General features: G+C 66.6%; 54 protein-coding genes and 1 tRNA gene. 26 read left to right on the top strand and 29 right to left on the bottom strand.

Annotated features, from left to right (window positions below; all coding sequences use genetic code 11):
* The 10 genes from C5F46_RS05325 to pdxH form a co-directional block, all read right to left on the bottom strand.
* Positions 1–263 (bottom strand): NAD(P)-binding domain-containing protein (locus C5F46_RS05325; RefSeq protein WP_181317731.1); only part of this gene is annotated, 263 nt, incomplete at its 3' end.
* 28 nt (positions 264–291) lie between these two features.
* The gene (locus C5F46_RS05320; RefSeq protein ID WP_107324318.1) at positions 292–795 is read right to left on the bottom strand and encodes a type III secretion system chaperone family protein; all 504 of its coding nucleotides are present in this window, start codon (positions 793–795) and stop codon (positions 292–294) included.
* A 193-nt stretch (positions 796–988) separates the two neighbouring features.
* Positions 989–1,162 (bottom strand): DNA gyrase inhibitor YacG, encoded by a 174-nt coding sequence (gene yacG, locus C5F46_RS05315; protein ID WP_107324317.1) that lies wholly within the window; start codon positions 1,160–1,162, stop codon positions 989–991.
* On the bottom strand, positions 1,159–2,202 hold the full coding sequence (locus C5F46_RS05310) for a ribonuclease E/G (protein ID WP_107324316.1): 1,044 nt from the start codon (positions 2,200–2,202) through the stop codon (positions 1,159–1,161). The genes yacG and C5F46_RS05310 overlap by 4 nt, the downstream gene beginning before the upstream one ends.
* Positions 2,199–2,771 carry a Maf family protein gene (locus C5F46_RS05305; protein ID WP_107324315.1) on the bottom strand — a complete coding sequence of 191 codons (573 nt, stop codon included), beginning with the start codon at positions 2,769–2,771 and terminating at the stop codon, positions 2,199–2,201. Before C5F46_RS05305 ends, C5F46_RS05310 begins: the two co-directional genes overlap by 4 nt.
* Positions 2,768–2,986 (bottom strand): translation initiation factor IF-1, encoded by a 219-nt coding sequence (gene infA, locus C5F46_RS05300; RefSeq protein ID WP_036636451.1) that lies wholly within the window; start codon positions 2,984–2,986, stop codon positions 2,768–2,770. The genes C5F46_RS05305 and infA overlap by 4 nt, the downstream gene beginning before the upstream one ends.
* 149 nt (positions 2,987–3,135) lie before the next feature.
* Positions 3,136–3,212 (bottom strand) — tRNA-Pro (locus C5F46_RS05295).
* 40 nt (positions 3,213–3,252) lie between these two features.
* Positions 3,253–3,714 carry a DUF192 domain-containing protein gene (locus tag C5F46_RS05290; protein ID WP_107324314.1) on the bottom strand — a complete coding sequence of 154 codons (462 nt, stop codon included), beginning with the start codon at positions 3,712–3,714 and terminating at the stop codon, positions 3,253–3,255.
* Positions 3,714–4,247 carry a cold-shock protein gene (locus C5F46_RS05285; RefSeq protein WP_107324313.1) on the bottom strand — a complete coding sequence of 178 codons (534 nt, stop codon included), beginning with the start codon at positions 4,245–4,247 and terminating at the stop codon, positions 3,714–3,716. The genes C5F46_RS05290 and C5F46_RS05285 overlap by 1 nt, the downstream gene beginning before the upstream one ends.
* 116 nt (positions 4,248–4,363) lie before the next feature.
* Positions 4,364–4,987 carry a pyridoxamine 5'-phosphate oxidase gene (gene pdxH, locus C5F46_RS05280; protein WP_107324312.1) on the bottom strand — a complete coding sequence of 208 codons (624 nt, stop codon included), beginning with the start codon at positions 4,985–4,987 and terminating at the stop codon, positions 4,364–4,366.
* 106 nt (positions 4,988–5,093) lie between these two features.
* Between pdxH and fabI the strand changes: the two genes are divergently transcribed.
* From fabI to trpE, 6 genes are all read left to right on the top strand, one after another.
* Positions 5,094–5,918 (top strand): enoyl-ACP reductase FabI, encoded by an 825-nt coding sequence (gene fabI / locus C5F46_RS05275; protein ID WP_107324311.1) that lies wholly within the window; start codon positions 5,094–5,096, stop codon positions 5,916–5,918.
* Between the two features lie 7 nt (positions 5,919–5,925).
* Entirely contained in the window at positions 5,926–6,531 is a 606-nt protein-coding gene (locus tag C5F46_RS05270; RefSeq protein ID WP_235820089.1) for a LysE family translocator, read from the top strand.
* A gap of 13 nt (positions 6,532–6,544) precedes the next feature.
* Complete coding sequence (gpt, locus tag C5F46_RS05265) at positions 6,545–7,048, top strand: xanthine phosphoribosyltransferase (RefSeq protein ID WP_107324309.1); 504 nt, start codon at positions 6,545–6,547, stop codon at positions 7,046–7,048.
* Between the two features lie 355 nt (positions 7,049–7,403).
* Positions 7,404–8,582, top strand: a complete 1,179-nt coding sequence (locus C5F46_RS05260) for an aminotransferase (protein WP_107324308.1) — start codon at positions 7,404–7,406, stop codon at positions 8,580–8,582.
* Between the two features lie 76 nt (positions 8,583–8,658).
* Positions 8,659–10,509: a peptidylprolyl isomerase gene (locus C5F46_RS05255; protein ID WP_168796837.1), complete on the top strand. Its 1,851-nt coding sequence runs from the start codon at positions 8,659–8,661 to the stop codon at positions 10,507–10,509.
* A gap of 13 nt (positions 10,510–10,522) precedes the next feature.
* The gene (gene trpE, locus C5F46_RS05250) at positions 10,523–12,034 is read left to right on the top strand and encodes an anthranilate synthase component I (RefSeq protein ID WP_107324307.1); all 1,512 of its coding nucleotides are present in this window, start codon (positions 10,523–10,525) and stop codon (positions 12,032–12,034) included.
* A 24-nt stretch (positions 12,035–12,058) separates the two neighbouring features.
* Here the strand turns inward: trpE and C5F46_RS05245 are convergent, their stop codons facing one another.
* A complete protein-coding gene (locus C5F46_RS05245) occupies positions 12,059–13,324 on the bottom strand; it encodes a divergent polysaccharide deacetylase family protein (RefSeq protein ID WP_107324306.1) in 1,266 nt (421 codons plus the stop codon).
* 158 nt (positions 13,325–13,482) lie between these two features.
* Here C5F46_RS05245 and C5F46_RS05240 point away from each other — a divergent pair, with 158 nt between their 5' ends.
* The 6 genes from C5F46_RS05240 (at position 13,483) to lexA (ending at position 18,289) form a co-directional block, all read left to right on the top strand.
* A complete protein-coding gene (locus tag C5F46_RS05240; protein ID WP_107324305.1) occupies positions 13,483–14,079 on the top strand; it encodes an anthranilate synthase component II in 597 nt (198 codons plus the stop codon).
* Positions 14,076–15,083: an anthranilate phosphoribosyltransferase gene (gene trpD / locus C5F46_RS05235; RefSeq protein ID WP_107324304.1), complete on the top strand. Its 1,008-nt coding sequence runs from the start codon at positions 14,076–14,078 to the stop codon at positions 15,081–15,083. Before C5F46_RS05240 ends, trpD begins: the two co-directional genes overlap by 4 nt.
* A complete protein-coding gene (gene trpC / locus C5F46_RS05230) occupies positions 15,083–15,874 on the top strand; it encodes an indole-3-glycerol phosphate synthase TrpC (protein ID WP_107324303.1) in 792 nt (263 codons plus the stop codon). The genes trpD and trpC overlap by 1 nt, the downstream gene beginning before the upstream one ends.
* Positions 15,871–16,347, top strand: coding sequence for a cyclic pyranopterin monophosphate synthase MoaC (moaC, locus tag C5F46_RS05225; protein WP_107324302.1), 477 nt, complete (start codon positions 15,871–15,873; stop codon positions 16,345–16,347). Before trpC ends, moaC begins: the two co-directional genes overlap by 4 nt.
* A complete protein-coding gene (locus C5F46_RS05220; protein ID WP_107324301.1) occupies positions 16,344–17,525 on the top strand; it encodes a molybdopterin molybdotransferase MoeA in 1,182 nt (393 codons plus the stop codon). Before moaC ends, C5F46_RS05220 begins: the two co-directional genes overlap by 4 nt.
* Positions 17,526–17,605: 80 nt before the next feature.
* The gene (gene lexA / locus C5F46_RS05215) at positions 17,606–18,289 is read left to right on the top strand and encodes a transcriptional repressor LexA (protein ID WP_107324300.1); all 684 of its coding nucleotides are present in this window, start codon (positions 17,606–17,608) and stop codon (positions 18,287–18,289) included.
* Here lexA and C5F46_RS05210 read toward each other — a convergent pair.
* Positions 18,283–20,427 (bottom strand): ComEC/Rec2 family competence protein, encoded by a 2,145-nt coding sequence (locus C5F46_RS05210; protein ID WP_235820088.1) that lies wholly within the window; start codon positions 20,425–20,427, stop codon positions 18,283–18,285. The two genes, lexA and C5F46_RS05210, sit on opposite strands and share 7 nt — an antisense overlap.
* Positions 20,428–20,507: 80 nt before the next feature.
* Here C5F46_RS05210 and gltX point away from each other — a divergent pair, with 80 nt between their 5' ends.
* Together gltX and C5F46_RS05200 are read left to right on the top strand one after the other, a co-directional pair.
* Positions 20,508–21,911, top strand: a complete 1,404-nt coding sequence (gltX, locus tag C5F46_RS05205) for a glutamate--tRNA ligase (RefSeq protein WP_107324299.1) — start codon at positions 20,508–20,510, stop codon at positions 21,909–21,911.
* Between the two features lie 76 nt (positions 21,912–21,987).
* Positions 21,988–23,283: a citrate synthase gene (locus tag C5F46_RS05200; protein ID WP_107324298.1), complete on the top strand. Its 1,296-nt coding sequence runs from the start codon at positions 21,988–21,990 to the stop codon at positions 23,281–23,283.
* A gap of 137 nt (positions 23,284–23,420) precedes the next feature.
* Here the strand turns inward: C5F46_RS05200 and C5F46_RS05195 are convergent, their stop codons facing one another.
* Positions 23,421–23,963 (bottom strand): biotin transporter BioY, encoded by a 543-nt coding sequence (locus C5F46_RS05195; protein ID WP_107324297.1) that lies wholly within the window; start codon positions 23,961–23,963, stop codon positions 23,421–23,423.
* Positions 23,964–24,072: 109 nt separating this feature from the next.
* On the opposite strand from C5F46_RS05195, the gene C5F46_RS05190 reads away from it, so the two are divergent.
* Both C5F46_RS05190 and C5F46_RS05185 read left to right on the top strand, forming a co-directional pair.
* Complete coding sequence (locus tag C5F46_RS05190; RefSeq protein WP_107324296.1) at positions 24,073–24,741, top strand: SDR family NAD(P)-dependent oxidoreductase; 669 nt, start codon at positions 24,073–24,075, stop codon at positions 24,739–24,741.
* Between the two features lie 68 nt (positions 24,742–24,809).
* Positions 24,810–25,979, top strand: a complete 1,170-nt coding sequence (locus tag C5F46_RS05185) for a hypothetical protein (RefSeq protein ID WP_107324295.1) — start codon at positions 24,810–24,812, stop codon at positions 25,977–25,979.
* 2 nt (positions 25,980–25,981) lie between these two features.
* On the opposite strand, the gene C5F46_RS05180 is transcribed toward C5F46_RS05185, so the two are convergent.
* From C5F46_RS05180 to surE, 3 genes are read right to left on the bottom strand one after another with little or no spacing between them, the layout of a single operon-like run.
* Positions 25,982–27,178, bottom strand: coding sequence for a M23 family metallopeptidase (locus C5F46_RS05180; RefSeq protein WP_235820087.1), 1,197 nt, complete (start codon positions 27,176–27,178; stop codon positions 25,982–25,984).
* A 56-nt stretch (positions 27,179–27,234) separates the two neighbouring features.
* Positions 27,235–27,894 (bottom strand): protein-L-isoaspartate(D-aspartate) O-methyltransferase, encoded by a 660-nt coding sequence (locus C5F46_RS05175; RefSeq protein ID WP_107324294.1) that lies wholly within the window; start codon positions 27,892–27,894, stop codon positions 27,235–27,237.
* The gene (surE, locus tag C5F46_RS05170; RefSeq protein WP_107324293.1) at positions 27,891–28,676 is read right to left on the bottom strand and encodes a 5'/3'-nucleotidase SurE; all 786 of its coding nucleotides are present in this window, start codon (positions 28,674–28,676) and stop codon (positions 27,891–27,893) included. The genes C5F46_RS05175 and surE overlap by 4 nt, the downstream gene beginning before the upstream one ends.
* 152 nt (positions 28,677–28,828) lie before the next feature.
* Between surE and alr the strand changes: the two genes are divergently transcribed.
* Genes alr through C5F46_RS05150 form a run of 4 tightly spaced genes read left to right on the top strand, consistent with a single transcriptional unit; the run spans position 28,829 to position 31,873 of the window.
* Positions 28,829–29,878 (top strand): alanine racemase, encoded by a 1,050-nt coding sequence (alr, locus tag C5F46_RS05165; protein WP_107324292.1) that lies wholly within the window; start codon positions 28,829–28,831, stop codon positions 29,876–29,878.
* Entirely contained in the window at positions 29,875–30,657 is a 783-nt protein-coding gene (locus tag C5F46_RS05160) for an MlaE family ABC transporter permease (protein WP_107324291.1), read from the top strand. Before alr ends, C5F46_RS05160 begins: the two co-directional genes overlap by 4 nt.
* A complete protein-coding gene (locus tag C5F46_RS05155; RefSeq protein WP_107324290.1) occupies positions 30,654–31,400 on the top strand; it encodes an ABC transporter ATP-binding protein in 747 nt (248 codons plus the stop codon). Before C5F46_RS05160 ends, C5F46_RS05155 begins: the two co-directional genes overlap by 4 nt.
* A gap of 20 nt (positions 31,401–31,420) precedes the next feature.
* Entirely contained in the window at positions 31,421–31,873 is a 453-nt protein-coding gene (locus C5F46_RS05150) for a paraquat-inducible protein A (RefSeq protein ID WP_107324326.1), read from the top strand.
* Here the strand turns inward: C5F46_RS05150 and C5F46_RS05145 are convergent, their stop codons facing one another.
* On the bottom strand, positions 31,874–33,397 hold the full coding sequence (locus C5F46_RS05145; protein ID WP_407947338.1) for an OpgD/OpgG family glucan biosynthesis protein: 1,524 nt from the start codon (positions 33,395–33,397) through the stop codon (positions 31,874–31,876).
* Positions 33,398–33,666: 269 nt separating this feature from the next.
* Between C5F46_RS05145 and radA the strand changes: the two genes are divergently transcribed.
* From radA to purF, 3 genes are all read left to right on the top strand, one after another.
* Positions 33,667–35,034: a DNA repair protein RadA gene (radA, locus tag C5F46_RS05140; RefSeq protein WP_107324289.1), complete on the top strand. Its 1,368-nt coding sequence runs from the start codon at positions 33,667–33,669 to the stop codon at positions 35,032–35,034.
* An 18-nt stretch (positions 35,035–35,052) separates the two neighbouring features.
* Entirely contained in the window at positions 35,053–35,640 is a 588-nt protein-coding gene (locus tag C5F46_RS05135; protein ID WP_107324288.1) for a CvpA family protein, read from the top strand.
* A gap of 107 nt (positions 35,641–35,747) precedes the next feature.
* Complete coding sequence (gene purF, locus C5F46_RS05130; protein ID WP_107324287.1) at positions 35,748–37,208, top strand: amidophosphoribosyltransferase; 1,461 nt, start codon at positions 35,748–35,750, stop codon at positions 37,206–37,208.
* Positions 37,209–37,236: 28 nt separating this feature from the next.
* Here the strand turns inward: purF and C5F46_RS05125 are convergent, their stop codons facing one another.
* Positions 37,237–37,632, bottom strand: coding sequence for a cell division protein ZapA (locus tag C5F46_RS05125; RefSeq protein WP_107324286.1), 396 nt, complete (start codon positions 37,630–37,632; stop codon positions 37,237–37,239).
* Positions 37,625–38,131 carry a hypothetical protein gene (locus C5F46_RS05120; protein WP_107324285.1) on the bottom strand — a complete coding sequence of 169 codons (507 nt, stop codon included), beginning with the start codon at positions 38,129–38,131 and terminating at the stop codon, positions 37,625–37,627. The genes C5F46_RS05125 and C5F46_RS05120 overlap by 8 nt, the downstream gene beginning before the upstream one ends.
* A gap of 185 nt (positions 38,132–38,316) precedes the next feature.
* On the opposite strand from C5F46_RS05120, the gene C5F46_RS05115 reads away from it, so the two are divergent.
* Both C5F46_RS05115 and C5F46_RS05110 read left to right on the top strand, forming a co-directional pair.
* Positions 38,317–39,198, top strand: coding sequence for a DMT family transporter (locus C5F46_RS05115; protein WP_107324284.1), 882 nt, complete (start codon positions 38,317–38,319; stop codon positions 39,196–39,198).
* 11 nt (positions 39,199–39,209) lie between these two features.
* Entirely contained in the window at positions 39,210–40,100 is an 891-nt protein-coding gene (locus C5F46_RS05110) for a lysophospholipid acyltransferase family protein (RefSeq protein ID WP_107324283.1), read from the top strand.
* A 21-nt stretch (positions 40,101–40,121) separates the two neighbouring features.
* Here C5F46_RS05110 and C5F46_RS05105 read toward each other — a convergent pair whose 3' ends face one another.
* On the bottom strand, positions 40,122–40,883 hold the full coding sequence (locus C5F46_RS05105; RefSeq protein ID WP_107324282.1) for a DUF1223 domain-containing protein: 762 nt from the start codon (positions 40,881–40,883) through the stop codon (positions 40,122–40,124).
* Positions 40,884–41,093: 210 nt separating this feature from the next.
* Here C5F46_RS05105 and acnA point away from each other — a divergent pair, with 210 nt between their 5' ends.
* Entirely contained in the window at positions 41,094–43,844 is a 2,751-nt protein-coding gene (acnA, locus tag C5F46_RS05100) for an aconitate hydratase AcnA (RefSeq protein WP_107324281.1), read from the top strand.
* Positions 43,845–43,922: 78 nt separating this feature from the next.
* On the opposite strand, the gene C5F46_RS05095 is transcribed toward acnA, so the two are convergent.
* The 9 genes from C5F46_RS05095 to yajC are packed head-to-tail and all read right to left on the bottom strand — an operon-like array spanning position 43,923 to position 50,044.
* Positions 43,923–44,459: a DsbE family thiol:disulfide interchange protein gene (locus C5F46_RS05095; RefSeq protein ID WP_107324280.1), complete on the bottom strand. Its 537-nt coding sequence runs from the start codon at positions 44,457–44,459 to the stop codon at positions 43,923–43,925.
* Positions 44,452–44,613 (bottom strand): heme exporter protein CcmD, encoded by a 162-nt coding sequence (ccmD, locus tag C5F46_RS05090; protein ID WP_107324279.1) that lies wholly within the window; start codon positions 44,611–44,613, stop codon positions 44,452–44,454. Before ccmD ends, C5F46_RS05095 begins: the two co-directional genes overlap by 8 nt.
* Positions 44,613–45,341 (bottom strand): heme ABC transporter permease, encoded by a 729-nt coding sequence (locus C5F46_RS05085; protein WP_107324278.1) that lies wholly within the window; start codon positions 45,339–45,341, stop codon positions 44,613–44,615. Before C5F46_RS05085 ends, ccmD begins: the two co-directional genes overlap by 1 nt.
* Before the next feature lie 54 nt (positions 45,342–45,395).
* Complete coding sequence (gene ccmB / locus C5F46_RS05080; protein ID WP_107324277.1) at positions 45,396–46,052, bottom strand: heme exporter protein CcmB; 657 nt, start codon at positions 46,050–46,052, stop codon at positions 45,396–45,398.
* The gene (ccmA, locus tag C5F46_RS05075) at positions 46,049–46,690 is read right to left on the bottom strand and encodes a heme ABC exporter ATP-binding protein CcmA (RefSeq protein WP_107324276.1); all 642 of its coding nucleotides are present in this window, start codon (positions 46,688–46,690) and stop codon (positions 46,049–46,051) included. Before ccmA ends, ccmB begins: the two co-directional genes overlap by 4 nt.
* The gene (locus tag C5F46_RS05070; RefSeq protein ID WP_107324275.1) at positions 46,683–47,054 is read right to left on the bottom strand and encodes an Mth938-like domain-containing protein; all 372 of its coding nucleotides are present in this window, start codon (positions 47,052–47,054) and stop codon (positions 46,683–46,685) included. The genes ccmA and C5F46_RS05070 overlap by 8 nt, the downstream gene beginning before the upstream one ends.
* Complete coding sequence (gene secF, locus C5F46_RS05065; protein ID WP_107324274.1) at positions 47,054–48,022, bottom strand: protein translocase subunit SecF; 969 nt, start codon at positions 48,020–48,022, stop codon at positions 47,054–47,056. Before secF ends, C5F46_RS05070 begins: the two co-directional genes overlap by 1 nt.
* A 9-nt stretch (positions 48,023–48,031) precedes the next feature.
* Entirely contained in the window at positions 48,032–49,696 is a 1,665-nt protein-coding gene (gene secD / locus C5F46_RS05060) for a protein translocase subunit SecD (protein WP_107324273.1), read from the bottom strand.
* Between the two features lie 9 nt (positions 49,697–49,705).
* The gene (gene yajC, locus C5F46_RS05055; RefSeq protein ID WP_107324272.1) at positions 49,706–50,044 is read right to left on the bottom strand and encodes a preprotein translocase subunit YajC; all 339 of its coding nucleotides are present in this window, start codon (positions 50,042–50,044) and stop codon (positions 49,706–49,708) included.
* Positions 50,045–50,084 lie beyond the last annotated feature (40 nt).

Below are 50,084 nucleotides of genomic sequence, written 5' to 3'. Positions count from 1 at the left end.
CCCCCGCCCATCGCCGCCAGCGTGGGCAGCGCCGCGCCCATCATCTGCGGCTTGACCGCGATCAGCACCACCGCCGGGCGCGCGGGCAGGTCGGCGTTCAGATGCACGCCCTGCGCAACCAGCCAGTCGCTTGGATGCGGGTCAAGCACCCAGACCGCGCCGGGTGCAAGCCCCTGCCGCAGCCAGCCACCCAGCATCGCAGAACCCATCTTGCCGCACCCCAGAAGCACCAGCCCCCGCGCGGCGATCATGTTGAAATCCATTGCCTTCCCCCATTCTGTCGGGGAAAGATTAGGCCCGCCCGTAGGCCTCGGCAATGGCCACCTGCATTGCGGCCTCGGGGTCTTCGTCCCCCCATGCGGTCAGTTGGAAGGCCGGGTAGAACCGTTCGGCAGCACTCACCGCCGCGCCGATCAGACGGTCGATCTGCTCGGGCGCAGCGATCTGCCCGCCCGCCAGCACCAGCCCGTGGCGCCAGACCATCAGCCGCTGTTCAACCCAATAGGTAAAGGCGCCGGTCCAGACCTGATCGTTGACGCGGTTCAGCAGGTCGTAAAGCGCGCCCAGCCGGTGCGAGGGCGGGTCCATCTCGAAGGTCGAGATCAGCCGCAGCGTCTCATCCCCTGCCGACCATGCCAGCGTGATCGAATAGGTCCGCCACTGCCCCTCGACCACCATGGCGATCTGGTCATCGGTGACGCGGTCAAATTCCCAGTCGCGGGTTTCGGCCAGGGTTTCGACCAAGTCGATCGGATGCAGATCGTCCGAGGTCAGGAAGTCCTCGCTCAGCGCCATGTCCGCCTCCTGCCTGTTGCCGCCATCGGGTCGCACCCAACAGCTTGGCGTGCTTACAACGAGCGGCGGTTACCTCGCCTGCCCATACGAAATATGGTGCGGGCAAAGCGGCGGCCTGTAAAGCGATTCCCCAAAGCAAGATGGGGATAAGGTTCACAAAGCTGGGGAGAACCCGCGCAGCACACGGCAGGCGTCAGTTCGGGCGCGGGTCTTCGGGCGGGCGCGGGCTGTCATCCTCCTCCGACACGTCGCCGGGGATGACGTAAGAGCCTTTCAGCCAGCGCCCAAGGTCGATGTCGGCACAGCGGCGCGAACAGAAGGGGCGATAGTTCGGATCGGCGGGCTTGCCGCAGATGGGGCAGCTCATGGCGCGCGCTCCAGCAGATGCGCCAGCGGCAGCCGGTCGCGCTTGCGGCTCAGTTCGTAATTGCCCAGCGGCGTCCAGCCGGCAAGGCTGGTTTCGGCGGCCTCACCCTTGAAGGCCGCGCGCAATTGCTGTTCCAGCGCGGCACGGTCCTTTTTCGCCATCGGCGCGAAATCGACAATGATCTGGCCCCCCAGACCCCGCAGCCGCAACTGCCGCGGCAGGTCGCGGGCGGCCGCGATATTGGCCTTGAGCCCCGCCGCAGGCGAGGTGTCGGGGCCGGTGTTCACATCGACCGCCACCAGCGCCCGGGTGGGTTCGATCATCATGTGCCCACCGCCGGGCAGCGCCACGCGCGGGCCCAGCAAGGTCGCCAGCGCCTCCTCGACCCCATGCGCCAGCATCGCCTCGGGGCCATCCTCGACCGCGTCGGGCGCGGGTTCGGCCCAATCGCGCCAGGCCTCCTCATGCGGGGTCGGCGCATCGACCAGCAGTTCCGGCCCGCCCGCCGCATCAGCCAGCACCGCGGCGGCCAGATCGCGCATCGCGGTGATGTCTTCGGCGATCTCGTCATCCTCGGCCAGAACGCAGGCCGACCGCAGGATCAGCCCCATCCCGGCCCCCGCCATCACGCGTTCGGCCAGCGTTTCCAGCGCGGTGCGGGTCTCGGCGTCGCGGATGCGGCGCGAGACGTTCAGCCCCGGCGCGCCGGGGGTGACGATCGCATAGCGGCTTTTGAACAGCAGCCGGGTTGTGACCGGCAGCGCCTTGCCGGGTTCGGCCCCGGCGGCGACCTGCACCAGCACCGACTGGCCGGGTGCCAACCCGCCGGTATCGCGCAGAAACCCGTTGCCTTCGGGCAGCCGGACAAAGACCCCGCCCTGCCCCTTCACCGGTCGGTCCACCACCGCGCGGCAGATCGCGCCGGGGGCAAGCGTGTCTTCGGGCGCGGCAAGGATCAGATCCTCCAGTCGGCCATCGACCATCAGCGCCGCCGCCTCGCGGCCGCGCAACTGGCCCAGCACAACGACCCGCCCCTTCATTCCGCCTCCACCGGGTAGCCCGCGGCGCGCAAGAGCGTGGCGGTTTCGGCCAAGGGCAGGCCCACGACCCCGGTGAACGAGCCTTGAAGCCACGGAATGAAGGCCCCGGCGCGGCCCTGGATGGCATAGCCGCCCGCCTTGCCCTGCCACTCGCCCGAGGCAAGATAGCCGTTCACCTCGGGGTTGGAGAGCGGCCTGAATTTCACGATCGTATCGACCAGCCGTTCGCGCAGATGCGCGCCGCGCTTGACCGCGACGGCGGTCAGCACATGATGCCGCCGCCCCGACAGTGCCCACAGGAATTCGGCCGCCTCGCCCGCATCGCGCGGCTTGCCCAGAATCCGGCGGCCCACGGTCACCGTGGTATCGGCGCAGATCACGATCTCATCCTCGGCGCAGCGCACGGCCGCGGCCTTTTCGCGCGCGATCCGGGTGACATAGTCACGCGGCGATTCGCCCTTTTTCGGATCTTCGTCGATTTCAGGCGCGCGCACACAATCGGGCACGATACCCAGTTGCCCCAGCAACTCCAGCCGTCGCGGGCTGGCCGATCCCAGGATCAGCTTCACTTGAAGCGGTAGTTGATGCGGCCCTTGCTCAGGTCGTAGGTGTTCATTTCCACCTGAACCTTGTCGCCCGCCAGAACCCGGATACGGTTCTTGCGCATCTTTCCTGCCATATGCGCGATGATTTCATGGCCGTTTTCCAGCTCGACCCGAAACGTCGCATTCGGCAGGAGTTCCTTCACGACGCCGGGGAATTCGAGCATTTCTTCCTTGGCCATGGTCACTCCGTCTTGATGCCGCCCGCCTGAGTCCGCGAGCGCGGCTTAAATGCGCCCATCGGCGGCGATTTTCAAGGACAATGTCGCTTTTCCGACCGGAGGGTCAGAATGAACACGCAACCCGGCGGGCCGGGGCCTGCCGGAGGAAGTGGTCGGGGCGATAGGATTCGAACCTACGACATCCTGCTCCCAAAGCAGGCGCGCTACCAGACTGCGCTACGCCCCGACACCGCCTACCTAGCCCGGCGCGGGCCGAAGGAAAAGGGTCAGTTGCAGGGAAAAGCGGCGCCATCTTGCGACAGTTGCGGATGGGCCAGTTCGGCGCCGGGGCCAATGCCCAGCCGGCGCGCCATACCGCCGTTGATTTCCAGCACCATCAGCACCGCATCGCCGCCAAGGATCGGGGTTTCATCAAAGGGGCGGGCGTTCTCATGCACCCGCACCACCCGGCCCGCGGCGTCGAAAAAAATCATGTCGAGCGGCAGCGGCGTGTTCTTCATCCAGAAAGCCACAGGCTGCGCGCGATCATAGATGAACAGCATCCCGGCGCCCTTGGGCAGGCTTTCGCGCCCCATCAGACCCTGCGCGCGTTCGGCCGGGTCGTCGGCGACCTCAACCGCAAGGCGCACCTGCCGTTCACCGGCCCGGATCAATGCCAGATCGTCCTGGCACTCGCCCGCCCCGGCGCCCGTTGCCGCAACCAGCAGCGCGAAAACCGCCGCCCGCATCAGCGCAGTTCGCGCAGCGCGACTTCCCACGACAGAACCTGCGCCGCCATCCGGCCACGCTTGCCGTCGATCACCCGCAGGCAAACCGCCTCGCCGGGGGCCAAATCGGCAAAGCCCGACCGGCGCAGCACCTCGATATGCACGAACACATCCTCGGACTGGCCAAAAACATTGGCAAAGCCAAATCCCTTGATCTTGTCGAACCACTTGACCCGCGCGGGTTCCAGCGGCAGCGCCGCGATTTCCTCGGGGTCGCTGTCGCCCAGATCTTCCATCTGGCCGAACCGCTCGATTTCCGGGGGCGAGATTTCCAGCACCTCGACCGCCTGCGCGCCGCGCGCCGTCAATTGAACTGAAACCACGATCCCGGCGCCATCGGCCACAGAGCCTTGCCCGAAATTGCGCAGAACATTGGCGTGCAGCAAAATGTCGGGGCCATTTTCGGCGTCAAGAATAAAGCCGAAGCCCTTCGCAGGATCGAACCACTTCACCCGCCCCGAAACGCGGCGGAGTTCCGTCTGGAGGTCGTTCATATGGCTCAGTTCCCGTGACAATCCTTATCCAAACCGCGCATTGTCACAGACAAAGGGGGCAAGCAACCCCAAAAGTATGGTATTCCTTACCTGCCGCATTTCACGAAGCGTGAGTTTCAAGGGTTCAGGCGGGTAATCGCCCAATTCGTCCCTGGGTTGTCGCGGACCCAGCGAAAGCGGTCATGCAGACGGAACGGGCCATCCGCCCAGAATTCAATCTCCAGTGGAACCAATCTGATACCGCCCCAGAACGGGGGGCGCTTGGGGTTGGGGCCATGACTTGCCGTCACCCGCGCCACCTCGCCCACCAGTGCCATGCGCGAGGACAGCGGCTCACTTTGCCGCGAGGCCCAGGCTCCAAGCCGGCTTTTCAGGCTGCGCGAGGCAAAATAGGCATCGGCCTGCGGCCCCTCTTCGCGTTCGGTCAGGCCGCGCACACGAATCTGCCGACGCAGCGATTTCCAGTGCATCACGAAGGCCGCCTTGCCATTGGCCTCGATCTCGCGCGCCTTGGCCGACCCGTAATTGGTGTAGAACACAAAGGCGCCGTCGCCTGCAGCCTGGCTGCCCTCGATCTCTTTCAGCAGCACCATACGCACATTGGGCAAACCCGCCGCATCCACCGTGGCCAGCGCGATGGCGTTGGGATCGTTGACCTCGGTCCCCTCGGCCTCGGTGAGCCAGTCGCGCGCGAGTTGAAACGGGTCGTCGCCCGCAAAAATGCCGCCCCTGTCGATCATGCCGCGCCTCCTCGTGACAACCGCAGTTCCCCCGCAGCCGTGCCTTGATGCCCCTACCGCTTTGGCCTAAAGCGGTGCAATTACCTTGGAAGCGTGGGGAGTGCGGATGTCAAGCAATCTGATGACGGGCAAGCGCGGGCTGATCATGGGGCTCGCCAATGACAAGTCGATCGCCTGGGGCATCGCCAAGGCCTGCGCCGATGCGGGCGCGGAACTGGCGTTTTCCTATCAGGGCGACGCGCTGAAAAAGCGGGTCGAACCGCTGGCCGCCTCGATCGGCACACCGCGCCTGTTCGAATGCGACGTGGCCAGCGAAGAAAGCCTCGATGCGCTGTTTTCCTGGCTGGAATCGGAATGGGGCACGGTGGATTTCGTCGTCCATGCCATCGGCTTTTCCGACAAGAACGAACTGCGCGGGCGCTATGTCGAAACCTCGCGCGCCAACTTCCTGATGTCGATGGACATCTCGGTCTATTCCTTTACCGCAGTTTGCCAGCGCGCGGCCCGGCTGATGCCCAAGGGCGGCAGCCTGCTGACGCTGACCTATTACGGTGCCGAAAAGGTGATGCCGCATTACAACGTGATGGGCCTGTGCAAGGCCGCGCTAGAGGCTTCGGTCAAATACATCGCCGAAGACCTGGGCAAGGATGGCATCCGCGTGAACGCCATCAGCGCGGGCCCGATCAAGACGCTGGCGGCCAGCGGCATCGGCGATTTCCGCTATATCATGAAGTGGAACGAACTGAACTCACCCCTGCGCCGCAACGTGACGCAGGAAGAGGTCGGCAAGGCTGCGCTGTATCTGCTCTCCGATCTCGGCTCCGGCACCACCGGCGAAAACCTGCATGTCGATGCGGGCTATCATGTCGTCGGCATGAAGGCGGTTGATGCCCCCGATATCGACGTGGTGACGGGCCGCAACGGCGGATAAGCCGATCTTGGACCTCGCACCCTATCTGGTGATGATCTCGACGCTGTCCCTGGCGATTCTCTCGCCGGGGCCGGCGATCATCGCAGCCACGCAAACCGCCTTTGCCCATGGCCGTGACCGCGCCCTGCCCTATGGGCTTGGGCTGGCCGTGGGCGCATCGTTGTGGTGCCTGTTCGCGCTGATGGGGCTGGCGGTGCTGTTCCGGCTGCACCCGGCGCTGTTCACCGGCATGAAGGTTCTGGGCGGGGTGTATCTGCTCTGGATGTCCTGGGGGCTGTGGCGCGCGGCAACGATGCCCTTGCCGGACGCCGCCGACGGCCGCTTCGGGCGCAGCTTCTGGGGGGGGATCGTGCTGAACCTGTCGAACCCCAAGCCCGCGCTATTCTATTCGGCGCTGATCCTGTCGGTCTTTCCAGAGCCGCTGGGCCTGCTGCGGCAGATCGGGGTCTATGCCGCCTGCCTTGCGACCGAACTGTTCTGGTATGCCGTCGTCGTTCTCGCCATGTCCACGGCGCTGATGCGCACGCGCTACTTTTCTGCCAAATCCTGGATCGACCGGGGCGCCGCAATCGCCCTGTTTGCGCTCGGCCTCGTGCTGATCCTCAAGCCCTGAAAGGACATTTCCCATGGTTGACCGGTTACCTCATGAAAAGGGCTTTCACGTCCACTGGGACCAGTTGCACCGCGACGCGCGCGCGCTGGCCTGGCGGCTGGATGGCAAAGGCCCCGACAATGGCGCATGGCGCGCGGTGGTGGGCATCACCCGCGGCGGCCTGGTGCCCGCGATGATCGTCAGCCGCGAACTGGATATCCGCGTGGTCGATACGATCAGCGTCAAAAGCTACAGCCATCAGGATCAGCGCGAAGCATTGGTCACCAAATCACCCCAGGCCGAGTTGATGGGCGATGGCACCGGCATCCTGATCGTCGATGATCTGGTCGATACCGGCAAGACGCTGGAACTGGTGCGAAAGCTTTACCCCAAGGCGCATTTCGCCACGGTTTACGCCAAACCCAAGGGCAAACCGCTGGTGGACACCTATATCACCGAGGTCAGCCAGGACACCTGGATCTTCTTCCCCTGGGACATGGCGCTGCAATACGTGCAACCCTTCCGCGGCGCGGACTAAAATCAAAAAAGGGGGGCTGTCTGCCCCCTCTTGGCCTGCGGCCAATTCACCCCCGAGGATATTTCGGCAACGGGAAAGCCCGCAAGCAAGAGGGTCCGGCCCCGGCGGGAGACCAGGTCAAGCCGCCGGGCGCCTTCCCGTTGACGGTCATCGGCGTCCCCGCCTGTCCCGCAAACCAAGCCTGCCTCGACCTCGTAAAAATCCGGTTAACCGCTTCCCGTTGCCGAAATATCCTCGGGGGGTGAGGCCCCGCAGGGGACGAGGGGGGCAGACAGCCCCCCTTCTGCCGCGCCGGGGCTTGCATCCCGGCGGCGGGAATGGTCCCCTAGCGCGTCGATCTGCCGGAGCCGTGCCGATGCCCCACCCGCTTAACCCAGCCCTTGGTCAGACCTTCGTCCCTCCGGTGATGGAGGCGCGGCGCTGGCTGGAAGGGGTGGCGTTCCCGCCCGAGCGGCCGCTGATCAACGTCAGCCAGGCGGCCCCCGTCGATCCGCCGCCCGAGGCGCTGCGCCGGGCGATTGCCGAGGCCGCGCTAAACGACCCCGCGGCACATCTTTACGGCCCGGTTCTGGGCCTGCCCGAACTGCGCGCCGAGGTCGCTGTGCAGTGGCGGGCGGCCTATGGCGGGCAGATCGCGGCAGCCCAGGTCGCAATTACCCAAGGTTGCAATCAGGCTTTCTGCGCCGTGATGGCAACACTGGCCGGTGCGGGGGACGAGGTGATCCTGCCCGCGCCGTGGTATTTCAATCACAAGATGTGGCTCGACATGTCGGGGGTGAAGGCCGTGCCGCTGGCCACCGGCCCCGGCCTGATCCCCGAGGCCGCCGCGGCGGCGCGGCTGATCGGTCCGCGCACCCGGGCCATCGTGCTGGTCAGCCCGAACAACCCCGGCGGTGCCGAATACCCCGCCGAGACGCTGGCGGCCTTTCGCGATCTGGCCCGCGCGCAGGGGCTTGCGCTGATCGTCGATGAAACCTATCGCGATTTCGACAGCCGCAGCGGCGCGCCGCATGATCTGTTCGTCGATCCCGACTGGGACGAGGTTCTGATCCAGCTTTACTCGTTCTCGAAAGCCTATCGGCTGACCGGGCACCGCGTCGGCGCGATCGTGGCCAGCCCCGCGCGTCTGGCCGAGGTCGAGAAATTTCTAGACACCGTGGCGATCTGCCCCAACCAGTTGGGCCAGATCGCGGCGCTGTGGGGGATGCGCAACCTGCGTGACTGGGTGGCGGCGGAACGAGCCGAAATTCTGGCACGCCGGACCGCGATGCAGGCGGGGCTGGCCGCCCTGCCGGGCTGGAACATGCTCGGCTGCGGCGCCTATTTCGCCTATGTCACCCACCCCTCGCCGCTGCCCGCGCCCGAGTTTGCCCGCGCGCTGGTTCGCACGGCAGGTGTGCTGGCGCTGCCCGGCACCATGTTCATGCCAACGGGCGACCAGGCCGGCGCGCGCCAGATGCGCATCGCCTTTGCCAATATCGACGCGGCTGGCATCGGCGCGCTGATGGAGCGTCTGCGCACACTGCCGATCTGAGCCTTGCCGCCGCAGGGCGAACCGCCTAAACACGCCAGGAAGGCCAATTTCCGGGCCATTTCGAGGAGGGTCAGCCATGTCGAACGCGCTGCGCACCAAGGGCAAGAACACCGTGGTCTGGGTGCTGATGATCCTGTTGATCTTTGGTCTGGGCGGCTTTGGCGTGACCAGTTTTTCGGGCGGGCAGCGCAGCATCGGCAGGGTGGGCGGCAGCGAGATCGGCCTGAACGACTATGCCCGCGCCCTGCGTCAGGAAATGTCGGCGCTGTCGGCGCAGACCGGCAAGCCGGTCAGCATGACGGACGCGGTTGCGATGGGGCTGGATCGCGCGGTGCAGGCGCGGCTGTTTTCCGATGCTGCGCTGGATGAACAGGCCCGCCGCATCGGCATTTCGGTGGGCGACGGGGCGGTGCGCGATCAGATCCTGTCGGCGCGCGGATTTCAGGGGATGACCGGCGGCTTTGACCGGGAAGTCTACAAGATGGTGCTGCGCGACCAAGGGCTGACCGAGGCCGAATTCGAGGCCAAACTGCGCGCCGAAAGCGCACGGCTGATCCTGCAAGGTGCGGTGGTGGGCGGCGTCACGACGCCCAAGGCGCTGTCTGACAGCTTTACCGCCTTCATCACCGAAACCCGGTCGATCGCCTATGCCGAACTGACCGAGGCCGATGTGACCGGCCCGCTGGCCGAACCGACCGAGGCCGATCTGCGCACCCATCACACCGCACATGGCGCCGATTTCACCCGCCCCGAAACGCGCCAGATCAGCTATGTCTGGCTTTCGCCCGAGGCGCTGCTGCCCGAAGTCAAGCTGGATGAGACCGCCCTGCGCGCAGCCTATGAGGCCCGGATCGACGAATTCGTAACGCCCGAACGGCGGCTGGTCGAACGGCTGGTCTACCCGTCCGAGGCCGACGCCACCGAAGCCAAGGCCCGGCTGGATGCGGGCAAGGCCAGTTTTGCCGATCTGGCCGCCGAACGCGGGCTTTCGCTGGCCGATATCGACATGGGTGAGGTCAGCCGCGATGCGCTGGGTGCCGCCGCAGAGGCTGTCTTTGCGCTGGAGGAACCGGGCGTCGTTGGCCCCCTGCCCTCGGACCTTGGGCCTGCGCTTTATGCGATGAACGGCATTCTGGATGCGCAAGAGATCAGCTTTGAGGCCGCGCGTGAGGAACTGTCATCCGAGGCGGGGCTGGATCAGGCGCGGCGGATGATCCTTGACCGGTCTGCGGGACTGGAAGACCTGCTGGCAGGCGGCGCGACGCTGGAACAGGTGGCGGCCGAAACCGAAATGGAGGCGGGCAGCATCGCCTTTACGGCCCAAAGCCGTGACGGCATCGCCGCCTATCCGGCCTTCCGCGCGGCTGCGGCGGCGGCCACGCCCGAAGATTTCCCCGAACTGATCGAACTGGATGATGGCGGGGTTTTTGCGCTGCGTCTGGATGCGGTCGAAGCACCCCAACTGATCCCGTTCGAAGATGTGGCCGATCAGGTCGAGGCGTCGTGGAAGCAGGCGCAGTTGCGCGACTGGTTGCAGGACCGGGCCGAAGAAATTGCGGCTTCGGTGGACAATGGTGCGATGCTGTCGGCGCAGGGGCTGGTGACCACGGTCGTCGGCCGTCTGCCGCGCGGCGGCTATATGGAGGGGGTGCCGCCACTGGTGGGCGACACCGCCTTGCGCACCGCGCCCGGCAAGGCCGCTGCGGTCGAGGCCGATGGCCGCGTCTTTGTTGTCGTGGTCGATGAAATCCACGCCTCCGACCCGAACGACACGGATGTGGCGGCGGTGCGCGCCTCGGTCGAGGACCAACTGGCGCAATCGCTGGCGCAGGATCTGTTCGACCTCTACGCCCGCGCCGTGCAGAGCGAGGCGGGGATCACGCTTGACACCCAGGCCATTGCCGCTGTTCAGGCCCAATTGCAGTAATCAGGAGGGCCCCGTGGCCGCGCTGTCGCCATCGTTCGAGGATTTCGAGGCCGGCTGGAATGCCGGGAAAAACCAGCTTGTCTATGCCCGGCTGGCGGCCGATCTGGATACGCCGGTGTCGCTGATGCTCAAGCTGGCCGATGCCGCACCCAATTCGTTCATGCTGGAAAGCGTGACCGGGGGCGAGGTGCGGGGCCGCTATTCGGTGGTGGGGATGAAGCCCGACCTGATCTGGGACTGCCGGGGGCAGGCCGCGCGGATCAACCGAAACGCCCGGTTCGAAGACGCGTTCGAGGCCTGCGCCGGTCATCCGCTGGACAGTCTGCGCGCGCTGATCGCCGAAAGCCGGATCGACCTGCCCGAGGGCCTGCCCGCGATTTCGGCGGGCCTGTTCGGCTATCTGGGATATGACATGATCCGGCTGGTGGAACACCTGCCCAACGTCAACCCCGACCCGCTGGGCGTGCCCGATGCGGTGCTGATGCGGCCCTCGGTCGTGGCGGTGCTGGATGGGGTCAAGGGCGAGGTCACGCTCTGCGCCCCGGCATGGTCCGCCTCGGGGCTGAGCGCGCGCGCGGCCTATGCGCAGGCCGCCGAACGGGTGATGGACGCGCTGCGCGATCTGGACCGCGCGCCCTCGGTCGCCGCGCGCGATCTGGGCGAGGCGGCGCCGGTCGGCGCGGCGGTGTCGAACTTCACCAAGGACGGCTACAAGGCTGCGGTGGAAAAGGCCAAGGATTACATCCGCGCGGGCGACATCTTTCAGGTCGTGCCCAGTCAGCGCTGGGTGCAGGAATTTCGCCTGCCGCCGTTTGCGCTGTATCGCAGCCTGCGCCGCACCAACCCGTCGCCGTTTCTGTTCTTTCTGAACTTCGGGGGGTTTCAGATCGTCGGGGCCAGCCCCGAAATCCTGGTGCGGCTGCGCGGCGGCGAGGTGACGATCCGCCCGATCGCGGGCACCCGCGTCCGTGGCGCCACCCCCGAGGAGGACCGCGCACTGGAGGCCGACCTGCTGGCCGACCAGAAGGAACGCGCCGAGCATCTGATGCTGCTGGATCTTGGCCGCAACGATGTGGGGCGGGTGTCAAAGATCGGCACCGTGCGCCCGACCGAACAATTCATCATCGAACGCTACAGCCATGTGATGCATATCGTGTCGAACGTGGTGGGCGAGATTGCGCCGGGCGAAGATGCGCTGTCGGCGCTGCTGGCGGGGCTGCCTGCGGGCACCGTATCGGGCGCGCCCAAGGTGCGCGCGATGGAGATCATCGACGAGCTGGAACCCGAAAAGCGCGGTATTTATGGCGGCGGCGTGGGCTATTTCGCCGCCAATGGCGAGATGGACATGTGCATCGCCCTGCGCACCGCGGTGGTGAAGGATGGCAAGCTCTACATTCAGGCGGGCGGCGGCGTGGTCTATGACAGCGACCCCGAAGCCGAATGGCAGGAAACGGTGAACAAGTCGCGCGCGCTGCGCAAGGCGGCCGAGGATGCGGGCCTGTTCGCCCGCCGCAGCAACAGCTAAGGCGGGGCGGGTCAGGCGTCTGCCTCAGCCGCCGTCAGGCCGCATCAGCGCGGAAACCGGCGCGGGCTGTGCCCCCGCGCCCGAGGTGTCGGCCCAATCGGCCAGCGCGGCAACCGAACCGGGCCGCGTGTACAGCATCACCGCAACCTGCCGGTCGCGCCCCGCCTCAAAGGCCGCCCGATCCAGCGCACGCGCAATATCGGCCGGGCTTTCGCTGCCAGCGTCCAGCACCCGCCAGACCCGAGCCTGCGGCAGCCCCGCGCTCTCGGCCAGTTGCGCGGCCGGGTTCAGGCCGCGGTCCTGGGTGACAAGGGCCAGCCCCTCGCGCGCAAGAATCGCCGTCAGTTGCTGCGACAGGGGGCGGTTCGCCTGAATCACAGGCTCGGGCGGTTCGACCACCGCCACCGCCTCGGGAACCGCGGCGCGCCAGGCCTGAAGCGCCACCTCAAGATCAGAGGGCGTGGCGCGCGGCGGCAAGGCAGCGGCCAGAATCGCCACCTCGAAGCCCGCCGCCCGATAGGCCGCGGCGGCACGGCTGGCATCGGCGCGCAGCGGGTCGATGGCGATGGTCATCGGCAGATCCGAGGCCGTCAGCCCGCCCTGATCCAGCGCCTCGGGCAACTGCCCGTCATAAATCATCACCACCGAAACCAGCGCCTTGCCAGGGATCGGCAGGAAATCCTGTGCGTGGCGTTGCAGCGCCCCGCGGGGGGCGATCAGGCCCGTCATATCCGGGCTGGCGGCGGGGGTATCGGCGGGGGTGTCGGCCGTGGCGGGGGCGGCCCCGATCACCGGCAGCCGGTTGACCCGCACCCCCGGCACATTGCCAAAGCCGGGTGAGGGCGGGGTGCTGCGGGGAGCAGGTTCGGGGAGGTCTGTCGGCAGATCAGCGACCGGGGCCACAGGCTGCGGTTCAGAAACAGCCTCGGGTGCGACCGTTTCGGACGGCAGGCTGGCCCCCGGCCCGGTGATAACCGGCGGCAGAATGGTCAGCGGCGGCAGCGCCGAGGCGGGCGGCGCCGTCACAAGCGGCGGCAGCGGCGCCAGCGGCGGCAATGGCGCGGGCGCGGAAGGCACGGCCAGGGCTGCGGGCGCCGGGGCTGCGCCCTCCACAGGTGCGGCGGCGACCGGGACGGATGCAGCGGAGGCTGGAGCCTCCGGCTGCGCCGCAGGCAGCGACACCTCTGTCAGGCGATCGCCGGGCGGGGGCGCCATCAGCGACACCGCCGCCAATGCCAGAACCGACACCATTACCCCTGCCACAACGCCAGACCCGATGCCCTGTGCCATGTTCCCCCCAAACGTCCGTCTTCACCTGCACCCAAGCGCCGCAAACGAGGCACGACCATTGCCCTTGACCCCGGCGCCCTGCTCTGGGCATCTATACCCCGACATCAAGCCAGGTTCACCCCCCCAAAAGCCCGGCCCCTTGCAGGAATTGCAAACCCATGCTGCTTCTGATCGATAACTACGACAGCTTTACCTACAATCTCGTGCATTATTTCGGCGAATTGGGTGCCGATGTGGTGGTGCGCCGCAATGACGCGCTGAACGTGCAAGACGCCATGGGCATGGGCGCGCAGGCCATCGTGCTGTCGCCCGGCCCCTGCGACCCGGAACAGGCGGGCATCTGCCTGCCGCTGACGCTCGCCGCCGCCGAGGCGGGGCTGCCGCTGTTCGGCGTCTGCCTTGGGCACCAGACCATCGGTCAGGCCTTTGGCGGCGATGTGGTGCGCGCGGGCCAGATCGTGCATGGCAAGATGGGCCAGATCCACCACTCGGGCCAGGGCGTGTTCGCGGGCCTGCCGTCGCCGTTTCTGGCCACGCGGTATCACAGCCTGATCGTGGACCGTGCCACCCTGCCCGCCTGCCTTGAGGTCACGGCATGGCTGGAGGATGGCACGATCATGGGCCTGCGCCACCGTGACAAGCCGATTGAGGGGGTGCAGTTCCACCCGGAATCGATTGCATCGGAACATGGCCACCAGATCATCCGCAATTTCCTGACCCATGCCGGGATCGCACCGAAAGGGGCCGCCGCATGACCGATATCCGCCCGCTGATCGGCATCGCCGCCGAACGCCCGCTGACCCGCGCCGAGGCCGAGGCGGCCTTTTCGGCGCTGTTCGAGGGGGCGGCCACCCCCAGCCAGATGGGCGGCCTGCTGATGGCGCTGCGTGTGCGCGGCGAAACGGTGGAGGAAATCGCCGCTGCCGCCCGCGTGATGCGCGCCAATTGCAACCCCGTCGTGGCGCCCGAGGGCGCGATGGATATCGTCGGCACAGGCGGAGACGGCAAGGGCACGCTGAACATCTCGACCGCGGCGGCCTTTGTGGTGGCGGGCGCGGGCGTGGTGGTGGCCAAGCACGGCAACCGCAACCTGTCGTCGAAATCCGGCGCGGCGGATGCGCTGACGGCGCTGGGGCTGAATGTGATGCAGCCGCCCGAGGTGGCCGAACGCGCGTTGCGCGAGGCCGGGATCGGCTTCATGATGGCGCCGATGCACCACCCCGCGATCCGGCATGTGATGCCCACGCGGATGGAACTGGGCACCCGCACCATCTTCAACCTGCTGGGGCCTCTGACCAACCCCGCCGGGGTCAAGCGGCAGTTGAGCGGGGCGTTTTCCCGGCACTGGCTGCGCCCGATGGCCGAGGTGCTGGGCGCGCTCGGGTCAGATCGGGCGTGGCTGGTGCATGGCTCGGACGGCACGGATGAGCTGTCGATCGCGGGCCTGTCGTGGGTGGCCGCGTTGGAGGGAGGCGCGGTGCGCGAATTCGAGCTTCACCCCGAGGATGCGGGCCTGCCCGTGCATCCGTTCGAGGCGATCGTGGGCGGCGAGCCGGCAGAGAATGCGGCAGCCTTCCGCGCGCTGCTGGAGGGGGCGCAGGGCGCCTACCGCGATGCGGTGCTGCTGAACGCCGCCGCAGCGCTGGTGGTGGCCGAGGCGGCGGGCGATCTGAAGGCGGGCGTCGCGCTGGCGCGCGAGAGCATCGACAGCGGCGCCGCCAAGGCCAAGCTGGCGGCACTGGCGCAGGTGACCGGCTGATGAACATTCTCGACCGCATCAAGGCCTACAAGCTGGACGAAATCGCCGCCGCCAAGGCCGCACGCCCGCTGTCTGCGCTGGAGTCCGAGGCCCGCGCCGCCGCCCCGGTGCGCGGCTTTGCCGCCGCGCTGGCACACAAGGTCGCCGACACCGGCTATGGTCTGATCGCCGAGATCAAGAAGGCCAGCCCCTCGAAAGGCTTGATCCGCCCCGATTTCGACCCGCCCACCCTGGCCCGTGCCTATCAGGCCGGCGGCGCGGCCTGCCTGTCGGTGCTGACCGACGGCCCCAGCTTTCAGGGCGCGCCCGACTACCTGACCGCCGCGCGCGCCGCCTGCACCCTGCCCGCGCTGCGCAAGGATTTCCTCTATGATACATATCAGGTCGCCGAGGCCCGCGCATGGGGCGCCGACTGCATCCTGATCATCATGGCCTCGGTCGAGGACGGCCTTGCCGCCGAACTGGAAGACGCCGCGACGGGCTGGGGCATGGATGTGCTGATCGAGGTGCACGACCGCGCGGAACTGGAGCGCGCGCTTCGGCTGCGGTCTCCGTTGATCGGGGTGAACAATCGCAATCTCAAGACCTTCGATGTCACACTTGATGTGACGCGCGAACTTGCGCCGCACCTGCCCGCAGGCCGCGATCTGGTCTGCGAAAGCGGTCTTTTCACCCCCGCCGATCTGGCTGCCATGGCCGAGGTCGGCGCCCGCCGCTTCCTGATCGGCGAGGCCCTGATGCGGCAGGCCGATGTGACCGCCGCCACAGCCGCGATCCTGGCCCGGCCATGACCCTGACGCATTTCGACGAGGCGGGCCGCGCGCAGATGGTCGATGTTTCGGCCAAGGCCGCCACGACCCGCATCGCCGTGGCCGAAGGCTGTGTGGTGATGGCGCCCGAAACGCTGGCGCTGGTAACGGCCGGCACGGCGCAAAAGGGCGATGTGATGGGGGTTGCGCGGCTGGCGGGCATCATGGGGGCCAAGCGCACCGCCGATCTGATCCCGCTGTGTCACCCGCTGGCGCTGTCGAAGGTCGCGCTGGACCTGACGCCCGACCCCGCCCTGCCCGGCCTGCGCATCACCGCCACCGTCGCCACCACCGGCCCCACCGGCGTCGAGATGGAGGCACTGACCGCTGTCAGCCTGGCCGCGCTGACGGTGTATGACATGCTGAAAGCCGCGGAAAAATCCATGCGGATCGAGGGGATACGCCTTTTGCGCAAAGAGGGCGGCAAATCGGGCACCTATGAGGCGGCGCCGTGATTTCCGTCGATCAGGCGCTGGCGCAGGTGCTGGCCCTCGCCCGCCCCACGGGGCCGGAAACGGTTGATCTGCGCGCCGCCCTTGGCCGGGTTCTGGCTGCGCCCGCGGTGGCCGCGCTGACCCAGCCGCCGTTCGACGCCGCCGCGATGGATGGCTATGCGATCTGCGCCGATGACAACCGCCCCGGCGCGATGCTGACCGTGGTGGGCGAGGCCGCCGCCGGGCGCGGCCACGCGGGCGCGCTGACCCCAGGACAGGCGCTGCGCATCTTTACCGGCGCCCCGGTGCCTGCGGGCGCGGGCGTGGTGGTGCTGCAAGAACATGTCACGCGCACCGGCGCCACCATCACCCTGCCGCCCATACCCGAGGCGCACAGCAACATCCGCCCCGCCGGGCAGGATTTTCGGCTGGGCGAGACGCTTGCCCCGCCTTTGCGTCTGACCGCCCGGCACTTGGGCCTGCTGGCCGCGATGAACGTGCCGCAGGTGACCGTGGCGCGTCGCCCGGTGGTGGCGCTTCTGGCCACCGGGGATGAGTTGGTGATGCCCGGTGAGGTGCCGGGGCCGGGGCAGATTGTCAGCTCCAACAGCTTTCTGCTGGCCGCCATGGCCGAGGAGGCGGGCGCCGATGTGCGGATGCTGCCCATCGCACGCGACACTGACGCCAGCCTGCGCTTTGCGCTGGGGTTGGCCGAAGGCGCCGATCTGATCGTGACATCGGGCGGGGCGTCTGTGGGCGAGCATGATCTGGTGGCCAGGATCGCGGCGCAGATGGGGCTTGATCTGGCCTTCCATCGCATCGCCATGCGCCCCGGCAAGCCACTGATGGCCGGGCGCATGGGGTCTGCGGCATTTCTGGGTCTGCCGGGCAACCCGGTTTCGGCCTTTGCCTGCGCGCATCTGTTTCTGCGCCCGATGCTGGCGGCAATGCAGGGCCTGCCGGACGCCAGCCCGACCCTTCGTGCCGAACTGGCTGAGGCGGTCGGGCCCACCGGGCCGCGGCGCAGCTTTCTGCGCGCGCAACTGGCCCCCGGCGCCGCGCTGCCGCGCATCACGCCTTGCCGCAATCAGGATTCGGCGCTGGTTTCCGTGCTGGCCACGGCTGACGCCCTGCTGATCCGCCCCGAGGGCGACGGGCCGCGCGCGGCGGGCGAGATCGTGGATTATCTGTTGATCTGAGCCGAATCCGTTGACACGAAACGGGAACGCTGGCAGAACTTAAGGCGAACACGCACCTGATCCGGGCCGGAGATTGCCACATGCTGACGCGCAAACAGTTGGAGTTGCTGGATTTCATCCAGAAACGGGTGGCACGGGATGGGGTTCCTCCGTCTTTTGACGAAATGAAGGATGCGCTGGACCTGCGGTCGAAATCTGGCATCCACCGGCTGATCACGGCGCTGGAAGAACGCGGTTTCATCCGGCGTCTGGCGCACCGCGCCCGCGCCATCGAGATTGTGAAACTGCCCGAGGCGATGGACCGCGCCGGGTTTTCACCCAAGGTAATTGCGGGCGACCGCAAAGATCCGCCGCACAGCGCCCGCCCGGTCGAGGTGGCGGCAATGGAACTGCCGGTGATGGGGCGTATTGCCGCGGGTGTGCCGATCGAGGCGATTTCCGAAATTTCGCACCATGTCGCGGTGCCGGGCAGCATGCTGTCGGGGCGCGGTCAGCATTACGCGCTGGAGGTGCGGGGCGATTCGATGATCGAGGCGGGGATCAACGATGGCGATATCGTGGTGATCCGCGAACAGGACAGCGCCGACAATGGCGACATCGTCGTGGCCCTTGTCGAGGGGCAGGAGGCGACGCTGAAACGCTTTCGTCGCAAGGGCGGCATGATCGCGCTGGAGGCCGCCAACCCGGCCTATGAAACCCGCCTGCTGCGCGAAGATCAGGTGAAGGTGCAGGGCCGTCTGGTGGGGCTGATCCGCAGCTATTGACCGGCAGGCACTGCCCGGCGCCCCTTTGGCCCCGCGCCAGACCAAAGCCTGGTGCCGGCCACCTCTGCCGCGCGGGTGATCACAAGCGCCCCTGTCGCATCGGCATCGATGGCCAGCGCCCCGGTCTGACGCAATATGGTCTGGTCAACCCAAAGGCAATCCTCCGGCGGCTTTGGCGCGGCGGCAGCCAGCACCACCACCGCACCCTCCCGGCAGGCGTCAGGCGCTTTTTCTGCGGCGGCCTTGCCCGTCAGATGCAGCAGCCTGCGGCCCGCCAACTCTGCCTCCCGCCCCCCCCGTTGGCCGGAAAACCCGGCCCGCGCCGCAGCCGTTTCGGGGCGGGCGGTGTCGCCGTCCGCCTCCAGCCAGCTTTCGGCGACAAAGCCCGCCCCGGTCTTTGACAGGGCGCGGCCCGCGGGCGTCATCAGCCCGACCAATTCGCCCTCGGGCGCGATCAGCAGCGCGGGCCGCGCGGCACCGACCCAAAGCGCCGCCGCCAGTGCCAGCATCAGCCCGCCCGCGCTGCGCGCAACCCCGCGCCCAAGCGTCGCCACCGACGCCCCCCCGGCCAACAGTGGCAGCACGGCAGCGGGCGGGGCGGGCACGGCCAGAACCGCCCCCTCCAGCGCCGCGACCTGCTCGGCCACAAGGATCATCCAGGCAGTGCCTTGCTGCATCACCCACAGCGCAGGCGCCGCCAGCCCGAAGGGCGACAGCAGCGCCGCGATCACCCCGGCGGGCATCACCAGCATGCCCATCACCGGCACCGCCAGCAGATTGGCCAGCAAGCCATATTCCGGCATCCGGTTGAAATGCGCGGCGGCAATCGGCGCCGTCACCAACCCCGCCGCCAGCGAGGTGACCAACAGCATCGCCACCGGCTTCAACAGCACTGGCAGGCGGTGTTCGACGGCACTCCAGGGTCCATAGATCAGGATCAGCGCGACGGTCGCGCCGAACGACATCTGAAACCCCGGCTCGGTCAGGCTTTCGGGTTCTGCGACCAGCAGGATCAGCGCGGCCAGCGCCACCGTGCGCAAGCTGATCGCGCGGCGGTCCACCAGCACCGCCAACAGCATCACCGCGGCCATCACATAGGCGCGTTCGGTCGCCACATTTGGCCCGGCCAGCCAGAGATAGACAGTGGCCGCGACCAGAGCGGCAGCGGCGGCGATCTTTTTCACGGGCCAGCGCAGCGCCAGATTGCCCGTCGCCGCCAGCCCATAACGCAGCGCGGCAAAGACAAACCCCGCCAGCATCCCCATATGCAGCCCCGAAATCGAGATGATGTGATAGAGATTTGAGGCCCGCATCGCCTCATTGGTGGCCTCGGCAATGCCCGATCGGTCCCCCGTCATCAGCGCCGCGGCGACTGCGCCGGGCTGGCCGGGGATGCGCGTCTGAATCGCCGCCGAGAGCCGCATCCGCGCCCGATGCCCCGCCAGCGCCCAGTCGTCGGGGTCGGGCGGGGCCAGCACCATCACCGGCGCGCGGGCATAGCCCACCGCCCCCAACCCGGAAAACCACGCCTGGCGGCGAAAATCATAGGCCCCCGGCGCGGCTGGCCCGGCGGGCGGCGCCAGATGCCCGGTCAGCATCACCCGCAGCCCCGGTTCGGGCAAGAGGTGGCTTTGGTCGCCATGCAGCGCCACGCGCACCGTCTTGGGGGTGCGCGCGGGTACCATCCGTTCCAGCACGACCTGATCGAGCGTCAGGCGAATCCGGTCGGTGCCGGATCGATCGATCGAGATGATGCGCCCCTCCACCGGGCCGTAATAGCGAAAGCCGAGCACCGGGGCCGCCACCTGATGCGCCCGCGCCCCCGCCAGCAACAGCCCCGCCGCCACCACCGCCACCGCGGCGGCAGGCAGTTGCACCACCTCGGGGCCGCGCGACCACAGCACCGCCCCGATCAGCACCAGCGCCGCAGCCCCGGCATAGACCGCCGGCCCCGGTTCGGTGAGCCGCGCGAAATAACCGCCGATCCCCAGCGCCAGCAGCACCGGTAGCCACAGAAACAGATCACCCCGCGCCCGCGCCAGCGCGCCCAACGGGTCGGCCAGCCCGTCAAACGGCGCCCGCAGCCAACCGGGCCACCGGGATTGTGCGAGCGTCGGGGGCTGCGCGGCGCCTGCCACTTCTTGTTTCTCCGCCCGTTCCTGCCTATGGATCGCGCCAAAGCCTATGCGGCTGATGGTTTCCAAAAGGTTAACATGCCATGACCCAAGCCCCCGTCGTCACCCGTTTCGCGCCCTCGCCCACCGGCTATCTGCACATCGGCGGCGCGCGCACGGCGCTGTTCAACTGGCTTTATGCCCGCGGCCGGGGTGGCAAGTTCCTGCTGCGGATCGAGGATACAGACCGCGAACGTTCCACCCCGGAGGCGACGGCGGCGATCCTGAAGGGACTGACCTGGCTGGGGCTGGACTGGGACGGCGAGGCGGTGAGCCAGTTTGCCGGACGCGCCCGCCATGCCGAGGTGGCGCATCAGATGCTGGCCCGCGGCAACGCCTACAAATGCTTTGCCACCCAAGAGGAGATCGCGGCGTTCCGGGCCACAGCCGAGGCCGCAAAGCGCTCGACCCTCTATCAAAGCCCGTGGCGCGAGGCCGACCCGGCCAGCCAGCCCGATGCGCCCTTTGTGATCCGCCTGAAGGCGCCGCGCACCGGCGCCACGGTGATCGCGGATGAGGTGCAAGGCGAGGTGCGCTTTGGCAACGACCAACTGGATGACATGGTGCTGCTGCGGTCGGACGGCACCCCCACATACATGCTGGCGGTTGTGGTCGATGACCATGACATGGGGGTGACCCATGTGATCCGCGGCGACGACCATCTGACCAATGCCGCGCGGCAGGTGCAGATCTATCACGCGATGGGTTGGGATGTGCCGGTGTTCGCGCATATCCCGCTGATCCACGGCCCTGACGGCAAGAAGCTGTCCAAGCGCCACGGCGCGGTCGGGCTGGAGGAATATCAGGCGATGGGCTATCCCGCTGCCGGGATGCGCAACTATCTGGCGCGTCTGGGCTGGAGCCATGGCGACGACGAGTTCTTTACCGATGCGCAGGCGCGCGAGTGGTTCGACCTGTCGGGAATCGGGCGGGCGCCTGCGCGGCTGGATTTCAAGAAGCTGGAAAACCTCTGCGGCCAGCATATCGCAGTGTCCGAGGACGCCGCGCTTTTGCCTGAAATTGAGGCATATCTTGAGGCCGCCCAGAAGCCCGCACTGACCGATGCACAACGCGCGGGCCTTGCGCGCGGGCTTTATTGCCTGAAAGAACGCGCCAAGACATTCCCGGAGCTTATTGAAAAGGCGCACTTTATTCTGACCGATCGACCGCTTGCGCTGGAGCCGAAGGCCGAGGCCGTGCTGGATACTGTATCCCGTGGTATACTGCGTGAATTGACGCCGCATCTGCAAAATGTTAGCTGGACGCGTGAGGACCTTGAGGCAACGGTCGCCACCACCGCCGAGGCGCATGGCATCGGGCTTGGCAAGATCGCCGGGCCGTTGCGCGCGGCTCTGGCGGGGCGAACGGTCACCCCCAGCGTCTTCGACATGATGCTGACGCTTGGGCGCGAGGAAACGCTGGCCCGGCTTGCCGATCAGGCGGGCTGACCTGCGGGCCATCGCCCGCCCCCGCCGTCACAACCCCGGTGCGGCCCCGCATCGGGTTCAGGGAAAGGGACATCGAATGGCCACAAAACACACCACCGCCACGCTGACGATTGACGGCAAAAGCCTTGATCTGCCGGTTCTGCACCCGACGATCGGGCCGGATGTCGTTGACATCCGCAAGCTTTATGCCGAAGGCGACGTGTTCACCTTCGACCCCGGCTTTACCTCGACGGCGGCCTGTGAATCGGCCATCACCTATATCGACGGCGACAAGGGCGACCTGCTCTATCGTGGCTATCCGATCGAACAACTGGCCGAGAAATCACACTACCTTGAGGTCTGCTATCTGCTGATGAACGGCGAACTGCCGAGCCGCCTGCAGATGGAGGATTTCGAGCGCCGCATCACCCGCCACACGATGCTGCACGAACAGATCCACTACTTCTTCCGCGGGTTCCGCCGTGACAGCCACCCGATGGCCACGATGGTGGGCGTGGTGGGCGCGATGTCTGCATTCTACCACGACAGCCTTGACATCAACGACCCGAGCCAGCGTGAAATCGCCGCGATGCGGATGATCGCCAAACTGCCGACGATTGCGGCGATGGCCTATAAATATTCGCTGGGCCAGCCCTTCGTCTATCCGCGCAATGATCTGGATTACGCCGCAAACTTCCTGCACATGTGCTTTTCGGTTCCGGCAGAGCCGTATCATGTCGATCCGATCCTGGCGCGGGCGATGGATCTGATCTTTACCCTGCATGCCGACCACGAACAGAACGCCTCCACTTCGACGGTGCGTCTGGCGGGATCTTCGGGCGCGAACCCGTTTGCCTGTATCGCGGCCGGGATCGCCTGCCTCTGGGGGCCGGCGCATGGCGGCGCCAACCAGGCCTGTCTGGAAATGCTGCGCGAAATCGGCACCGTGGACCGAATCCCCGAATATATCGCCCGCGCCAAGGACAAGACCGACCCATTCCGCCTGATGGGCTTTGGCCATCGCGTCTACAAAAACTTCGACCCGCGCGCCAAAGTGCTGAAAAAGGCCGCGGACGACGTTCTGGGGCTGTTGGGGATCGGCGACAACGAAACGCTGAAAGTCGCGAAGGAGCTGGAGCGGATCGCGCTGGAAGACCCGTATTTCGTGGACAAGAAACTGTACCCGAACGTCGATTTCTACTCGGGCATCATTCTTGAGGCGATGGGCTTCCCGACCGCGATGTTCACGCCGATCTTTGCTCTGTCGCGTACCGTGGGCTGGATTTCGCAGTGGCGAGAGATGCTGAACGACAAGAACCAGAAGATCGGTCGCCCGCGGCAATTGTATATCGGCGCGCCGATGCGCGACTATGTCCCGGTCGAGGCGCGCTGAGGCCTGACCAGACCGCAAAAGGGCCGGAGGGAAACCCCCGGCCCTTTTGCGTGCCCGGTTTGCATGTCGGCGGGCGAGCATGGAAAAACCGGGGCCAAGACCCCGGTTTTTGCTAGATCAGACGTGAACGGTCGTGATCAGCGACGCGCCAGCGTCGCCCAGGCACCCGACACCACCATCGCCGCGATCACCGATTTCACCATGTCGCCCGCGAGGAAGGGCAGCATCCCCTTTTCGATCGCGCCGGTCATGCTCAGGCCCGTCACCGCATCCAGCCACAGAACGCCGGGCACATACAACACCAGCGACGCGACCACAGCACCCGCCAGCGCGGGCACAAAGCGGCGCGCGCCGAAATCGGCGGCCAGCCCGACCAGCGCCACCATCGGCAGGAAGCCCAGCACAAAGCCCATGGTCGGCCCGCCGAACACCGAACCCGGCGCCAGCACCGGCAGACCCGCCGCCGCCTGCGCAATATAAAGCGCAACCGCCGCCATCCCCGCGCGCGCGCCCATCGTCAGCCCCACCATCAGAACAGCGAGCGTCGTCAGCGTCATCGGAACCGGGAACATCGGCACCGAAACCTTGGCGGCGATGGCGATAACGGCACTTGCGCCCAGAACCAGCGCCGCGCGGGCAGCCAGCGAACGGGTCGGCATCAGAGCCTTGGAAAGCGTCATGTCAGGGCCTTTCGAGAGGGGGTCACATTGCTGTGCAATTTCGCCGCGCAGGGGGCAGATGTCAACGCTTCCCCTTGCAGCACGGCTGCCAGAGTGCAAAACGACGCGCATGAGCGATGAACAGACCCCCCCGAAGAAGATTGCCCTTGTCACCGGCGCCTCGCGCGGGCTGGGCACCGCCATGGCCGAGGCGCTGGCCGAAGCCGGATGGCATGTGATGGCCGTCGCCCGGACCACGGGCGGGCTGGAAGACCTTGACGACCGCATTCAGGCCAAGGGTGGCAGCGCCTCGCTGGCGCCGATGGATATCACCGACAAGGGCGCGATGCAGCATCTGGCGGCCTCGGTCGGCGCGCGCTGGGGCGGTGTGCAGCTTTGGGTGCATACCGCGATCTTTGCCTGTCAGTTGACCCCCGCGGGCCATATCGACGACGAAGACATGGAGAAATCCATCACCACCAACATCACCGCCACCGCGCATCTGATCGGGCTGATCGAACCCTTGCTGAAGGCCGGCAACGGCACCGCCATGTTCTTTGACGACGACCGCGCCGGGCAGAAATTCTTTGGCGCCTATGGCGCGACCAAGGCTGCGCAGATAGCGCTCGCGCGCAGCTGGCAGGCCGAAAACGTCAAGATCGGCCCGCGCGTCATCATCGAGCGCCCGGCCCCGATGCCCACCGCCACCCGCGCCCGGTTTTTCCCCGGCGAAGATCGCAAGGTCTTGGTCAGCCCGCATGACGAGGCGGCGCGGATCATCGCGGGGCTTGCCCTCTGACGCCAGCCGGGGCTTGCCTCTGGCGCAGGTTTGACTTTTAAAGGCCCGGTTCAGACTGGGCCTTTCTCATGACCATAGCCGACGCCCTGCCCCGCCGCCCGACTCGCATCGACCTTGTGGCACTGTGCCTTGCTGCGTTGTCGGCGCTGATCCTCGGGCGGCAGCTCGGGCTTGACTATCTGGTCGGGGGCGATGCCTTCCGTCAGGGTGACTGGCTGATCCACGCCGATGCAGGCCCGGTGCGGCGGGGGCTGTTCGGCTCGGCGCTGCTGCGGGTCGCCGATGCGCTGGGGCTGGACCCGCTGGCTGCGGTGGTGGCGTTGCAGGGGCTGCTGCTGGGTGTAATCGCACTGGCGCTGGCGCCCGTGGTCTGGCGGCTGACGCGGGCGCCAGAGTGGTGGCTGCTGTTTCTCTCGCCCGCTTTCATCCCGCTGTTCTGGGGCGCCGACCCGATCGGAAGCCTGCGCAAAGAGGTTATCGCCTTTGCCGCTTTTGCGCTGTTGCTGCCCGGATTTCTGGCCTCGGTGGGCGCGCGCGGCCTGATTGCGCTTTCGGTGCTGCTGTTCGCGCTTGCGCTGACCGGGCATGAGGCGCTGATCCTGCTGAGCCCGGCCTATGCGGGGCTGTTGTGGCTGGCATCAGGCCACGCCGGGCTGTCGCGCGGCCTGCGGCTGGGGCTGATCGCTACCCTTGCGCTCGCCGGGATGGCAGCCGCCGGCTACACCGTCGCCTTTGCTCAGGCCGAGCCGGGGGCGATCTGTGCGGCGCTTCTTGAGCGGGGACTGGGCGCGCAGTTCTGCGGGGGCGCGATCGGGTATCTGGAACATACCGGCGCCGAGGCCGCCCCAGAGATGTCGGCGCAGCTTGCGGGCAGCGGCGCCCTGATGAGCCTTGTTGCCTGGGCGTTGGCCGCAGCGCCGGTGCTGTATCTGGTCTCGCGCCATAGCGGCGCGGGGTGGGTGGTGGCGCTGTTTGCGCTGACGGTCCTGTCGGTCGCGCCGCTGTTCGCCGTCGCGGCAGACTGGGGGCGCTGGGTCCAGTTGCAGATGGTCAGCTTTGGCTGCCTGCTTGCCGGGCTTGCACTGTCGGGCCGGATCGTGCCGGTGCGGCAGGCCAGCCCGCGGCTGATCCTGATCGTTCTTGTGCTTGGCGCACTCTGGTCGCCGCGGCATCATTCGGGCATCGAGGAAGGCGGGCTTGCCAAGCAGCTTGTCTATGCGGCGACTGAGGCGCGCTGAGCCTATTGCAGGAACGGCATCGGATCGACGCTTTCAAAGCCCTCGCGAACCTCGAAATGCAGGAAACCCGGATCACCCGCGCGCACCTTGGCAATGGCATCGCCGCGGCCGACGCGGGCGCCCTTGGCCACAGTGATCGCGTCGATGTTGGCGTAAACCGTCAGCAAGTTGTTGTCGTGCCGGATCACGAGGATCGGCACCTGTTCGGTATCCTTGGTAATCGCTGCAACAGTGCCCGCGGCGGCGGCCTTGACCACGGTTCCGGGCTTGGCGGAGATGTCGATCCCGTCGTTTTTCTTTTTCACATAGGGCCGGATGATCGGCCCCGAAACCGGCATCTGCATCCGCGCGGTGTTGGTGGCCGCGGTGCGGTTGGCGCCCATGTCCGCGGCAGGCGGCGTCTTGACGGCGGCGGCCGCGGGGGGCGGGGTTTCGGCGGGCAGCGGCTTGGCGGCCGAGGGCGGCGTCGGCGTGGGCGAGCCCTGCCCCGGCGCGGTGGTGACGGGGGCGGTGCTGCCGGGGGCCGCGGCGGTCCGGGTCGTCTCGGCCACCGGGATCATCAGGAACTGACCTTCGCGCACGCTCAGATCGGCGGGCAGGCCGTTCCAGTCGGCCAGGGCGCGCGGGCTGACGTTGTAATAGCGCGCGATGGAATAGGCGGTTTCGCCGCGGGCGACCTTGTGGCGGATCGGCTCGGCGGCCTTGGGCGCCACGGGCGCGGCGGCAGCAGTGGCCGCGGGCTTGGCACCGGCCTGCGCCCGGTCGATCGCGCCTGATGCCAACGTGGTCACGTCGATCCGCTCGCCGCCCACGGCGGCACTGGGCGGGGCCACCGGTTCAGACACGCGGCGCGGCAGCGCGAGGATTTCGCCCTTGCCCAGCCGGGTGTCGGGCGACAGCGCGTTATAGCGCGCCACCTCGCCGGGATTGGCGCCGACCCGCGTTGCCACGGTTGCGACCGTATCGCCCGCCTGCGCCACCGCGACCTGATAATTGGGGTATGAAATCACACCCCGCGCATCGGGCGCGGGCCGGGCCGCCGTGGCCTGACGTGCCGCAGCGGCAGTATCAAAGCCGATGCCCGAATAGCCGCGCAGATCGGCATCGAAATTTCCATTGCCGATGCAGCCAGACAAAGCCAGCGCCGAAGCCCCCAAGAGCAGCACCGGACGCAGGGAAGACATGGAAAAAGACATCATCAGCTCGAATCCTCATCTGTGGCAGGCCCTGTTGACCGGACCCTTGGGGGGCGGGGCTAGTCGTCGCTCAACCCCTCGACCAGCGGCACAAAGCGCACCGGCCGCAATTCGTCATAGTCATAGCCGCCCTCGTGGCGGGTCACGCGGATCAGGCTTTGCACCGTGTCGGACTGGCCGACCGGAAGAACCATGATACCGCCGATCTTCAACTGCGCCAATAGGGGGCCGGGCGGGTCTTCGGCGGCGGCTGTCACGACGATCCGGTCAAAGGGCGCGTGATCGGGCAGGCCAAAGCTGCCATCGGCGGCAAAGGCAGTGATGTTTGACAAACCCAGTGCAGAAAACACCGCCTCCGCCTCGCGCACCAGCCGCCGGTGCCGGTCTACCGAATAAACGCGCCGCGCAAGACAGGCCAGAACCGCCGCCTGATAACCCGAGCCGGTGCCCACCTCGAGCACCTTGTCGCGCGGCCCGACCTGGGCGGCCTGCGTCATCAGCCCCACCACCGAGGGCTGCGAAATGGTCTGGCCGCAGGCGATGGGCAAAGGCATGTCCTCATAGGCGCGTTCGGCAAACAGGCCGCGCACGAACAGGCCGCGGTCGATCCGCTCCATTACCGACAGCACGCGCGCATCGGTCACGCCTTTGGACCGCAGGGCAAAGAGAAACCGCATCTTGCGTTCGGCAATACCGCCCTCGCCCGGCCCGTCGGTCATGCCAGACGCGCCTCCAGATCGGCCAGAACATCATGCGCGGTCAGATCGGCGCGCATCGGCGTGATCGAGATATAACCCTCAAGGTTTGCGGCCGCATCGGTGCCCGGCGCCGTGGGCGCATGCTGCGGCCCGCCAGTGATCCACAAAAACTTGCGCCCCGAGGGCGAGATATGGGGTTCCACGCCAAAGAAGGTGTCGGTGCGATAGCCCTGCGCCACCGCCTTCATGCCCTTGACATTGGCCGCGGCCACGGGCGGAAAATTGACGTTGTAAAACAGTCGGTAATCGCCCCCGTCCCAGCGCCCGCGGTCCAGCAGCGCGCGCACCACCGCCACCCCGTGATGGCGCGCGGCCTCGAACGGGTCGGCCAGATCGTCGGTTTCGGGGCCAAGGAACTGGCTCAGCGCAATCGCCGGCACGCCCTGAAGGGCGGCCTCCATCGCGCCGCCCACGGTGCCGGAATACAGCGCATTCTCGGCCGAGTTGTTGCCCCGGTTCACCCCCGACAGCACCAGATCCGGCCGCGCGCCCTGCAACACGTCATAAATGCCCGCCAGCACGCAATCGGCCGGGCTGCCCTCGGCGGCATAGCGGCGCGGTTCCAGCCGCGCAATCATCATCGGGTGAGTGTAGCTGATGCAATGGCCCACACCCGATTGTTCAAAGGCGGGCGCCACCGTCCAGACCTCGCCGCTTTCGCCCGCGATGGCGTGGGCGATGGCGGTCAGCACCTCCAGCCCCGGCGCGTTGATCCCATCGTCGTTCGTTATCAGAATGCGCACGTCACGTCCCTTTCCCGCTTCTTCCCTGCTTAGCCCGCTGCCCCCAAACCGTAAAGCGATTGCGCGCCCGCAAACAAAGATCAAAGCTCCGCAGTGCAAGGCTGCGCCGGTTTCCCCTTGACCTTGCCCCCGCGCCTGTCAAAACCAGTGCCATGGCTACTGCATCGCTTCGTATCGACCTTGACGCTATCGCCGCCAACTGGCGCGATCTTGACGCCCTCAGCGCACCGGGCTGTGAAACCGGCGCGGTCGTGAAGGCTGATTCCTACGGCCTGGGGGCCGCGCGTGTGGCGCGCAGGCTGGCGCAGGCCGGCGCGCGCAAATTCTTTGTCGCCGCCGCCGAAGAGGGCGCCGCCGTCCGGCAGGCGCTGGGCGAAGGGCCTGAAATATTTGTGTTTTCTGGCCATATGGCGGGCGATACAGACATGATTGCCGATCTGGCCCTGATCCCGATGCTGAATTCGCTGGATCAGGTCACGCGGCATTTCGAAACCCTGCCCGGCGCGCCCTTTGGCGTGCAACTGGATACCGGCATGAACCGGCTCGGCATGGAGGCGGGCGAGTGGGAGGCGGCGGCGCCGATCATGCTGGGCGCAGGGCCGCGCGTGCTGATGAGCCATCTGGCCTGCGCCGACGCGCCCGATGACCCGATGAACGCCGCCCAACTGGCCGAATTCCGGCGGATGACCGACGGGCTGGGGGTGGCGCGCTCGCTCTCGGCGACGGGGGGCATACTGCTGGGGCGCGACTATCACTTTGACATCACCCGCCCCGGAATCGGCCTGTATGGCGGCGCGCCCCATGCGGCGGCGCGGCCCGTGGTGCGGCTGTCGCTGCCGGTGGTGCAGTGCCGCGAGGTGGCGGCGGGCGAAACCGTGGGCTATTCCTGCGGCTTCACCGCCCGGCGCGACAGCCTGATTGCCACCGTGGCCGCGGGCTATGCCGACGGGTTGTCGCGCGCGCTGTCGGGCAAGGCCACGCTGTATGCGGGCGCCACGCCCTGCCCGCTGGTCGGGCGGGTGTCGATGGACCTGATCACTGTCGATGTCACCGATCTGGGCGAGGCGCCGCAGGATCTGGATATTCTGTGCCCCGAACAGGGCGTGGATGCGCTGGCCGCCGTGGCGGGCACCATCGGCTATGAAATTCTCACCGCGCTGGGCGCGCGCTATCAGCGCCACTATGTCGGGGGCGGCGCGTGAGCCTGACCGCCCCGCTGGCGCATCTGGGCGCCATGGTGCTGGCGGCACTGGCCGCTACCGGGCGGCTGGCGCTGTTTGCCGGGCGCACGCTGGGCCATCTGCTGACCCCGCCGTTCTATCTGCGCGAGTTTCTGCACGCCTGCCTGCAAATCGGCTGGCTGTCGCTGCCGGTGGTGGGCCTGACGGCGATCTTCACCGGCGCCGCGCTGGCCTTGCAGATCTATGCCGGCGGCGCGCGTTTCTCGGCCGAGGCGGTGGTGCCCCAGATCGTCGCCATCGGCATGACGCGCGAGTTGGGGCCGGTGCTGGGCGGACTGATGGTGGCCGCACGGGTGGCCAGTTCGATCGCCGCCGAAATCGGCACGATGAAAGTGACCGAACAGATCGACGCGCTGGTCACGCTGTCAACCAACCCGATGAAATACCTGACCGTTCCGCGGGTGCTGGCGGCGACGCTGACGGTGCCGCTGCTGGTGGCGGTGGGCGATGCGATCGGGGTCATGGGCGGCTGGCTGGTGGGCACCGAGCGGCTGGGCTTCAACTCGGCCACCTATATGAAGAACACGATCGAGTTTCTGGAATTCTGGGATATCGGCTCGGGTCTGGTGAAGGGGGCGGTGTTCGGCTTTATCGTCGCGCTGATGGGCTGCTATTATGGCATGAACTCGGGCCGTGGCGCGCAGGGTGTAGGGCGGGCCACGAAATCGGCGGTGGTTGCCGCATCGGTCGCCATTCTGGCCTCGAACTATGTGCTGACGGAGGTGTTCTTCTCAGCATGATCCAGATTGAGGGCGTGCACAAGGCGTTCGGCGCCAATCAGGTTTTGCGCGGGGTCAATCTGACGGTTGGCCGGGGCGAAAGCATGGTGATCATCGGCGGTTCGGGCACGGGCAAGTCGGTGCTGCTGAAATGCATCCTCGGGCTGGTGCGGCCTGATGCGGGCATGATCCGGGTGGCGGGCGAAGATGTGACCCGCGTCAGCCGCGACGCTTTTCTGGCGCGCTTCGGGATGCTGTTTCAGGGCGGCGCGCTGTTCGATTCGATGACCGTCTGGCAGAACGTGGCATTCCGCCTGATGCGCGGCAAGGGTCGCCTGCCCAAAGATCAGGCGCGCGAGGTGGCGATTGAAAAACTCCGCCGCGTCGGGCTGAAGCCCGAGGTGGCCGACCTGTTCCCCGCCGAGTTGTCCGGCGGCATGCAAAAGCGCGTGGGCCTTGCCCGCGCCATTGCCGCCCAGCCCGAAATCATCTTTTTCGACGAGCCGACGACCGGCCTCGACCCGATCATGGCGGGCGTCATCAACGAGCTGATCCGCGAAATCGTGGTGGAAATGGGCGCAACCGCCGTGACCATCACGCATGACATGACCAGTGTGCGCGCCATCGCCGACCATGTCGCAATGATCCATCGCGGCAAGGTGCGCTGGACCGGGCCTGTCGCGGAAATGGACGCAACACCGGACCCTTATGTACAACAATTCATCCATGGCCGGGCCGAAGGGCCGATTGAATCGGTGCGCTGAACCGGGACCGGGGGGCGATGATGCTGAAATGGGCCAATCTGGCGCTGCTGATCCTGTTCCCCGTCGCATGGTTCGCGCCGCTGCTGCGCGCGGGGCTGCTGCCTTTTTTCGATCTTGACGAAATCAGCGTCGTTACCGGGCTTCAGGCCCTTTGGGAAAAAGACATTCCGCTGGCGCTGCTGGTCAGCTTTCTGGCGCTGTTTGCGCCCTATCTGAAGGTTCTGGGGCTGGCACTGGTGCAGTTCAACCTCGCCTCGGTGCGGCTGGTGCCGGTGCTGCACGCGCTGGGGCGACTGGCGATGGCCGACATCTTTCTGATCGCGCTTTATATCGTGCTGGCCAAGGGGGTGGGTGTCGGGCGGGTTGAAACCGGCTGGGGGCTATACCTGTTCACCGGCTGCGTTCTGGCCAGCCTTGCAGTCTCGATCACAGCCGAGCGGCGGGCGGGGCCGCAACCGCGGCCCCGGCCCTGATCAGCGCAGCGCGCGGATCTGTTCGGAGTGGATCTGCCCCAGCCAGGTTTCGGTCAACGGCGCGCCATCCTTGGCCAGATAGGCGCGCAGGTCCACAGTCTGGGTGGCCTCGGGCGCCTTCAGGTCAAAGAACATCCGCCAGCGATCAGACCCCACCACCGGCACGACGAAGGGATTGATGACCTCGACCCCCTCGGGGGCCGACACCTCGGCGGTCACACCCTCGCGCGTCTCCAGCCCGTCCAGCGAGGGGCCGGCAAAGTCGATCACCACCTTCACCTGATCCAGCGGACGGACCTGACCGGGATAGCCGCCCTCGCCCACGCGAGTGGCCACGGTGCGCGCCAGCGGCATATCAACCGGCGCATCGACGCCCCAGTGCAGACGATAGTCAAAGCGCATCTGCTCGCCCGCCTGCGGCTTGTGCTCGGGGTTCCAGAACGCCACGATATTGTCGAACACTTCATCCGTCGTCGGGATCTCGACCAGTTGCACAGCGCCCGCTCCCCAGGGGGTGGTGGGTTCAACCCAGACAGCGGGGCGTTTTTCATAGAACACGCCGTCATCTTGATAACTGTTGAAATCGCGGTCGCGCTGGATCAGGCCAAAGCCCTTGATGTCACGGTCGAAATAGCTCGATGTCACGACCCGGTCGGGGTTGTTCAGCGGGCGCCAGATATGTTCGCCCGTGCCCGAATGGATCATCAGCCCGTCGGTGTCATGCACCTCGGGGCGCCAGTCGAACGACTGAAAGCGGTTGCTTTCGGAAAACCAGAACATCGAGGTCAGCGGCGCGATGCCCAGCCGTTCCACCGGCGCGCGGAAGAACAGACGGGTCTGCACATCCATCACCTGCCCCTGCCCGTCGGTGTTTTTCAGCGCAATGCGGTAGGCGCCGGTCACGCTTGGCCCGTCCATCAGCGCGTTCACGATCACATCGGAAGACCCATCCACCGATGGCTCGATGTAGAATTCGGTGAACCGCGGGAATTCTTCGGGTATCGCCATGCCGGTATTCAGCGCGATACCGCGCGCCGACAGGCCATACTGGCGCAGCGCACCATCCGAGCGGAAATAGGCCCCGCCCAGGAAGGATATCCAGTCCGATTTCATGTCAGGCCGCATGATGCGCAGGCCGGCAAAGCCCGCATCGGCGGGCATCGCACGGGCGGGGCTGTCTTCGGGCATCTCGAACCAGTCGGGCGCATAGACCGCCTCGCGGGCCTGCCCGCCATCCACCACAAACATTTTCACGGGCTGGCGGAAATAGGTGCCAAGGTGAAAGAACTGCACCGGCATCTGGCCGACCGTGACCGAGGCCTCGGGGCGAAAGCGGATCTTCCAGTGTTCGGAATAGTCGATCTGTTCCAGCACATCATCGCCGCGCACCGGCGTGGGCACATAGGGCGCTTCGGCCAGAGCCGCGGCGCGGGCGGCGAGGATGTCAAAGCTGAACGGCGCAGGTTGACCGAAGGCCGGGGTAAAGGTCGCCACGGTGGCAGCGGGCGTATCGGCCGACGCCACCACGGGGGCCTGCACACAGGCCAGCGCAAGGGCGCAGACGGTCAGGGCCTTGCCGGGGTGCAGGGCAAGATTGCAAAACGGCGTCAGGAACAAGATGATCTCTCCGGTTGTCGTGCCCGAGGGGGGACGGTATGGCGCAGCGATTGCGACCGGAACCGGCCAAAATCAAGAGGATTCGGCAGATTTGCGCCGACCATGGCTTTGTCGCCGCATCTGCGCAAAACCCGGCAAAGGCTTGATGCCGCCCCCGCCTTGAGGCAGGAAGGGGCATGGCCAAAGCACCCGCCTCTTTCACCTGCACCGCCTGCGGCGCCGTCCACCGCAAATGGTCGGGCAAATGCGACGCCTGCGGGGCGTGGAACACGATCATCGAAGAGGCGCCGCTGTCGTCGGGGCCTGTCGGGCGCAGCCTTGGCGCGGCCAAGGGGCGCGTGATCGCGCTGACGACGCTGGCCACCGAAGAAACCCCGCCGCCGCGCACCCTCTCGGGCATGGACGAGATGGACCGGGTTCTGGGCGGCGGGCTGGTGCCCGCCTCGGCGATCCTTGTGGGCGGCGATCCGGGGATCGGCAAATCGACGCTGCTGTTGCAGGCGGCCGCCAGTTTTGCGCGCAAGGGGCTGAAATGCCTTTATATCTCGGGCGAGGAAGCCTCGGCCCAGGTGCGGATGCGGGCACAGCGGCTGGGGCTGGCCGACGCGCCGGTGCACTTGGGCGCCGAAACCAACCTGCGCGATATTCTGACCACGCTTGACGCCGAACGCCCCGATCTGGCGATCATTGATTCGATTCAGACGATGTGGACCGACACGGTCGAAAGCGCGCCCGGCTCGGTCGCGCAGGTGCGCGCGGCCAGCCACGAGCTGGTGACCTTTGCCAAGCGGCGCGGCACCTCGGTCATTCTGGTGGGCCATGTCACCAAGGAAGGCCAGATCGCGGGACCGCGCGTGGTCGAACACATGGTCGATACGGTGCTGTATTTCGAGGGCGAGCGGGGCCATCAGTTCCGCATTCTGCGCGCGGTGAAAAACCGCTTTGGCCCGGCCGATGAAATCGGCGTGTTCGAGATGACGGGCGGCGGCCTTTCCGAGGTCGCCAACCCCTCGGCGCTGTTTTTATCCGAACGCGGACAGGCAGCGCCCGGATCTGCGGTTTTTGCGGGCATCGAGGGCACGCGTCCGGTGCTGACCGAAATTCAGGCGCTGGTCGCGCCCTCGTCGCTTGCCAGCCCGCGGCGCACGGTTGTGGGGCTGGATGCGGGGCGCGTGTCTACCATCCTTGCGGTGCTGGAAAGCCGCTGCGGCATCCCCTTTGCGGGGCTGGATGTGTTCCTGAACGTGGCGGGCGGGCTGAAGGTGACCGAGCCCGCCGCCGATCTGGCGCTGGCGGCGGCGCTGTTGTCGGCGCGCGAAGATGTGGCTTTGCCGCCCGATCTGGTGATTTTTGGCGAAATCAGCCTGTCGGGGGCGCTGCGGCCCGTGGGGCAGGCTGAAAACAGGTTGAAAGAGGCCCGGAAACTTGGTTTCACACAGGCCGTTGCGCCCGAGCGAACAAAGGCAGAGGGCGGCGAGGGCATGGCGTTGCGCAAGCTGCCGGACCTTGTGACATTCACGGGCGAGATGTTTGGCGCCGGTTAGGGCAAAGGAAAGCGGTTCATGGACGGGTTCACCATCATTGATGCGATCGTGGCGGGGGTCATCATCCTGTCGGCGATCCTGGCCTACAGCCGCGGTTTCGTGCGCGAGGGGTTGTCGATTGCGGGCTGGATCGCGGCGGCGGTGCTGGCCTATATGTTCGCCGATGCGGCGCGCCCGCTGATCGCGCAGATCCCGGTGCTGAACGAGTTTCTGGCCGACAGTTGCGAATTGTCGATGATCGCAGGCTTTGCCGCGATCTTTGCGCTGGCGCTGGTGGTGTTCTCGATCATCACGCCGCTGTTTTCCTCGGTGGTGCAGGGCTCGGCGCTGGGCGGGGTCGATCAGGCGCTGGGCTTTCTGTTCGGGGTCGCGCGCGGCGTCGTTCTGGTCGCGGTGGCTTTTGTCGTGTTCGACCGCGTGGCGGTGGACGGCAGCTTTCCGATTGTGGATGCGTCGCGCTCGGCCAAGGTGTTTTCCAGCGTTCAGGGCAACATGAACGCGCAGATCCCCGAAGATGCGCCGGGCTGGATCGTCAGCCGCTATGAGAATCTGGTCAGCAAATGCGCCACCCCCGCGGCGGCTCCGCTGGCGGCCCCCGCGAACTGACACGCGCAATCGTGACGCATGGATGACGGTTTGGCCGCGCGGGGGCGTGACAGCCCCCGCGTTTGGCGTTAAACGGGCGCCAACCCCCCGAACCCGGAGCCTCGCCCATGCGCCCCTTTCTCAGCCATCCTTTCGACGACGACAAGCTGAAGGAAGAATGCGGGGTCTTTGGCGTGATCGGCGTGGCCGATGCGGCCAATTTCGTGGCGCTGGGAATGCACGCGCTGCAACACCGCGGGCAAGAGGCGGGCGGCATCGTCAGCTATGACGCCAGGGAGGGTTTCAACTCGGCCCGCCGCTTTGGCTATGTGCGCGACAACTTCACCAAGGCAAGCCTGATGGAAACCCTGCCCGGCGATCTGGCGATCGGGCATGTGCGCTATTCCACCGCAGGGGCCAAGGGGGCGGTGATCCGCGATGTTCAGCCCTTTTTCGGCGAGTTTTCTATGGGCGGCTGCGCGATTGCCCACAACGGCAACCTGACCAATGCCGCCAGCCTGCGGCGCGAACTGATCGAGCGCGGCTCGATCTTTCAGTCGGGATCGGACTCGGAATGCATCATCCATCTGATGGCGCGGTCGATCCAGAAGAACCTGTCCGAACGGATCAAGGACGCGCTGCGCCGGGTGGAGGGCGCCTTTTCCATCGTGGCCATGACCCGCACCAAGCTGATCGGCGTGCGCGACGCGCTGGGGGTGCGGCCGCTGGTGTTGGGCCGGATCGGGGAAAAGGGCTATGCCCTGTCATCGGAAACCTGCGGGCTTGACATCATCGGCGCCGAATTCGTGCGCGAGATCGAGCCGGGCGAGATGGTGGTGATTTCCGACGGGGTGATCGAAAGCACCCGCCCCTTCGGCGCGCCGCAAAGCCGGTTCTGCATCTTTGAGCATGTCTATTTCTCGCGCCCTGACAGCATCATCAACGGCCGCTCGGTCTATCAGACGCGGCATCAGATCGGGGTGGAACTGGCACGCGAGGCGCCGGTGGAGGCCGATCTGGTCTGCCCGGTGCCCGACAGCGGCACCCCCGCGGCCATTGGCTTTTCCGAACAATCGGGTATCCCCTTTGCCTTCGGCATCGTGCGCAATCAATATGTCGGCCGCACCTTCATCGAGCCGACCGAACAGATCCGCAACATGGGCGTGCGGCTGAAACTGAACGTCAACCGCGCCCTGATCAAGGGCAAGCGGGTGGTTCTGGTCGACGACTCGGTGGTGCGTGGCACCACCAGCCGCAAGATCAAGGACATGATCCTGGATGCCGGAGCCGCCGAGGTGCATTTCCGCATCGCCTCGCCCCCCACCGCCTGGCCCTGTTTTTACGGCGTCGATACGCCCGAGCGCAGCAAGCTGCTGGCTGCCAACATGACGGTCGAGGAAATGCGCGACTGGATCGGTGTGGACAGCCTCAACTTCGTCTCGCTCGACGGGCTGTATCGCGCCGCGGGCGAGGCGACGGGACGCAACGCCGCCTGCCCGCAGTTCTGCGACGCCTGCTTTTCGGGCAGCTACCCGGTGGCCCCCTCTGACCAGATCGAAAACGGCTTTCAGATGAAGGCGGCGGAATAGGCAAACCGCCGGGCCGGTCGCGGGGCTGTCAGGCCCCGCGTCGCTCGGCGAGTTTTTCCTCGACCCGGTCGGCCAGCGCCTCGGTGCGCGCGGCGATTTCGGCCAGTGTATCGGTAATGCTGGCCGGAATCACCGGCACCTCGACCCGGTCGGGGTTGGCGCGGGCCTCAGCCAGCGCCGCCTCGGCCGCCTCGGCGCGGGCCAGCGCCTCGCGCAGCCGGTCTTCCAGCCCCGCGGTCTTGTCGGCCAGCAACAACCCCGCCATCAGCAGCATCCGCGCCTCGGGCAGCCGCCCGATCTGCGCCAAAAGGGGCGTGGCCTCGGCATCCAGCAGCGCCGCGGCGCTGCGCAGGAAATGTTCCTCGCCGCTTTGGCAGGCCACGTCAAAGCTGCGCCCGCCGATGGTGACCTTGACTTCAGGCATCCTGCCCCTCCGCCGTCTGTTCCGGTTCTGCCGCCAACAGCGCATCCAGCCCGGCAAGGATCGCGTCCAGCTCGGCCCGGTCGGCGGCGCGTTCGGCGCGCAGGCTGTCCAGTTCGGCGCGCAATGCGGCATCGGCCAGCGCGGCATCGGGCGCCGCCTCCAGCAGCGCGCGGTTGGCCTCGGCCAGATCCGCATTGGCGCGTTTGAATTGCGCCATGTCGTGGGCCATCTGCTCCAGCTCGCGGGTGGCGACGGCAAACTTGCGTTCCAGCGCGCCCAGCGTTGTGTCCTGCTTGTCGCGGATCGCGCGGACGCGCTCCGACAACTGAGCATTGGCCGCGCGTTCTGCCGCCAGCGCCTCGCGCAAGGCCATTGTTTCGGCAGCCTCGCCCACGGCATCGGCAACACTGGGCGCGGGACGTGCCAGCACCTCCAGCCCGCGACCGATCCGGTCCAGCGCGGTGCTGATGCGATATTCAAATTCGATCGTCTCGGTCATCCTGCCTCCGGTCCGTCCGGTTGCCCCTGCGGGCGAATCGGCACCGCCCTGCGGTCTGATGATCTTACCGCAAAGTTCTGCCCGATGACCCCCCTTTTGCATCAAGGGCTTGGACGGCGCGCTTGATCTTGCGCATCGCGCTGGTATCAGCACATTTCCCACCCGAACCGCAAGCCGCGAGTCCGATGATCCAGCCCCCGACCCACCGTGACCGCAGGCTTGGCATCACGCTGGTGCTGGGCGCGATCTTTCTGTTCACCGCGATGGATGCGCTGGCCAAACACCTGTCGGCCAGCTACCCGCCGTTGCAGGTGGTCTGGGCGCGCTATGCGGGCCAGATGGTGCTGGTTCTGGTGCTGCTGGCGCCGCGGCTGGGTCGGGTGATGCGCACGCGCCATCCGGTGCTGCAAACCCTCCGCTCGGCCTTGCAATTTGGCGCTACGGCGATGTTCTTTCTGGCGCTGCCGCATATCGGGCTGGCCGAGGCCACCGCGATCATGGACATCAACCCGGTGCTGATCACGCTGGGCGCCGCGCTGTTTCTGGGCGAGCGGATCGGGCCGCACCGCGCCGCGGGCATCGGCGTGGCGCTTGTGGGCGCGCTGATCGTGATCCGACCCGGCGCGGGGGTGTTTTCGCCTTGGGCGCTGCTGCCCTTTGCGGGCGCCTTCTGCTATGCGGGGTTCGCGCTGATGACCCGGCGCATCAGCCAAAGCGACGGCATCTGGACCTCGATGCTCTATGCCGCACTGATCGGTACGCTGATTTCGTCGGCGCTGATGCCGCTGGTCTGGGTGCCGGTGGCCATGACCGATCTGTGGGGCTTTGCGCTGATCGGCGCGCTGGGGGCGGCCGCGCAGCTTTGCCTGATCGCGGGCTTCAGCCGGGCCGAGGCGGGCACGCTGGCGCCCTTTGGCTATGTCGGGCTGGTGTTCGCCGCGGGCTGGGGCTGGCTGATCTTTGACCAGTTTCCCGATGTCTGGACGGTGGTCGGTGCGCTTGTGATCGTGGGCGCCGGGCTTTATGTCTGGGGCCGGGAAAGCGCCGCCGCACGGGGTGTGCGCTGACGGAACAACCGATGGCCCAGACGACACAGACCAAGGCCCCCACCCTGCGCGACCGGCTTGGCAACGGCGCCTTCCGGGCAGTGATGGCGCTGGCGCTGGCGCTGCCCTACCGCTGGCGGGTGCCGCTGACGGGCTGGGCCGTGGCGTATCTGGTGGCACCGCTGGCAGGCTACCGCGACCGGGTGCGCGACAACCTCGCCCAGATCCGCCCCGACCTGCCCCGCGCCGAGGTTGAACGGCTGGCCCGCGCGGTGCCCGACAATGTGGGCCGGACCATTGCCGAGATCTATTCGGGCGAAGAATTCATCGACCGTGTGCGCAGCATCCCGCTGGAGGGCCCCGGCGCACCCGCGCTGCAGGCGGCGCAGGCGGCGGGGCGGCCGGTGATCCTGGCCACCGGGCATTTCGGCAATTATGACGTGGCCCGCGCCGCGCTGATCGCGCGCGGGTACCGGGTCGGCGGGCTTTACAAGCCGATGGCAAACCCGCTGTTTGATGCGCATTACGTTCAGGCCATCTCGCGCATCGGCACGCCGCTGTTTCCGCGCGGCCCCAAGGGGCTGGCAGAAATGGTGCGGTTCCTGAAATCGGGCGGCATGCTGGGGATCGTGGTTGATCAGCACATGGGCCACGGCGCGCCTTTGACGTTTTTCGGGGTGCGGGCCCAGACCGCCACCTCGGCGGCAGAACTGGCGCTGCGCTATGATGCGGCGCTGATCCCGATCTATGGCATCCGCCAGCCGAACGGGCTGGATTTCCGCATCCATGTAGAAGCCCCGATCCCCCCCGGCGCCCCCGAAACGATGACACAGGCGCTGAACGACAGCCTCGAGTCGCTGGTGCGCGCGCATATGGATCAATGGTTCTGGATACACCGCCGCTGGAAGGCCGCACGCCGCTGACGAGACGGGGGGCGGCGCCGGTTACTCGACCCGCGCGGCGGCCAGAATGGGGCCGGGCAGCGGAGCACGGTGGCCCGAGATCGCCTCTTGCACGATCACGACGGCAGGCTCGGCCCCTTCGATCGCGGTCGTCAGGCTAAGCGGTCCCCGCCCGTCCCAATCCGCGACCGCCACCCAGCTTGTCACCACATTGGCCATGTCAACCGATCGGCCGGCGTTTTCGCCCTGCCCGATGGTCATCGCCACATGCGGCAGATAGCGCACCAGTTGCACCACCGCGCCGGTGCGCAAGGGTGTCGCGGCCCGCGCCTCGACCGTCAACCGCGTGCCGTCGCGCCGCACCGACAGTTGCACCAGGTCGCCGGTGGCAGCATGGCGGGCGATCAGTGCCGCCAGATCGGCAGCGCGCGGGGCCTCCAGCAGGTCGTGTCCGGCCACGATCATCTGCGGGGTGTAGACCGACTGCTGCGCCGCGGCGCGGGCATAGGCCTTTTGCCGGGCGGTAAAGGCGGGCTGCGCGAACGGATCGCCCCACCCCAGATAATCCCAGTAATCGACATGCAGGGCGAGCGCGATCACATCATCCCGGCGGGCGACATCAGCCAACAGCGCGTCGGCGGGCGGGCAGGCCGTGCAGCCCTGAGATGTGTAAAGCTCTACCACCACAGGCCCCGCCGTGGCGGCACGTCCGGCGTCGGCGGGGTCAGGCATCGCCTGCGCACAGGCCGCAGCCGACAGTCCCAGCCAACCCCAGCAAGCGATCCCGACGATTGCGCGATTCATCTGTGCCCATTCCCCCCGTGCCTCTTCTTGCTATCGGGCTGGTGGGGCCTTTGCCAATCAAGGTTTTGCGAGAGAGGCGTGCGTGCGCCGCCTGTCTGCGACTTTTTGTGCACAATGGTATACAAATTGCGGCCTCCCCCCTTGATCGGGCGGCGCCGATGCGGCAAGAAACCCCCAGCAAGACCCTATCGCCCAAGGGAGGCCATTTCCATGCCCATCGTTACCGGCAAAGACACCGCAGGCACGCGCCGTACTCTGAATGTGGCGGGCCAAAGCCTGGCCTATTACTCGATCCCGGCGGCTCAGGCCGCAGGCTTGGGCGATTTTACCCGCCTGCCCGCCAGCCTCAAGGTGGTGCTGGAAAACATGCTGCGGTTCGAGGATGGCGGCTTCACCGTGTCGGTCGATGATATCCGCGCCTTTGCCGAATGGGGCGCCAACGGCGGCAATAACCCGCGCGAGATCGCCTATCGCCCCGCGCGCGTGCTGATGCAGGATTTCACCGGCGTTCCGGCGGTGGTGGACCTTGCCGCGATGCGCGACGGGATCAAGGGGCTGGGCGGTGACGCGCAAAAGATCAACCCGCTGGTGCCGGTCGATCTGGTCATCGACCATTCGGTGATGATCGACGAATTCGGCAATGCCCGCGCCTTCCAGAAAAACGTGGAGCTGGAATACGAACGCAACATCGAACGCTACAAGTTCCTGAAATGGGGCCAGAACGCGTTTCAGAACTTTCGCGTGGTGCCGCCGGGCACCGGCATCTGCCATCAGGTCAACCTTGAATATCTGGCGCAAACCGTCTGGACCGACACCGACCAGACCGGCGCAGAGGTGGCCTATCCCGACACCCTGGTGGGCACCGACAGCCACACCACTATGGTCAACGGTCTGGGCGTTCTGGGCTGGGGTGTGGGCGGGATCGAGGCCGAGGCGGCGATGCTGGGCCAGCCCGTCTCGATGCTGATCCCCGAGGTGATCGGCTTCCGCCTGACCGGCCGCATGGTGGAAGGCACCACCGCTACCGATCTTGTGCTGAAGGTCGTGCAGATGCTGCGCAAAAAGGGCGTGGTGGGCAAGTTCGTCGAATTCTACGGCGAGGGGCTGGACCATCTGCCGCTGGCCGACCGTGCCACCATCGCCAACATGGCGCCCGAATACGGCGCGACCTGCGGTTTCTTCCCGGTCGATGGCGAAACCATCCGCTACCTGCGCCAGACCGGCCGCGACGAGGCCCGCGTGGCGCTGGTCGAGGAATATGCCAAGGAAAACGGCATGTGGCGCGGCCCGGACTATGACCCGATCTATACCGACACTCTGCATCTGGACATGTCAGAGGTGGTGCCCGCGGTGTCGGGCCCCAAACGCCCACAAGACCACACCCCGCTGACCCAGTCGGCCGAATCCTTTTACAAGGTGGTCAGCGAATATCGCGGCGTAGACATGTCGGCCGCCGCCAAGGACATGGCCTATGAAGGCGATACGCAGGTTTCGGCCAATGACGTGCGCAAATCGGGCGCGGTCGCGGGGGCCGATTACCGGCTGCGCGACGGCTCGGTTGTGATCGCCTCGATCACGTCGTGCACCAACACCTCGAACCCCTATGTGATGATCGGCGCCGGGCTGGTGGCGCGCAAGGCGCGCGCGCTGGGTCTGACCCGCAAGCCTTGGGTGAAAACCTCGCTCGCACCCGGCTCGCAGGTGGTGTCGAAATATCTGGAGGCCGCGGGCCTGCAAGACGATCTGGACGCGATCGGCTTCAACCTTGTGGGGTATGGCTGCGCGACCTGCATCGGCAACTCTGGCCCGCTGGCGCCCGAAATCTCGAAAACGATCCATGACAACGACCTGATCGCGGTGTCGGTGCTGTCGGGCAACCGCAACTTCGAGGGCCGCATCAGCCCCGACGTGCGCGCCAACTATCTGGCCAGCCCGCCGCTGGTGGTGGCCTATGCGATCGCGGGCGACATGAACATCGACCTGACCCATGACCCGATCGGCCAAGACCTTGATGGGAACGATGTGTTTCTCAAGGACATCTGGCCCACCAATGCCGAAATCGCCGATCTGGTCCATGCCACAGTCACCCGCGACGCGTTCCGCGCCAAATACGCCGATGTGTTCAAGGGCGATGCCAAATGGCAGGCGGTCGAAACCGTGGATTCGGAAACCTACGACTGGCCCGCGACCTCGACCTATATCCAGAACCCGCCCTATTTCCGCGGCATGTCGAAAGAGGCTGGCACGATTTCCAACCTGCACGGCGCGCGCATTCTGGCGCTGTTGGGCGACATGATCACCACCGATCACATCAGCCCCGCCGGCTCGTTCAAACCCACCACGCCCGCCGGAAAATACCTGACCGAGCGGCAGGTGGCGCCCAAGGATTTCAACTCCTACGGGTCGCGCCGCGGCAACCATGAGGTGATGATGCGCGGCACATTCGCCAACATCCGCATCAAGAACGAGATGCTGGACGGTGTCGAAGGCGGCTATACGCTGGGGCCTGACGGGGCGCAGACCTCGATCTACGACGCCTCGATGGCCTATCAGGCAGCGGGCGTGCCGCTGGTGATCTTTGGCGGCATCGAATACGGCGCGGGATCAAGCCGCGACTGGGCGGCCAAGGGCACCAACCTGCTGGGCGTCAAGGCCGTGATCGCCGAAAGCTTCGAGCGTATCCACCGCTCCAACCTGATCGGCATGGGGGTCATTCCGTTCGAGTTCACCGAAGGCATGACGCGCAAGTCGCTGGGCCTGACCGGCGACGAGACGGTGACGATCGAAGGTCTGGAGGGCGAGATCAAGCCGCTGAGCCTGGTGCCCTGCACGATCCGACGCGCCGATGGCCGCGAAACCGTGATCACGCTGCGCGCGCGCATCGACACCGAGGTGGAGATCGAATATCTGCGCAACGGTGGCGTTCTGCATTACGTTCTGCGCAACCTGGCCAAGGCCTGACGGTGCCGCAGACAGAAAAGGCCCCGGCTTTCGCCGGGGCCTTTTGCTATGCACCGGGGGGTTCGTGGCGCAACGCCCTCACTTGGCCTTGGTCAGGAACGGGCGCAGGTGCTTTTCAATGACATCGGGCGTCACCGGCCCGGCAAAGCGGAACAAAATCCGCCCATCGCCATCGACCACAAAGGTTTCGGGCACGCCATAGACGCCCCAGTTCACCGCGGTATCCATACCCGAGGCATCGGCGCCGATGGCGGCATAGGGGTTGCCCATATCGGCCAGAAATTGCGCCGCATTTTCGGGCTTGTCCTTGTAGTTGATGCCATAGATCGGCACCCCCTCGGCGGCAAGTCCGGTCAGATAGGGATGCTCGATCCGGCAGGGCGCGCACCAGCTCGCCCAGAAATTCACCAGCTTCACCCGCCCGTCGCGCAGGGCTGCGTCAGTCAGCGCGGGGCCTGCGCCCAGCGCCGCGAGCACCAGAGGCGGCGCCGTCTTTTCGGCCAGCGCGGTCGGCAACTGGCGCGGGTTGTCGCGGTTCATCCCCCAGACGAACATCCCCGCCAGCGCCGCAAACAGCACCGGCGGCAGCACCATCAGCGGCGAGATTTTAGCCATCCCCTTGCCCCATCCGTGCTTCTTGTGCGGCCAGCGCGCGTTTCACCTTGGCAGACCGCCACAGCGTGACCGCCACCAACCCCAGCAACAGCGCAATCGTGACCGCATAAGATCCCAGAACGGCCCCGGCATATTTCCCCAGATCGGGTATCATCAGGCCATCCTTTCGCGGGTTTCCAGCGCCTGCAAACGGCGCGCCCGAATTTCGGTGCGGGTGCGGATCAGCACCAGCGCCAGGAACAACAGCACAAAGCCGGTGATGCTGACCACCAGCGGATACCAGAACACATCGGCCACGTTCTCCTCCTTGTCGAGCGAGAGCGAGGCGCCCTGATGCAGGCCCTGGTTCCAGAAGTTCACCGCATAGCGCGACAGGATCGCAAAGACCGAGCCGACAAGGCACAGAACCCCGGTCAGATCGGCGGCGGTATCAGGGTTATCAATCGCCCCCCAGAGCGCGATATAACCCAGATAGAACAGGAACAGGATCAGGAACGAGGTCAGCCGCGGGTCCCATTCCCACCAGGTGCCCCACATCGGCTGCCCCCAGATCGCCCCGGTGATCAGCGCGATCAGCGTCATCACCATGCCGACCGGTGCCGCCGCCTTGGCCGCCAGCGCCGATACATGGTGCCGCCGGATCAGCCAGATCAGCGAGGTGACCAGCATCATCGCCCAGACGTTGATCGCCATCATCGCGGCGGGAACGTGGATGTAGATGATCTTGACGGTCGAGCCTTGCTTGTAATCGTCGGGCGTGAAGAAAAAGCCCCAGACCAGCCCGCCGATCAGCGTCACCAGCGTCAGCCCCGCAACCCAGGGCAGGGCCCAGGCCGAGGTCTGCATGAACTTCTTTGGATTGGCGTATTCCCAGATCGACATGGAGTTGTGCTACTTTCCTGTTGTCGTGTGCTCAAATCACACTCATGTCATGGCCTAGCGCAGATTGACGCGGATCGCCGCCGCCGAGGCAAAGGGGACCAGCGCCACAGTGGCCGCGGTGATGCCCGCCAGCATCAGCAGCGGCGTTGTCGTCTCCATTCCGGCGACGCCGCGGCGCACCAGTTCGGCGCCAAAGATCAGCGTGGGCACATAGAGCGGCAGCACCAGCAACGACAGCAACAACCCGCCGCGTTTCAGCCCCACCGTCAGCGCCGCGCCGAATGTGCCCAGCACCGACAGCGCCGGCGTGCCCAGCGCCAACGATGCCGTCAGCCAGAAGAACCCCGCCCCCTCCAGGTGCAGCAGGATGCCGAAAACCGGCGCCGCCGCCACCAGGGGCAGGCCCGTCGTGATCCAGTGCGCAGCAGCCTTGATCGTCACCACCCCTTCCAGCGGGATCGGTGCGGTCGCCAGCAGATCCAACGAGCCATCCTCATAATCCAGCGCGAAAATACGGTCGAGCGACAGCAGACAGGCCAGAAGTGCCCCCAGCCACAGAATGCCCGGCGCGATCCGGGCCAGAACGCCACCCTCAGGGCCAACCCCGAACGGAACCAGCGTGACCACGATCAGAAAGAACGCCAGCCCCAGCCCAAAGCCACCGCCCGCGCGCACCGCCAGCGCCAGATCGCGGGCCAACAGCGCGATCATGCAAAGGCCTCGTCAAAGCTGCCGCGAATACCCCCCGCCTCGGGCGGGCGGGCGCGGAACGGGGTGAGGTCCAGCACGCGGGCCTCGTGCAGGCCAAGGTCGATATGGGTGGCGATCAGAGCCGCGCCGCCGCCCGCCAGATGGGCGCGCACCGCGGTCGCAAACAGCGCAACCGACGCCGCATCCAGCGACACGGTGGGTTCATCCAGCACCCAGACCGGGCGGCCAGTGACCAGCAGCCGCGCCAGCCCAAGGCGCCGTTTCTGCCCCGCCGACAGGCTGTGCGCGGGGCGGTCGCGCAACGCGGACAGGTTCATCGCGTTCAGTGCCGGGTCAATGCTGCCGGTGCCATAGACGGCCGCCCAGAAACGCAGGTTTTCGGTTACGCTCAGCGTCGCCTTCAGGCCATCGGCATGGGCGGCATAGGCCACCGCCTCGGGCAGGGCCGACAGCGTACCCGCCAGCGGCGGCTGCAACCCCGCCAGCGTGCGCAAGAGCGTTGTCTTGCCGATACCGTTCGGCCCGCGCAGGATCAGCGCCGCGCCTCGGCTGACGACAAAGTCGATGCCTTCCAGCACCGCCAGCCCGCCGCGCGCCACCGCCAGCCCCGCCACCGACACCAGCGGCGGCTCAGACATCGCCCACCCCCGGCATCGGCAGCAGCGCGGCGGCTACCCGGCGGTTTTCGGTCAGCAGCAGGTTGTAGCTGCGCGCGGCGGCAGGTGTGGCCATCGCCTCGACCATCAGCCCCGCCCCTTCCAGCCGCTGCACCAGCGCCTTGGGGGCAAAGGAAATGTCGGCGCCGGTACCGATGAACACCAGATCGACCGAACCCGCCAGCGCCAGAACCGGCGCCAGATCGTCATAGCCCGCCCAATCCGCCACCGCCCCGGCCCCGATCACCAACCCGCCGGGCCGCACCGCGCCTGCGACCCGGAAATAGCCGGGGCCAAAGGCGTCAATCGGCAGGCCGGTGCCAAAGCTGGTGTCGATGATCGGCATCAGGGTTGTTCCGCCCCCGGAAACGGTGTTTCGGCGGGTTTCGACCAGTCGCGTTTCACGCCCAGCCACAGCACGATGTTTTTCGCCACAAAGACCGACGACCAGGTGCCCACCACCACCCCGAAGGTCATGGCAAAGACAAAGCCGCGGATCACGTCGCCGCCCAGCACCAGAAGGGCGATCAGCGCAATCAGCGTGGTGCCCGAGGTCATCACCGTGCGCGACAGCGTTTCGTTGACCGACAGGTTCATCACATCGCGCAGCGGCGTGGTCTTGAACTTCATCAGGTTTTCGCGCAGCCGGTCAAAGACCACCACGGTATCGTTGATCGAATAGCCCAGAATGGTCAGCAGCGCGGCGATGATGGTCAGGTCGAACTTGAGCTGGAACAGCGCGAATACCCCGATTGTCACCACCACGTCATGCACCAGCGCCGCCACCGCGCCCACGGCAAACTGCCATTCGAACCGCATCCAGATATAGATCAGAATGCCCGTCGCCGCCGCCAGAACCGCCAGAATGGCCGATTGCAGCAACTCGCCCGACACCTTGGGGCCGACGGATTCCACCGCGGCAAAGACAACCGCCGGGTCGGCGCCCTTCAGCGCCGCCTCGACCGCAAGGATCGCCTCGGGGGTCAGGCTTTCGGCCCCCTGCTGCGCCTGAATGCGGATCTGCGCCACCTGTTTGTCGGGGCCAAAGGTTGGGTCGAACACCTGCGTGATCGACACATCCCCCAGATCAAGCGGGGACAGCGCCGCGCGATAGGCGCCCACATCCAGCGGCTGGCTCGATTCGGTGCGGATCGTGGTGCCGCCCTTGAAGTCGATGCCGAAGTTCAGCCCCATCACGATCACAAGGACCACCGAGGCAGCCACCATAAGGGCGGAAACGCCAAAGGTGGCCCATTGCCAGCGGAAAAAGTCGATCGAGGTCTTTTCGGGGACCAGTTTCAGACGGAAAGCCATGGCTGCCCCTTACACGGTAATGGTTTTCGGGCGGCGGCGGTCATACCAGACAACCACAAGAAGCCGCGTCACCCAGATCGCGGTAAAGACCGAGGTGACGATCCCGATCATCAGCGTCACCGCAAAGCCCCGCACCGGGCCAGAGCCCAGAAAGAACAGGATCGCCGCTGTCAGGAAGGTGGTTATATTGGCATCCACAATCGCCGACATCGCCCGTTCATAGCCCAGCCCGATGGCGCGCGCAGGGCCCTTGGCGGTTTTCAGTTCTTCGCGGATACGTTCGAACACCAGCACGTTGGCATCTACCGCCATGCCGATGGTCAGCACGATCCCGGCAATGCCGGGCAGCGTCAGGGTGCCACCGATCGCCGACAGGATGCCAAAGATCATGGCAATGTTGACCATCAGCGCCACGCTGGCAAACACCCCGAACAGCCCGTAGCTGAGGATCATGAAGACCACGACCGCGGCCAGACCGACCACCGAGGCGATGCGCCCGGCCTCGATGCTGTCGGCGCCCAGTTCGGGGCCGATGGTGCGCTCTTCCAGAAATGTCATGCCCGCGGGCAAGGCGCCTGCGCGCAACAGCACCGCCAGATTGGTCGATTCCTCGACCGTGAAACTGCCGGTGATGATACCAGACCCGCCCGGAATATGGCTCTGGATCACCGGGGCCGAGATCACCTCGCCATCCAGAACGATGGCAAAGGGCTGACCGATATTGGCGGCGGTATAGTCGCCGAACTTGCGCGCCCCGGTCGGGTTGAAACGGAACGAAACGGCGGGCCGGCCGTTCTGGTCGAAATCGGGCCGCGCATCCACCAGCTCGTCCCCCGAGACAACGGGGCTGGCATCCAGAGTGTAGAACAGCCCGCGCTCGTCTACCGAAGGATAGACCACGCGGCCCAGCCCCGGCGCCGGATCGGGTTCGGAACTGCGGCCCAGAACCGGGTGGAAGGTCAGCTTGGCGGTGGTTCCGATCAGCGCCTTCAACTCGGCCGCCGAACCAAGGCCCGGCACCTGAATCAGGATGCGATCGGCGCCCTGACGCTGAATCGTGGGTTCGCGTGTGCCGACCTCGTCCACACGGCGACGAATGATCTCAAGGCTTTGCTGAATTGTGCGGTCGTCGGTCGCGGCACGTTCTGCCTCGGACAGGCGCACAATCAGAATATCGCCTTCGGCGGTCACATCCAGATCGCTTTCGCCCACCCCGGTCAGGGTGACCACCGGGTTTGCCAGATCGCGCACCGCCGCCACCGCCTCGGCCATCGCTGCGGGGGTGCCGATCTGGATGCGCAATTCGCCATCGGGGGCGGGCGCGCGGCGCACCGCGCCGATGGTGGCGCGTTTGCCGGCCAGCGCGCGCCGCGCCTCGGGCCAAAGCGCCTCCATTCGGGCCTTGTAGACATCGGCCACATGCACCTCGGCCAAAAGATGCGCGCCGCCGCGCAGATCCAGCCCGAGGTTCACCAGCCCAGAGGGCAGAAAATCAGGCCAGCCGCCCCGTGCCACGGCCTGTTCGGGCGTTTCGAACCCGACCCTTTCGGCCGCAACGATCGCGTCGTTATGCGCCTCGACCCGGCCATAGAACAGGTTCGGAACAGCGAAAGCGATCCCGCTCAGGACGAGCGCAAGGATCACGATCCGCTTCCACAGGGGGATCTGCAACATGTTGTAAACTCAGTTGGAGTTGGCCGCAGCCGGTTCGGTCTTGGACAGCACCTGCGCGATGGTGGATTTGATCACCCGCACCTTCACGCCCGGTGCGATCTCGATCTCGACCTCGCCATCCTCGCGCACATGCACGACCTTGCCGATGATGCCGCCCGCGGTCACAACGCTGTCGCCGCGGCGCAGGGCATCGACCATGGCCTTGTGCTCTTTCAGCTTTTTCTGCTGCGGACGGATCAGCAAGAAATACATGATCACAAAGATCAGGACCAGCGGCACGAATTGCGAAAAAGCGGCGGCGCCGGACATGTCACCGGCGGCCTGGGCATAGGCGGGGGTTGCGAACATCTGTCGTCCTCGTCTGGTTGGGGCGCAGGCGCCCGATGGA

The organism is Phaeovulum veldkampii DSM 11550 (assembly GCF_003034995.1).
Lineage (GTDB): Bacteria > Pseudomonadota > Alphaproteobacteria > Rhodobacterales > Rhodobacteraceae > Phaeovulum > Phaeovulum veldkampii.
This window is presented reverse-complemented; position numbering and strand designations above follow the sequence as displayed.

What these genes read in the sequence shown, in the direction of transcription:
- ccmB (WP_107324277.1), bottom strand. Translation starts at nt 46,052, where the DNA reads ATGATCGCGCTGTTGGCCCGCGATCTGGCGCTGGCGGTGCGCGCGGGC.
- pdxH (WP_107324312.1), bottom strand. Translation starts at nt 4,987, where the DNA reads ATGATCGACAGGGGCGGCATTTTTGCGGGCGACGACCCGTTTCAACTC.
- C5F46_RS05195 (WP_107324297.1), bottom strand. Translation starts at nt 23,963, where the DNA reads ATGACGCTTTCCAAGGCTCTGATGCCGACCCGTTCGCTGGCTGCCCGC.
- purF (WP_107324287.1), top strand. Translation starts at nt 35,748, where the DNA reads ATGCGCCCCTTTCTCAGCCATCCTTTCGACGACGACAAGCTGAAGGAA.
- secF (WP_107324274.1), bottom strand. Translation starts at nt 48,022, where the DNA reads ATGGCTTTCCGTCTGAAACTGGTCCCCGAAAAGACCTCGATCGACTTT.
- C5F46_RS05245 (WP_107324306.1), bottom strand. Translation starts at nt 13,324, where the DNA reads ATGGCACAGGGCATCGGGTCTGGCGTTGTGGCAGGGGTAATGGTGTCG.
- ccmD (WP_107324279.1), bottom strand. Translation starts at nt 44,613, where the DNA reads ATGATACCCGATCTGGGGAAATATGCCGGGGCCGTTCTGGGATCTTAT.
- C5F46_RS05105 (WP_107324282.1), bottom strand. Translation starts at nt 40,883, where the DNA reads ATGAATCGCGCAATCGTCGGGATCGCTTGCTGGGGTTGGCTGGGACTG.
- gpt (WP_107324309.1), top strand. Translation starts at nt 6,545, where the DNA reads ATGGTTGACCGGTTACCTCATGAAAAGGGCTTTCACGTCCACTGGGAC.
- C5F46_RS05070 (WP_107324275.1), bottom strand. Translation starts at nt 47,054, where the DNA reads ATGCCGATCATCGACACCAGCTTTGGCACCGGCCTGCCGATTGACGCC.
- C5F46_RS05255 (WP_168796837.1), top strand. Translation starts at nt 8,659, where the DNA reads ATGTCGAACGCGCTGCGCACCAAGGGCAAGAACACCGTGGTCTGGGTG.
- C5F46_RS05285 (WP_107324313.1), bottom strand. Translation starts at nt 4,247, where the DNA reads ATGAACGACCTCCAGACGGAACTCCGCCGCGTTTCGGGGCGGGTGAAG.
- trpD (WP_107324304.1), top strand. Translation starts at nt 14,076, where the DNA reads ATGACCGATATCCGCCCGCTGATCGGCATCGCCGCCGAACGCCCGCTG.
- C5F46_RS05320 (WP_107324318.1), bottom strand. Translation starts at nt 795, where the DNA reads ATGGCGCTGAGCGAGGACTTCCTGACCTCGGACGATCTGCATCCGATC.
- C5F46_RS05240 (WP_107324305.1), top strand. Translation starts at nt 13,483, where the DNA reads ATGCTGCTTCTGATCGATAACTACGACAGCTTTACCTACAATCTCGTG.
- C5F46_RS05175 (WP_107324294.1), bottom strand. Translation starts at nt 27,894, where the DNA reads ATGACCGACGGGCCGGGCGAGGGCGGTATTGCCGAACGCAAGATGCGG.
- C5F46_RS05150 (WP_107324326.1), top strand. Translation starts at nt 31,421, where the DNA reads ATGCTGAAATGGGCCAATCTGGCGCTGCTGATCCTGTTCCCCGTCGCA.
- C5F46_RS05180 (WP_235820087.1), bottom strand. Translation starts at nt 27,178, where the DNA reads ATGATGTCTTTTTCCATGTCTTCCCTGCGTCCGGTGCTGCTCTTGGGG.
- infA (WP_036636451.1), bottom strand. Translation starts at nt 2,986, where the DNA reads ATGGCCAAGGAAGAAATGCTCGAATTCCCCGGCGTCGTGAAGGAACTC.
- C5F46_RS05290 (WP_107324314.1), bottom strand. Translation starts at nt 3,714, where the DNA reads ATGCGGGCGGCGGTTTTCGCGCTGCTGGTTGCGGCAACGGGCGCCGGG.
- secD (WP_107324273.1), bottom strand. Translation starts at nt 49,696, where the DNA reads ATGTTGCAGATCCCCCTGTGGAAGCGGATCGTGATCCTTGCGCTCGTC.
- C5F46_RS05120 (WP_107324285.1), bottom strand. Translation starts at nt 38,131, where the DNA reads ATGACCGAGACGATCGAATTTGAATATCGCATCAGCACCGCGCTGGAC.
- C5F46_RS05135 (WP_107324288.1), top strand. Translation starts at nt 35,053, where the DNA reads ATGGACGGGTTCACCATCATTGATGCGATCGTGGCGGGGGTCATCATC.
- yacG (WP_107324317.1), bottom strand. Translation starts at nt 1,162, where the DNA reads ATGAGCTGCCCCATCTGCGGCAAGCCCGCCGATCCGAACTATCGCCCC.
- C5F46_RS05185 (WP_107324295.1), top strand. Translation starts at nt 24,810, where the DNA reads ATGACCATAGCCGACGCCCTGCCCCGCCGCCCGACTCGCATCGACCTT.
- lexA (WP_107324300.1), top strand. Translation starts at nt 17,606, where the DNA reads ATGCTGACGCGCAAACAGTTGGAGTTGCTGGATTTCATCCAGAAACGG.
- C5F46_RS05095 (WP_107324280.1), bottom strand. Translation starts at nt 44,459, where the DNA reads ATGGCTAAAATCTCGCCGCTGATGGTGCTGCCGCCGGTGCTGTTTGCG.
- C5F46_RS05085 (WP_107324278.1), bottom strand. Translation starts at nt 45,341, where the DNA reads ATGTCGATCTGGGAATACGCCAATCCAAAGAAGTTCATGCAGACCTCG.
- C5F46_RS05200 (WP_107324298.1), top strand. Translation starts at nt 21,988, where the DNA reads ATGGCCACAAAACACACCACCGCCACGCTGACGATTGACGGCAAAAGC.
- fabI (WP_107324311.1), top strand. Translation starts at nt 5,094, where the DNA reads ATGTCAAGCAATCTGATGACGGGCAAGCGCGGGCTGATCATGGGGCTC.
- C5F46_RS05115 (WP_107324284.1), top strand. Translation starts at nt 38,317, where the DNA reads ATGATCCAGCCCCCGACCCACCGTGACCGCAGGCTTGGCATCACGCTG.
- C5F46_RS05125 (WP_107324286.1), bottom strand. Translation starts at nt 37,632, where the DNA reads ATGCCTGAAGTCAAGGTCACCATCGGCGGGCGCAGCTTTGACGTGGCC.
- radA (WP_107324289.1), top strand. Translation starts at nt 33,667, where the DNA reads ATGGCCAAAGCACCCGCCTCTTTCACCTGCACCGCCTGCGGCGCCGTC.
- C5F46_RS05155 (WP_107324290.1), top strand. Translation starts at nt 30,654, where the DNA reads ATGATCCAGATTGAGGGCGTGCACAAGGCGTTCGGCGCCAATCAGGTT.
- C5F46_RS05260 (WP_107324308.1), top strand. Translation starts at nt 7,404, where the DNA reads ATGCCCCACCCGCTTAACCCAGCCCTTGGTCAGACCTTCGTCCCTCCG.
- acnA (WP_107324281.1), top strand. Translation starts at nt 41,094, where the DNA reads ATGCCCATCGTTACCGGCAAAGACACCGCAGGCACGCGCCGTACTCTG.
- C5F46_RS05190 (WP_107324296.1), top strand. Translation starts at nt 24,073, where the DNA reads ATGAGCGATGAACAGACCCCCCCGAAGAAGATTGCCCTTGTCACCGGC.
- gltX (WP_107324299.1), top strand. Translation starts at nt 20,508, where the DNA reads ATGACCCAAGCCCCCGTCGTCACCCGTTTCGCGCCCTCGCCCACCGGC.
- yajC (WP_107324272.1), bottom strand. Translation starts at nt 50,044, where the DNA reads ATGTTCGCAACCCCCGCCTATGCCCAGGCCGCCGGTGACATGTCCGGC.
- ccmA (WP_107324276.1), bottom strand. Translation starts at nt 46,690, where the DNA reads ATGTCTGAGCCGCCGCTGGTGTCGGTGGCGGGGCTGGCGGTGGCGCGC.
- moaC (WP_107324302.1), top strand. Translation starts at nt 15,871, where the DNA reads ATGACCCTGACGCATTTCGACGAGGCGGGCCGCGCGCAGATGGTCGAT.
- trpC (WP_107324303.1), top strand. Translation starts at nt 15,083, where the DNA reads ATGAACATTCTCGACCGCATCAAGGCCTACAAGCTGGACGAAATCGCC.
- C5F46_RS05310 (WP_107324316.1), bottom strand. Translation starts at nt 2,202, where the DNA reads ATGAAGGGGCGGGTCGTTGTGCTGGGCCAGTTGCGCGGCCGCGAGGCG.
- C5F46_RS05110 (WP_107324283.1), top strand. Translation starts at nt 39,210, where the DNA reads ATGGCCCAGACGACACAGACCAAGGCCCCCACCCTGCGCGACCGGCTT.
- alr (WP_107324292.1), top strand. Translation starts at nt 28,829, where the DNA reads ATGGCTACTGCATCGCTTCGTATCGACCTTGACGCTATCGCCGCCAAC.